This window comes from Flavobacterium ginsenosidimutans (assembly GCF_003254625.1).
Lineage (GTDB): Bacteria > Bacteroidota > Bacteroidia > Flavobacteriales > Flavobacteriaceae > Flavobacterium > Flavobacterium ginsenosidimutans.
In genome coordinates this window covers 1-49,461 of record NZ_QJRJ01000059.1, presented here as the reverse complement: position 1 = coordinate 49,461, position 49,461 = coordinate 1, and the positions used below count along the sequence as shown (strand labels likewise).

Sequence of the window (49,461 nt, the reverse complement as noted above, 5' to 3'; positions counted from 1 at the left end):
TCTACATTTTAAAATTATATACAATCACTGCTAATTGAAATAAGCTTTCGATTATCTCATTCCCCTCCGATTCTGAAATTTCTTCAAAACCTCTGCATCTTCTTAATTCTTCAACTGTTAATTTCCCTTCATTTGTTTTAGTTTTTTCTTCTGCATCACAAATACCTCTTTCACCTTCACAGAATCTAACCCCTTGTTTTTCAGCTTGTAAATTTACAAAAGTTTTCCCTCGGGTGATTCTTCTTCTCTCATCCGTTGCTCTGTTTTTCATTATAAAATTCCTCTTCATTAAAAAAGACCGAGAATCGGTCTTTTTTATTCCACAATCATTATCCGCTATAAAGTTAAAACACTTTTTTCATTTTACCCTGATCAAAATTTGGTGGGGATAACTACAAATATAAAACTTAATTCACTGAGGTTCATAAGTAAAATTTACCTATCATTATTGAATTCGTCTTTCTTAGCCAACAAAGATAAATAGCTTTTTCATCAATCTCATGGACATAATATGTACATTAAAATATTATTTATTTTTTGGAATCTGTATGGTTTCTTCTTTCAAATCTTTATATAAATAGCTGATTTCATTTACAAACTCAAATTCATCTATTGGAAACGGCTGAAGAACTATTCCAAGTATCATCCCAACATCTTTCAATCATAGGTGAAACTTCTTCGCTGTCTGATCTAAAGCTTTTAATAAAAGATATATTAATCGGCACAAAAAGAGACTTTAGAGTCTCTTTCTTGTTTTATATGCTACTATTAAATCTTGCGTTGCTTTATTTGATTCTTTCTGCGATAAATTCTTCTGCAATTATATATGGCTGTCTGAGATTAAAATCATTGGGGCTAACATCTTCATTCCCAAAAATTAGAATTTTAGAATTTGGTTTATCTAAATACCCTTTCTTTTTACCAACAAGTTCATTTTTTATCTGAAAGCCCATTTCATGTTTTTCACAAACTCGCAGTATGGAATTCCCAAGAGACTTTGGTATCATGATTGTTCTCTTCGAATATTTTTGGTAGAATTCCTCGTTATTCAAAAAGTATTCATTTACAGTAATCCAATTTCCAGTTTCTTTCTCCAGAGCATTACTGACATCTCCAATAAACTCATTGACATTCGGTGGTCTGCCTGTGATTTCACATTCAATTTCGTTTTCATGAAAGATTAACAATAGAGGATGATGCTGCAAAATTTTCATTTTAACATAGGGCAAAGTTAAGCTCCAAAAAAAACCGTCGAATTTTTCAGTATTTCTACATGATAATTTCCATTCTTCATATTCAATAGGTATATCATAACTGTTCTGATTAATTGAAAGTATCATTTCTAAAGAACTATCTGAAGTTTCAAATCGATAAGATTCAAGTTTCAAATCGCAATCATTATAAAACTTTTTGTCGTTAGTTCTATTTAGAAGTTGTTCTATCATAGCATATTTTTTTAATGATTATCCGTTTCATTTACGCATCAAATTCTGCATAATAAATAATTCTTTCTACCTTTTTTGTGTCTGATTTGAATTCCTCAAGTTTTAATAAATCTTCGTAAAAATCTTTTAAAACAAACATTTCTAAAAAATAGTCGAATCCTGGACATTTTTCTTCCGCCACTTCAATTGATTTCATTTCCATTTCTTCAACTGTCAATTTTAAAACTAAAGCTTCTGAATCTGGATGGAATTTTCCATCTATTCTTTTAGCATAAATTGAATAAATAGATTCCTCAGTATCCATATAATCCATACAGTTTATAATCGCTTGGCTTAATGTCATATCTCACATTTTTTTGTTTATTTCATTCCGATAAATATTGGCTATTTTTTTAATTAAAGAACCTCCACAATTTAGGATATGTTGTCGGCAGATCTTCCTCTTTCCAATCCGCGCCTTTCGTTGGCGGTGCCCCAAAATCATAGTCTAAACCTTTTAGATATGCTACATCTCTTGGAAAGGTTGCATCTTCTTTAATCTTACCTGTTTTAATTTTATATGCTTCTGTTGAAACATATAGTAATCCTTCAAAATTAAACTCATCATCCGGGCTAATGCTTTCTGATAGAAAATCAGGATTTTTAATGGTTCCATTATAAATTTTCTCACCTTTTCCAATTAACCAACAGCGAAAATATAAATAACTGTCATCTGAAACATAACCTTCAATAATTTTTTGAGCTGCCATTATTTTAAAATCATCTGCTTGAATAATTAGCTGTCTAAGAATTATTTCAAATTCAATAATATGCTCAGGACTGTAAGCTGATAATTTTTCAACAATTCTTTTTTCCTGTTCTAAATTATCATTCTTGGAATTTGCAATTGAATAATCAATTATTTTCCAGAATTCGGTTTCATCCATTTTATTTCCTTTTATAAATTCACTAACTATCTTTTTACTTTTTTCTTCTGATTCATTTTTGTTTTTTAACTGACATGAAATTATCGTCAACACTAAAAATAATATGAATTTAAACTTTTTCATTTTCTACTATTAACTACTGTTTTTTTTTAACTTCTGGTTTACTCAGCTACATTTCTCCAAAGCTAATTTCAATACTTCTCCAATTGATTGGAAATCTTCACTATCTTCAATAACGATTTTTTCTTCGTCTAAGAAATGATATCCTTTTCGCTGACCAGAAGTTCCTCCATTAATTGTCGGGTAGAACGTAATCTGATTATTTTGGCGGCTAACGGATACATAAACTGAATCTTTCATCTGAGCTTTTATAGATTTTAATCCCGTAATTTTTTTGTAAGCTTCATAATTTTCAATTCTTTCCTTATTAGTAAATTTGTTTATTGTTCTCGATAAATCGAGATGCCGAAGAATTGTTTTACCTATTTCAAAATCTGACATATTGATTTCTGAGATTGTAATTTCCTTCGATCTTGTAGAATATGAGTTGACTATTTTATCATAAGTTTCAAAGAAAATTCTATCAGGATACTTTATTACACTAATACTTTGTACGACTGGCTTTTTATTGCCAAAAATAGTTTTAAGAAAATTCATTTCTTTTTTCCTTTACAGTAATCATCAATTTTATCTTTAGCATAATCTGCACCAAGTTCCAATGCTCTATTCCAATTTTCACAAGCTGCTCTTTTATCCTTTAAATTAAATTTTGTGTTTCCAAGATTAAAGTATGCCTGCTGTTTATTTTCAAGTGATGAATCATCAAACTGCAGTACTTTTTCATAATCTGCAATCGCACCTTGATAGTCTCCATTTTCATCTTTTAATCCGCCTCTATTAATTAAAGCGCTTCCAAATTTTGGAGCAATCTCTATAGCTTTGTCATAATCTTTTAGAGCAGATTTCCAAGTGTAAAGCTCATTCTTTACGATTGCTCTTGAATAATAAGCATTTGGATCTTTCGAATCAATTGCAATTGCCAATGACCAATTAAATATTGAGCCGCTTAAATCTCCATTGTTATAACAGTCAATACCTTTATCAAAATAGTACTCCGCTTTCGAATTAGCCAAGTCTGGAAAATTTGGGCTTCGCGGATCAAATAATCCTCCATAAGCATCAAGAGTTGAATCAAATTCATATCCTCTCTTGTACATATCCAAACTCCAATACATTAAATTGTCTGCAGTCATTGGTATTTCATTTGTTTCTCCGTTTAATTCCCAAAGAGATCCGTATTTTTTAACTTCATGCAATACATATGGATAATGGGAACTTAAGAATTCAGATAATCGGATTAGATTTTCCTTATCGTCAGAAATAAAAGTAAAATCCATTTTAGTTAGACAATTGTCTTTCAATCCACTGTCAGACATATTTTTAAATACGTCTTCAGCGGAAACCATCTCTTTACCAAATCCTTTTACAAAATCATCCCAAGTGATAAATTTATTTTCCATTTTACTTTGCCCTTGGGCTGCTAACGTTTTTAAAAATATTAATAAAATCAGAATTTGATTTTTCATTTTAGGCATTTGTTTCTTTAATTTTGAAATAGCACTTTTCACAAACAATTTTAAATTTGCCTTCTTCCCAGCATTTTTCTGACAAACCACCTTCTTTGATTCTCAATTTCTCACATTCGTTACACCAAGCCACAAAATCATCATCTTCATATTCGAATTCCATATCTTCAAATGTTTCAAATGATTCTTCGAATCCGTTTTTGCTTCCTTCTTTTAAATGCTGGCAGATAAATGCCCTTCTTCTTCTCTCATGATTTTCGCAATCAACATATTTGGTCTTTTCTCTTTCTGCTAAATCATTATCAATCAGTTCAGTTAATACAATGTGAATTTTTAAGTGATCAACAACAGGCCTATACACGCCAATACCGCCAATTAAATTACAGCAGATAGAAGATAATTCCCATCCTATCTCATCATAAGATGGAAATTCCCCATTAATTAGATTTTCATAGTTATTTGCAATTCCAAAACCTTTAATTTTTTCAATATCAACGACTACGTTTTTAGATGTATTTTCATTGTCCCACGACCATTTCCAAGTTTTAGATGCTGTGGAATAAGTGCCAACTTGATAATATCTGAAATTAATAGTTTTATCAGGCTTAGATAGTGTTATAATACCACTCGGCTGGTCATAGTTCCAACTTGTAAAAGAATTAATATCATACGCTTTATTTAAATCATCTTGCATTTTTTGTAATTCGCCAAAACAATCTGTTAAGAAATCTTCATATGCCATATCTAATGTTTTTATAGTAATCCTAGCTGTAAAATATCTACAAATCACAAACTCTGATTAAAATGCTAAGTGTTATTTTTGTACGAATATAAAAACATTTTCTTCTCTTTGAAGTGAAAAAATCAAATAAAAAAAGCAACGCAAGGTATTGGACACAGCCAGAGAAGTGCGCATAACATTTTTCTTCGTTCCTCAAAAAATGCCCTTCGGGACTTATAGCACTTCACCTGTCTGCTTGTCCAATTAAAGACTGCTTTCTTTTTTCCCTTTTTCTTTTTTTAAATGTTTATCTATTGTCACATCCTACAGCCATCATGCACATATTTTGCCCATGATACATTCAAATATTTTCTCTAAATTAGAAGCCTGCTTTTAAAAAATCTCCAAAGATGTCCACGTTCCTGACATCAGCAAGATGAACGGTTGTTTAACAACCGCCTATCTTGCCACCCATTGCCTCGGAACTCGGCGGTGGGGAAACTTAAAAGAAAAGAGTTTGATAACAATGAAAATGAAAGATGATGAAAAGAGAAAATTCAAACAGAACGCGAATCGTGGGACTGCGATTCACTCCATTGGAGTATGCCGAACTGGAAAAAAGATTCAGAGCAAGCACCTGCCGAAAATTAAGCGACCACATCAGAAGCCACTTATTCAACAAACCCATTGTCTCCACCTACAGAAACCAGTCTTTAGACGAACTGATGGAAGAGATAGCAGTACTTACTTCCGAATTAAAGGCAATCGGCAATAATATCAATCAGATAGCCAGAAAGATAAACACGCTCAACACGGTTCCCGATTTCACAGGGCATCTTTGTCTGTTCGAGATCCAGAGAAAAAGACTTTTTGATAAAATGGAAGAGGTCTCAGGCCACACCCAGAAAATAGCAGAAAAATGGTTGCAGTGATAAAAACAAGCTCGTCCATAAGAGGAATTCTGAATTACAACGAAAATAAAGTTGAGATTGGAAAAGCGGAATGTATCAGTGCTGTGAATTATCCGCTGGAACTGGAAAAACTGAGTTTCACTTTAAAATTAAACCGCTTTCTAAAACTGGCAGAACTCAATACCAATGCGAAGCGGAATACAGTGCATATCTCGCTAAACTTTGATCCTTCGGAGAATCATTCGAAAGAAAAACTGGCTGAAATTGCGGATGTCTACATGGAAAAACTTGGATTCGGCAGACAGCCTTATCTGGTATACCAGCATCACGATGCAGGTCATCCCCATTGCCATATCGTGACAAACAACATTCAGAGAGACGGGAAAAGAATCGATCTGCATTTACTGGGAATCAGAAAATCAGAACCTGCCCGAAAAGAAATTGAGGAAATGTTCGGACTTGTAAAAGCCGAAGGAAGAAAACAGAAAGAACAATTTTCATTGAATCCGATAGATGTCGGCAGAGTCGAATACGGAAAAGCAGAGTCCAAAAAGGCTATCAATTCAGTTTTAAAAAGGGTGTTGTTTGATTACAAATATTCAAGCCTGCCTGAACTCAATGCAGTTTTAAACCTCTATAACGTCCATGCTGACAGAGGAAGCGAGGAATCAAGAGTCTTTAAAAACAATGGACTTCTTTACAAAATACTTGACCAGAATTCAAAACCGATAGGCGTGCCGATAAAAGCCAGCGAATTCCACAGCAGGCCTACCTTAAAATTTCTGGAGGAAAAATTCAGGATAAATGAAACAGAGAAGCAATACTGCAAAAGCCGTGTCAGAAATGCTTTGAAACAGACTTTATATGATGAAAGAATGACTTCTCTAGAGAGATTATCCGAAAAGCTCAAAGGTGAAGCGATTCATACTGTTTTAAGACAAAGCAGTGGGGGAAAGCTTTATGGAATTACTTTTGTCGACTTTAAAACACATTCGGTTGTCAATGGAAGCAGTCTGGGAAAAGAATTCAGTGCAAAAGGAATTCAGGAAAGCTTTGCAATGAACATTCTTGCACTTGAAAGGAAATACAATAAGTCTAATTCAGCAACTTCAGAAAAGTTTCAAAATCTCGAATCGCAAGAGTATGTAAAAGAAAATCTGGCAGATATACTGCTCCGTGGGGAAAAGATAAATGACTATGTTTCGAAACAATTTAAACAGAAGAAGAAAAGGAGGCTTTATAAAGGAATATAACAAAGTTAAGGGTGCAAAAATGCACCCTTAACTTTGTCTCCACTTTCTGTTAGCACATCCACACTCATGCACACACAATCAATTGTACTTTTTATCTACCTTAATGTGATTAATTAATTTATTATCAAAAAATTGACTCAAAAAATAAAAAGAATCTTCACCTATTTTAATCACAAAACAAGACTGAATTAAAAGATAATCTTTGTCTTTTAAAGGATATATATGTGTTCTAAGAATTACCTCTGATAATTTTACCTTTTCCATTTTCTGTCTTAAAGTCCAATATTTAAGAACTCTAAATGGAAGGGTTTTGATTATTAAATTTTCATCTTCAATTGTGATGGTATTAATTGTTTTGTTTAATATTTTTCCTTTTTGAAAAAGTCTCAAAAAAGTAATCAAATTTATAATAATCAATCCAATTTCATACTTCCAAAACAAATTCAAAGTGATACTACCATCAATAAAAAACACATAAATAGAAGGAAAAATAATAAAGATAAAAGTAGATAAACCATTACCAACAATTAATTTTTCAACTTTTTTCACAAATGCCGAAAGTTTATAACTAGCTGTATAGTTCATTTAATTATTTGTTTTTAAAAACAAATCCGATATTAATGAATCGCCAAATTCTTTATAGATTAAGTAATATTCAACTTCCTTTATTACTAAAATGTAACATTCTATTGTGGCATTTTTACTAGTTTGTTTCAGTGGAAATTCATTAAGAAAAAACTTCAATTCCTTGTAATCATATTTTATATATTTTCCAAGTATGGCAAATATTCCAAAGATTTTAAATTTATATGTTGTTATAACTAAGCCAAATTCATTTATTTCAATTTCCTTAATAGTTCTATTAAATATGGATCCTGCTCGAAAATAAGCGAAAAAGAAAAACAACAATATTACAATTACCCCTGCTATACCAAATTTCGCGTCACTATACGAGTTACTATTTGAACCTAAAAATATAGCGTAAGCGGTAAAAATGGCTATTGGAACAGAGCAAATAGTTCTTATAAAAAAGTATAATTGTGTTTTTTCGATCCATTTATCAAAATTATTATTAATTCTATATACCATATTTTTTTATTTTTTATTTTTTTGTTCTACTAAATTTTTATAATCATAAATAGTATAAGTATTAACAAACAACCCGAAAGCTCTAATACTCGTTGGATTTGTAAAAATATCATTAAGGGCCCCTCCATTTCCTCCTGTAAGCGCAAATGTTGTTAAATCATTTGCAAACCCCATACCTATCTGCCAGTTCCCTACTTCTGTAAATTTTCCGCCATTCATTCCGTCAATAAATTTCCCAGCATAAGCTCCAATATTGCTAGGAACAACATCCCCAACCAATTTTTCATTACTCAAATACATTCCCAATCTAACACTATTTGCACCTATTCGATACCAACCATCCACAATTAATGCAGTACTAAATCCTGCTGTAAAGCCTTCTCCTGCAACACCAGTAGCAACTTCTATCACACCACCCAAAATTCCCATACCTGCATTTGTTGCTCCATACCAATCTACAGAAGATCTCCAATTATTAAACGATGAAAAATAATCATTTTTCTCATCAGAACTAAAACCTAAATAGGATTTTCCCCCTCCGTTAACAACAGATCCAGTTTGAATAACACCAGGAATATGATTTTTCGAATCATCATAACCAAAATCAGTATTTACCGTTACACTAAAACTGATCCCAGCATTATTTGAAGCAGCATTCCAATCTCCTGTTTTAGTATACTCGGCATATGTAGCACCAAAATGTGCGACTCCAGCTGCAACTAATGGAACCCCAATAGTCGCACCTCCTGGTACAAAAGATAAAATAGTTCCAGCTACGACTGCAACTCCCGCAATTATGTCATTCAAATTAATTTTAAATTCCCCACTAGGATCTGTATATTTTAGAGGATTATTTAAAACATAGCCATACCTATTATAGTTTTGGGTATTACTAGGATCTTGCACATAATTGTCCGGTTGCAAGAAGCGGTGTAGTTTAGGGTCATACAGACGCCCGTTCATGTGAATCAGACCTACGCTCTGCAGATGCTCGTGCCCTGTATATCCCCTGTCAAGAATGGTAAGACCGTTTAATGCATTGCCTGCGCCATCCTGCACCTTTACAATAGCCCCCCAAGCGTCAAACTGCCTTTTCTCCAATACGGCTCCCGTCTCATTAGTTATTGCCAAGATGCTTCCCTGATAATCTCTATGCAAATATAGAGTTTGTTCCTGTACAGCTCCTGCACTGCTGAATGTTTTTTTATAAACAACGAGAGCCGAGTATCCGTCACCATCCGCATAAGTTACGAACTCAATTTCTCCTGTCTGCGAATTTTCTTTAATCTCCATCGCGCCATCAGCACTATAATGCTTTCGGTAGGTTCGGGTTTCTTTGAGCCCCAAGCCTCCATAAAACATTACGCTGCGGCTATCGTCTGCATTATACACAAAGCTTATTTTATCTCTGCCATCTTCCGCTATTTCAACCGGACTCTTAAAAGTGTTATAGCTGACTGTCTGCAAGGGCCTGTTCTGATAATCGGTTGAGGCCTGAGCAGTCAGTGTTATAGAGGTATTCTGGTGCTTTTTATCTGAGCTGCCATAATTATAAGTTCCCAATCCGTTTGACTTAATCCGTCCATCGTCTTCATAGGCCTGATCTTCCTGCACACCCTGCGCATTAGGATACTGTATTAGGCGGTCTTGGCTGTCATATCCGAAATTTTCAGTAACATTTCCGAAAAGGCTGTTTTTACGCCATTTGAGATTCCCGCGCTGAGTGTCAAAACTGGTTCCTAATTCCATTATAAGAGACGTGCCTAAGGTATGCTTTGCATTGGTGATATAGCCGTAGCTGTCAAAATCCATGCTAATGGCAATTCCATTGCCCAGCAATGCCTTGGTGGCCTGCCCTTGAGCATTTACCTCGGTTGCTTCCCAAAGAGTTTTCGTTTTTTGTCCGCCCTTTAGCTCGTATACTTTATATGCAAAACCATTTTTGTATTCATTTTGCGTGCTATATGAACTTGTTTTTCCGTTTAAAGAAGCCGTTTTGGTTTCTTTTTCAATCCTGCCCCAAGCATCATATTCAATCTTCTTTGTAAAAACAGCGCCATAGCCTGTGGTTTCGGTAACAGTTTCCAATCTTTTTTTGGAATCGTAAGTGTAATCGGTAATAATTGCTTTTCCTGCATCTCCTCCATCAGTATAAACCGTCTTTGAAAGCAGCCTGCTGTCTGAAGCATAAGTGTACTGGGTGGTGCTGCTACTGTTAATGCCCGCTATGGTTTTTGTTTCAAGTTTGCCCCAGTCATTCAGCTTATAGGTCTTTGTGCCATTTGGAGTGGTTTCTTTTGTGCTTTCGCCAAGTTCATTATAAGCATATGTGTAGGTTCCGGCAGACGGATCGCTCATGCTGATCTTGCGCCCCCAGCCATCTTGACCTATCGTTATTTTGCTGCCATTGCAATTGGTTTCCTTTAGATTTCCGTTGGCAAAATAGCTGTAATTTATGGTGCCCCCTATTGGGCTCTCAACCATGGAAGCCAAATTGCCCATAGCATTTTTAGTCCCTGTTTTAGTTTGACCGGTAGCGCCATCCGTTACTGTAGTGGTTCGCTTATCGTATTTCACAGTTGAGATTTTGCCTCTGTAATCTGTAATAGTTTCAGGACGTCCATAAACGTCATATAAAGTAGTATTCCATAATGGAGACCCCGTATTAGGTTCGCTGACACTATAGTTACGGTCATAAATATCGTATTTGAAATCTACATAAGACATAATGCCATGCACGCCTTTTATGCCAGTGCGTATTTTTCTTCCCAATTCGTCAAACAGCTCTTCGCTATAAGTATCGTCAGTGTTTCCGGTCAGCGTAATTTTGGCTCTCTCATTTTCTCGTATGTATGCATAGGTGTGGGTTTTGCCCAAATAATCGGTAACCACAGTTTTTCTGAACCATGGATCATATTCATACCCCGTCAGCAGGGCATTGTTCCAAACGCCTAGCTCGGTCTGCCTGTTTTCCGATTTAAGGGTTCCGTTAGGATAATACTCAAATGCTGTTTTGAATCCCTCAATTCCAGTGCTTTCCTTTAACAGAATGCCTGTAGGATCATATGCGAAACTCGTTTGCCTATCTGCGAGGCCAGATGCCGATATCTTTTTTAATGTCACGTTTCCGAAAGCGTCATACACATTGGATTCTGTTATAGCATTTGTATTGTTGCCCCATTTTTGGATTATCTTCAACAGATTGCTTTCAGATCCCGAACCGTATTGATAGGTCTCCTTAGAATTCATGCTATCGCCAGAAGCAGCCACATTTTGGGTCTTGCTTTTTGGTCTGCCCACCATGTAAGGGGCATTTATCAGCGGGTCATAAGCAATTGTAGTAGTAGTGACTTGCTGGTTGACTCCTCCAGATCTGATTTTAGTTATAGACTCTGTAGGATTATTAAAGTCATCATACACAGTATTGGTTTCGTCACTGCTGTCATTTAGAATATCATAATTGTTGGATCTTACATTTTGCAGCTTGAATACTTTTGAAGCAGACAGGCTGGATTCATAAAATAAAAGAGATTTGCTTATCAGCCCATAAGGCGGAATGGCATTTGTTTCCGTATAGCCATTCGCATCATAATCGGAAGTGATTTTAGCCGTAAAAGCATTGCCTGCTCCAGGTTTGATGACTGCACCTGGGCTAAACGTAATACTGTTTGTCGCCAAAATGGTCTCGGTTGCCGTTCTGGTATTGTCTACCGTAATTTGGCTTGCTCTAGGAATGTTTGGAGCGGCACTGTTCAATGCTATTGAAGGGCCAACGACACCCAGATAGGTATAATCCTCAACTATAGCGCCACGCAGGCTTGGATCAAACTTAGACACAGAACTAATCGCCTGATTATCCTCTTCGAACCAATTTGTTCGCATTGATGCGCGATATCCCATAAAGCCCAACCCTTCTAAATTGGATACTGCTCCAGCATAAGCGAACAGCTGTTTTTTGTACACCGAGGCGCTTAACCTCTCTAATTTAGAAACTACTTGAACAGCCAGCGCAAATTCCACATCTGTGTTAGGATAACTCTCCGTATATCCGCTCGAATATACTGGCATACGTCCCTCATTCACTGAAGCTGCAGACAGTGGCTGGTAGGTAATCAGCTCTCTTACTCCATTTCCTGTTGTTATGCTCCGAAGCAATTGGTCCTGGTTGCTGTCTTTATTGGAATTAAAATAAAATATCTTGTTATTGCTCAAAAATGCAATTTCCAAAGTTGGATTATATGGCTTGCCATCGCTTGGTATTCCTCTTCCTGTGGTTAAGTAAATGGGCAGTGCGCCCAAATTAATATCAGGACTGCTTATGCTCGAAGATGAAGCCGAATTAGGATAAGAAAAAATGCCTCCTTTATTGCCAAAACATTCGATATCTATTCGCCCCGACGATGAATTGGCGAGTTTAGAGCTATCAGCTCTAATTAAATCAGATTTTCCATCCTTATTATAATCGGTAGCAATATAATTGTGGGTGGAATCGCTTTCATTAGGATAATACCAAACACCATAAAAAGGCATCTTCACAAGAGTGGTGCCCGTTGATGTATAAGTAATCCATGACATGGTTCTATTGCTTCCATCAGCAGGAATCATAAAATCTGTTTTCCCATCTCCATTATAATCTCCGAGAAGAGGGAAATTCGAATTTGAAAAAATTTGAGAATCAGCATACTCAAATAATAGTACAAGCTGATTGCTGTCATTGAGGGCATAGGCACTTGCTTTTCCTTTTTCAAAAATTATAAAATCAGATTTCCCGTCACCATTCACATCCGCCACTTCCACCTTAGAGACGGAAGTGACAACTGATGCCAATTCTCCCGAATAGATTAAGAAATTAGATGTGTTATCTCTTTTTAAATCGACAAAATAGACCTTTTTTGAATCTATCAATTCATAAGTTATATAATCGCAATCAGAACCTCGATAGAAGGATTCTGTCATCTGCAGATCAATCGCAATTGCATCAGTGAGTCCATCACCGTTGAAATCTCCAGAAAGTATCTTTTTTGGAAAAATTTTTTCAACCTGATACTCTGAGCATTCTCTTGCTTCACTCACTGATATAGTGGGGAAGCTAACCGTCTTTTCGTACTGAAAATAGACAGGAGTGACTGTTCCGGCAGAAAAAACAGTAAAAGTATAATTCAAATCCGTTTTTTTTACTACTGCCCATCCCTGTTTTGACCATAATTTATTGTTCCAAGTCAGCCAGCTGACAGGAAAGATAGTTTCAAAAGCCCCTACTTTATGCTCAAAGCCTATATTATTTCCACCGGAATTTATATCCGAGTACAGCCAATACTTTGATTTTGCATCCGGCTCTATTGTAGGATAGATTAAAAAATCCATTTTTTCATCCCCTCCAAAATCTCCGGAAACAGTGGCTACATTTTGAGAAGATACATTTCCTAGGCTTACCTTTGTAGTAATATCTGCATATGATATAGACTCGCTGGTATTTTCATAGGTGAATACTGTTGGATTATAGCTTTTCGTTCCATCTCCGCTTAATTCAAATACTTTCTCCAGGCGCTGGTATCCTATAGTGCTGGAAATATATTTTAAATCGTAATTCCTAAAACCCAGTCCATTGCCTTTAACTTCAATTCTTTCTAAAATTTTGTCATCCAGAATGCTTTCGCCCCCTATATAAGACTGTTCTGGACGTGAGCGTGTCCCGTAAAGAAATTTAATTTCGTTAATGGGAGTTCCTGTTCCCAGCGCTCCATATTTAATGCTTGTCACTATGATATTGTTCTGCGATTTAGCATAATTATACGAAATTCTTACCCCTTGCGGGTTCTGCCAATAATTAATGACCCAAGCTTTAATTGACTGCGAGTCTAAAGAAGAGCCATACTCCGCAATCGAGCCATCAGGGTATTCCACTAAGAAAGACGCCGGACCATAATTAGCCCCAAGCGGAGATACTCCAACAGCTTTAATCTTCACATTGGAGAAGTTCTCTGTTTCATAAGTCGTATTTGCCGAACCGTAAAGCGCACCTGTTTTTAAAATTAATCGCTGTCCATCTAGGGCAAAACGATCCTTAGCGTCAAGATTTACTCCTCCTACGCTTCCATCATGAAATTTTGTTCTGGGAATTCTGGTTATGGCTGAAACGCCTGAAATGCTCCAGCCGTAGCCTGCGATTCCATTTCCTGACTGGCTATTATAAACTAGATTCACTCGCGGCACTACGCCATTAATTCCCGCAGGCACCGCAATGGGAATGGAGTAGTTGGCTGCACCACTAAGCGAAACTGACAATTGTCCTTCCGTAACGCCCACTTCAGCCGAAGTTCCCGTCGGTCCAGGTATTGCGCTTATGGCTGCCAAATTGGAAATTTCACTATTATTTTCAATGTTGCCAACTGCAGTTTCTGCTTCTTCATTGGCTCTCTGTATAAGAGTCACCCCCTCAACTGGCGTTCCCCCTGAGTCCTGGGCTGAAGCATAAAAAGATAAACCGGTAAATAGGAATGTTAGGTAGAAATGCTTCATATATTACTGCTTGATGATTTTAATTGTCTTCTGCTCCCCATTTCCATAATTGAGAGCCACCAGATAGACCCCTCTTGGATATTCCCCAAAGGAAATAGTCTGATTATCCGTATTTTCTGTTCTCGAAAAAGTCTGCAGAACCTGTCCCGATATTTCATAAACGGTGATGGAAGACACCTTGCTGCTGTTGATCAGCTCCCATTTTATGTAGAGCAGCTCTTTCACTGGATTAGGGTAGTAGGAGATGACATCCTCCTCTGAAAATTTAAGCAGATCATCCTCTACCAGCGCTTCAATTTCTTTGGTTTCCTCTACTGTTTTGGCCGTACCCCCACAGTTGCTTAAGCACAAATTGCGGCTTATCTGATTTCCTGCACTGTCATATCCGAATGTTATTTTCTGCTGGGCATTTGTTAAAGAGCAAATTCCAAAAAGCAGAAGAGTAATTATTCTTTTCATTAATTTTTTGATTTAATATCCTTCACTTCCTTTTTTAATTCCTCAATAGCCTTATTCTGCTCTATCACATACAAAGTAAGCTCTTCAATTTTCTGCAGCAGTTTGGAATTCATTTCCCCAAGGCTGATTCCGTTTTTCAGAACCTCCTCCTCACTCGGAATATTCTCCAAATGGCCTTTTTCGGCAATATGCTTTTCAACTTCAGCAAGTGTTGGCAATTCATAGCCATTCTTAAATACAAAATCAGACCAGCCTGTCATGTCCACTTTTACCTCTTTTGAATGGATTGTGCCATTGACATCAAGCTTATTTGTTCCAATTGTCGTTCCTATGCCCACATTTCCTGAAGTGCTGATGTATATATCAGGAGTGGTTCCTGATGTCTGTGCACTGAACAACAATGGTTTTGCAACAGTCGGAGCAATATTTGTCGATTTAAACCTGTTATAGGCCGTATTCGATCCATCAAAGAAAACTCCTCCATTTGTATCAACAATATGAAATTTCGCTACTGGCGATGCAGTTCCGATTCCGACGTTTCCATTTCTTGATATGTCAACTAGTGCGGATCCATATCTTGTGAATCTAAAAGCAGATGTTGTCAGTGTAGAAAAATCAGCATTAGTGTTCATCCTAACATCGAAAGACATATCAGGATTGCCATTTGTGTCAGGAGTAGCCCCCATTAGTCGCAAACCAGATATGGCATCATTTGTTTTTCCTGTGATTGTTGGAAATGCTAATGTTGCGCTAGAATTGTTTACCGATATGCTGCCATTCTGCTGGTTTGCCAGATCAAGCGTATTGCCTGTCAAACCTGTAAAAATATTAAGCCTACCAACTGGCGCCGTTGTGCCAATGCCAACATTACCATTTCTTAGAATATCAAACAGCGATAAATTATATCTTGAAAATCTAAATGCGCTTGATGTTAGTGTGGTGAAATCGGTTCCGTCTTCCTTCATTACTACAAATCTCATATCCGGACTGGCATTTACATTATTTGTACCCGTAAAAATTGAAAAACCTGCCGAATTGCTGCTTTTACTGAAAAGGGTCGGTATTGCTAAAGATGCATTATTATTTGCAAATGCAATTGAGCCTGAAGATAATGCCCCTATTGAGGTCGGCACGCCTGAAGTTCCTGTAACTATCTCTAGCTTCCCGGCTGGTGCTATTGTTCCGATACCGGCATTTCCCGTGGTTGGAAATGTATTTTGAGCCGCCAGATGCTTGCAATTCAAAATAATTATTATAATTAAGAGCTTAGATAATCTGTTCATTTTTTTCCTTTTTATGTTAATCTTTATTGTTGTTCATTACTCATTTATTTCAGAAAAAGGCTGATCTAATTCATAAATAGTGCCCCTAGCATTGATAGCATTAAGAAAACCTTTATTTTCATGACTGGATTAGGCTACCGAAATCTTTAAATCATCTGATTCTCGGGATCATTCAATCCCAGTCCAAAGCTATAAACAATTGTTAATGCTTCGTTAATTTTTTTTGCGCGCAAATAAACAAAAGCATTCCCTATTTTCTTTACGGGATTCCTCATTTTGACATTTTTTTTGATGATTTTAAAGATTGGAAAAAATAGGAAAGACAGGATTAACAGCTAACTCCAAAAAACTTCTAATGGATTACAGTTCTATATTGGAAACAGTCTTATAAGTTGAAATTAAACTCCGCAAAATGCAGACTAAGTAATTTAACTTTTCAGCAAAGTCTCCCTACTTGATTTTTAAACAATCCGTTTGTCGATAGATAAATATAGACGGGCAGTTAAAACTCAAGCTGATAAGCTTCTGATCAAGCATCCAAAATATCCCCTCTCCTTAAATGTAAATCTCTAGAAGCTTATTTCAAAGCGTTTGTTCATAAATTGCCAGCAGGAAGGCTACTAGCTTCCTTTGCAGTGACAATAAATTAGCCCGTTATTCAATCACCACTTTCAAACAATAAGCAGGACCACTGCAAACAGGTCAAGAAACTAATCTTAACACCTCATTAAAATCATCAAAAAAGCGGTTAGATAATTGAATGCTTCCCGCTACTAAAACAAAAAGCTTCAGAGAAATCTGGAGCTTTTTTGGTTTTCTGAGCTTTCACTAAGCCTTTATAATCTTTTAGATTTCCTTTACAAACCAATTCATAATCAATACAAAAATCATTTATGATGTGGTTTTACGTATTATTTTACCTGTTTTTTACTCTATATTTGATTAGTAATTTATTCGATTTCTTTTTAAAACATTAAAAGTATCAATATGACTCTAAAATACTTTTCCTTTCTACTGTCTGTTTTTCTATTACTTTCGTGCTCTCAAAAAAAACAAGAATCAGGTATTATTAAAGCTGATATTAGCAAGCTCACTACAGATTTTGACAAAGTAGTTATTAATATGTGGGGAGAAGAAGCTCTTGGAGATTCGATAAAAACATTTGATACCATACCAGCAAAAGAAGGTAAATTTGAGTATCATTTTAAAGTTAGAGAGCCTAAACATGCCTACATTTATTTTCTCAAAAACAATAAGAAAGTTGCAACTTTAGGTTTTAGGGACAAATCTTCTAAAAAGCAAAGTTTTTGGGGTGATATTCTTTTAGGGAATGAAAATATTGAATTCAACACAGATAGCGTGTATGAAATTATAGAATTTAAAGGTTTAAAAAACTATCGCGTAAATTTTGAAGGGTCTCCAGAAGCTGAAATGTTTATGAAAGGCTGGAAAGAGCCAATTATTTCGAATAAAAATATCAAACAAAACGCATCAAATTTCGCGCTATTGTATAAATTATTTTGGAGTAAGGAGCAGTATTCTGTCAATCAATTAAGAGAATACAGTTCTTTGTTTTCTGACGAAATAAAAAAATCTGTTCCATTTAATATGCTTACGGATTATATCAATAATAAAGAAAAAATAGAAAAATTTGGATTTAGAGAAAATTTTAATTGGGTTGACATTGATAACAAAAATTACACTTTTGATCAAGTAAGCAATGGCAAGCCGGTACTTTTAGTATTTTGGGCAAGTTGGTGTGGTCCTTGCAGAAAAGAAATTCCAGAGCTTAAAAAATTTCATAATGATTATAAAGATAAAATAAACATTGTAAGTCTAAGTATAGATGATAAATACGATAATTGGAAAACGGCAGTAGAAAAAGAAAATATGCCTTGGCTTAATCTTTCTGGATTGCCAAAAAGAAATAATGCGATAAAAAAAGAATACAATATTTTTGCTGTGCCAAATTTAATCTTACTTAATAAGGACGGAAAAGTATTGCTTAATGCTGCAAATGATATTTCGAAGATCATTAATACAATAGATAAAACAACAACAATCTAGTTCCCTTTCTGTAAATTATTTAAGAAGACTCAATTAAAAAACAATGAAATCATTATCTAGAATATTTTTCTTAATCTGCACGTTTATAGTAATAGTAGCTTTTATTAAAAAAGAAGAAAAATTTACTATTTATGGTCAAGTAACTGGATTTCAAAATGGAACCAAATTCTATTTAAAAAACCTCGCAACAGATGCTATTATAGATAGCACAACAGTAGAAAATAATAAATTTAGGTTTGAAGGAAAATTAGCTAGTCCGCCAGAGCAAATTTGGCTTTACGCTATTGTGAATGAAAAATTTATATATACTAATTTACTTATTGGCAACGATAATATCAGAATCAAAGGAGACATTAAAGATTTTCCTCGAAATGTAGAAATCAAAGGCTCAAAAAGTCAGGAAGATTTTAATTATTCTCAAAGTTTCACAAAAGAATATTTTGCGAAAAGAGAAACTCTTGTAAATTCATTTTTGCAGTTGCCAAAAGATAAGCAACAAGAAGCTGGCGCAAAAATATGGGACGAAATTAAAGGCATTGACAGCATTACACAAGAACTGCGCATTAAATATGTAAAATCACATCCAGACAGCTACGCAAGTATAATAGAGCTTGGTTATCTAAAGAATCAATTGCCAAAAGACACAATTCAAAAAATATACGATAAATATACTCCCAAAATAAAAGAAAGTAAATATGCTAAAGTTGTTGAAGTCTTTTTGAAAGAAAACATTTCGAAAGTTGGAGATAAATATCACGATTTTGAAGGCTGGAATCAAAAAGGCGAAAAAGTTAAGTTTTCAGACATTAGAGGTTCTTTTACTTTAATTGAGTTTACTTCTGCATTTTGCGGACCTTGTATTCAAGCAGCAGAGGAACTGGCTGAAATTAATGAAACCTATTCGGGTTCTTTAACTTTAGTAAGTTTTTCTTGTGATCCAAAAAAAGAAGACTGGCTAAAATCTGTAGACAGAGACAAAGTTATCTGGAATAGTGTATGGGACAGCAAAGGCCGATTTAGCGAAACTGCTATTAAATATGGCATTCAAGGCATTCCAACTTTTATTCTAATTAATCCTGAAGGAACAATCATAGACAAATGGTCTGGTTACGGCAAAGGTAGCCTGATTAATAAACTGGAAAAGAAAATATTAAAAAAATAATAACGCAACCTTTTTCATAATTCGGCATCTATTTATTGTAATCATAAACCTAATAAATATGAAAAAGAATATTATATTTTTAATGCTAATAGGTCTTTTTTTTTCTTGCAGTAGTGATGACCAAGAAAAAATAGAATCGCCAGTAGTAGGAAGTTGGAAACTAATTGAAGTTTTGGCTGATCCAGGTGACGGAAGCGGAACTTTTAGAGCTGTTGAAAGCAATAAAACCATTGAGTTTAAAAGCAACGGAACTATAGCAACCAACACTTCTTTATGCGATCCGTACTCAGATGAAATAAAAAGTTCTGGAAGTTATAGCGTAACTACCAATAAAATAACAACAAATTGCCAAAACCCAAATATTGCTACAATATCATTTGAATTGAAAGACAATTATCTGATTTTGCATTTTATTTCTAATGAAGGATATTCTCAAAAATTTCAAAGAATCAATTAAAAAATGCATAGTTAATCTTCATCAAGTCCCCATATCAAAACAAAAGCTTCAAATTTCTTTGAAGCTTTTGTTTTTTATAGAAGTTTCAAGACTTATAAAATAAAAATTGTAAAGAATTTACCGACTCAAAAACCATAAGATTTTTCCTTTAAATCGAAATAAATCTAAACTTTTTTAAATTTTATTCTTTCGTCAAAAAACTCTCATTACCTTTATTTAAACACAAAACAACCAATTATTAATCAAATAAATACAAATCACTTAACTCAATTTATTTTTGAATGAATCTTGTAAAATGTGATGTTTTGCAAAATAATCGAAAGAAAAAGTTTTTATTTTATTTGGTATTATGGAAATAATTGCCTTGTTTTGCACCCGCAATAAGAAAGCAGGTCCGTTCGTCTATCGGTTAGGACGCCAGGTTTTCATCCTGGTAAGGGGGGTTCGATTCCCCCACGGACTACTTACAAACACAAAGCTTCAGAGAAATCTGGAGCTTTTTTTATTTGCTAAAAACCTCACCCACAGCGTCTCTATAATTAAATAATATTTTCTTAATAGCTTACTTTTCATTTAGCAGATGTTTTTCATAAATTTGCCGCTTTAAAAAAGTAGTTGTCATTACTTTGCTATTCCAGAACAAATAGTTATCGTACAGTCTAATTTACAATTATATAATAACCGCAATTCAATACAATGCTTACAAAAAACAAACCCCAAATTTTAATTATTACCCTTTTAACTTTATTTTTTTCCGTTAATTCATTCTCTCAAAAAAGTATCTACGCCGGAATCGAAATTGGACGTAGAGCTATAAAAGTTTCTGTTATCGATGTGAGCAACATCAAAAAAGCAGATTATAAAATTATTTCTTTCTGGACTGAAAGAATTCCTTTTGCTGACCATATTGCTGCTAATGGCGAACTTACTGCAGAAGACATTACTAAAACTAGCGTTATTGTTACCAACCAATTGCAAAAGATAAAAGCAGAAAATAAATTGCTTGATGAAAACATCTTTATCGTTGCTGCTCCTGTTTTTGAATCTGCACGTAATCTTGATGTTTTAAGAAACAAAATTATGCTTCTAGCAAACAAAGAACTTGAAGTATTAAACGCAAACGAAGAACCAAAAACATTGGTTAAAGGCGCAATTCCGCCAGTTGATTTTTCTAACGCTTTCTTGCTTGATATTGGTGCGCAAACGACTAAAGGAGGTTACATTGACGAGCTTGAGGGCGGTAAATTAGAGTTTATTCCGCTTGAACTTGATTTTGGCACAATGACTCTTACTGATGCTGTAAAGAAAACGGTTTACAATCAGAGTCAGGCAAACGATATGTCTACTTACCAAGAAAAATCTTTTGACTTTGTTCCTGTTCTTCGCAAAAAAATTAAAGACTTGTTTGATGCAAATCCGCCTTTAGAGAAAAAAGAAAAATTATATTTATCAGGTGGTGCAGTTTGGGCTTTTTCGACACTATATTATAACGAAGATGTTAAAGAACACTATATTGCTTTAACTCTAGAAGATGTTGTAAATTACGATGCAATTCTTAAAAACAATTTCGGAAAGTATACCAGCCTTGCTAAAACCAATAAAGAAGCTGCGAGAGTTTTAAGTACTTACGACCAGCAAAATCTTATCTCGGCTAATAATATCTTAGTTAGCTGTCTGGAAAATATTCCAAACTTGGCAACAAAGAAAATACTTTTTGTAAAAGAAGGGCAAGTAACTTGGTTAATCTCATACATTGCAGATCGTTCTAAAAAAGTAAATACTAATTTCTAAGATTTTACTTTTCCAATCTTATAAAGCTTCAGAGAAATCTGGAGCTTTTTTTATGGCTTTAAGCTAATTATAAAAACAAAAAAATGGTTTCAAGTTATAATTTGAAACCATCTTTCGATTGAAAAAAAACCGAAATACTTTCATAAAATCTAATTTTAGAAGACCTAATTAAGAAATAGACTCTTTGTTAAATCTTACTGTTTTGAATTATGAAAAATCTAGTCTTACTATTAACAATTGTACTTTTAAGCACAACAGCCTGCAAGAAAGATCATTCCGCAGATAAACAAGAAACTACAACTGCTGAATCCATCGATTCAATAACTGCTATTGCAAAAGAGGCCTGGATATACGGCTATCCAATATTTTATAATTACAAAGCTATTTACTCCAGTGCAATCAACAAAGAAGCTAAAGAATATTCAGGATTTAACAAATTCAAAAGCGTAGCTGCAAGCGCAACTCCCGCGGATACTTTAATCATAACCATAAATAACGATACTCCGTACTCAATGGCACCAATTAATGTTTCAGACGAACCTGTTATTCTTGAAGTGCCAAAAATAGAAAACGATCGATACTATGTAATGCAGTTTGTAGATCTCTACACCTTCAATTTTGAATATGTGGGATCGCGAGCAACTGGCAATAATACAGGTAAATATCTCATTGCAGGACCAGATTGGAAAGGAGAAACTCCTAAAGGCATTGATAAGGTTTTACATTCTGAAACCAATTTAATATACCTCGTAGGCCGTACTCAGTTACATGATCCAACCGACGTTTCAAATCTTAAAAAAATACAGGCGCAGTACAAATTAATTCCATTGCATGAGTATACAAAACAGCCTGCCCCACCTGTAAAAAAATACAATCTACCTTTGCCAGTCTGGAAAGAAAGCGATTATGCTTCCCTTCAATTTATTAGTGCACTAAATTCTTTATTGCAATATACAAACGAAGACAGCAGCGAAAAAGAACTTAGAAAACGTTTTGCCAAAATTGGAATTGTGCCTGGAGAATCTTTTGACAGTTCAAAATATCCACCCGAAACCATTAAAGCAATTGAAAAAGGAATTGCCGAAGCCAAACAAGAACTGGAGTCTAAAATAGATAATGTAAAAGATGCAGGAAGTCTTTTTGGCACACGCGCAGAACTTAAAAACAACTTTCTCAACCGTGCAATTGCCGCGGCTGCCGGAATTTACGGAAATACTAAGGAGGAAGCTGTTTATACCGGAAGTAACGTCGATAAAAATAATGAACCGCTTTCAGGAAATAACAATTATGTTTTGAAATTCACAAAAGATCAATTGCCTGAAGCAAAATACTTTTGGAGCATTACAATGTATAATCTTCCTAAACGTTTTCTGGTTCCAAATCCAATTAACAGATATTCTATTGGCAATAAAACAAAAGGATTAAAATATGAGTCTAATGGAGATTTGATCTTTTATTTACAAAAAGACTCTCCTGGAAAAGACAAAGAAAGCAATTGGCTTCCGACTCCTAAAGATGAAAAATTCATGTTTGTGATGAGAATTTATGGTCCGCAGCCAGACGTTATAAATAACATTTGGAAAATGCCTCTTCCAGAAATTGTAAAATGATAATCATAATTTCAGAAATAAAATCATAACCATTTTTCTAATTTTAATTTCAAATAATATGAAAAGTTACAAATTACTATCAGGAATATTATTAGTTACTTTATTATTTACTTCTGCGTGTAAGAATAATAACGAGAAATCAGAAACCGATTCTGAAACCTTGAAACAAGACTCCGTTACTACAAATACTGATTCATTGGCGCAAAAGAATAGTACTCCTGTAACTGCAGCAAATTTTAATCGTGCAGAAACAGATCTTTATTTTACAACTTCTGTTAAAGATGCTGGCGGTATTGGCAACATACATCATTATAAAACTTTAATGCCAATTGACAAACAAACTGTCATTCGCGCTAACCGCGATGTATTGTATTCTTCAGGAGTTTATGATCTCGATGCTGGACCAGTAACTGTAACGTTACCAAATTCTGGCAAACGTTTTATGTCTATGCAGATTATTAACGAAGATCACTATTCCGAAACCTATTATGCACCCGGAACCTTTACTTTTAATAAAGAAAAAATCGGAACGCGATATCTTATGTTAGGAATCAGAACTTTTATTGATCCTAATGATCCTAATGATTCGCCAAAAGTTATAGCATTACAAGACGCAATTAAAATTAGCCAAAAAGACAAAGGAACTTTTACGGTTCCAAATTGGGATCTAGTGAGTCAAAAGAAAGTTAGAGATTCTTTAATTGAAGTTTCTAAAAAATTATCTGACACAAGAGGAATGTTTGGTTTAAAAGGTAAAGTTGATGAAACACGTCATTTATTAGGAACCGCGACAGGATGGGGTGGAAATCCAGAAAAAGACGCACTTTATCTTTCTGTTTATCCTAAAAAAAATGACGAAAAAACAGTCTATAAACTTAAAGTTAAAAATGTTCCTGTTGATGGATTTTGGTCTGTAAGTGTATATAATAAAGAAGGTTATTTTGAAAAAAATGATCTAAATATGTACACATTAAACAACATCACGGCAAAAAAAGATGCCGATGGATCGATCACAATACAATTTGGCGGATGTGACGGAAAAACTCCAAACTGTATTCCAGTTGCTGCTGGATGGAATTATTGGGTTCGACTTTATCGTCCGCATAAAGAAATACTTAATGGTTCATGGAAATTTCCTGAAGCGGTTGAAGTTAAATAAATATCTAGTATCAATAAAATTAAGGCTTCAGAGAAATCTGGAGCTTTTTATTTTAAATTAATCTATGAAAAGTTTCATCATCTAAAAACTATATCGTAATATTGCAATATTAATATTATTGTTATGGGAGCAACTAAAACAGAACATTTTACAGACGCACAAAATCAGATAGCGATTATTGCTAAAGCTTTGGGGCATCCCGCAAGAATTGCTATAATCGAATATTTATTAAAAGTTAATGAATGTATTTGCGGAGATATTGTCAATGAACTTCCTCTTGCCCAGCCCACAGTTTCGCAACATTTAAAAGAACTTAAAAATGCAGGCATCATTAAAGGAAATATTTCTGGAAATGCGATTTGTTATTGCATTGACGAAAAAACAATCGAAATTTTAAACTCTTATTTTTTAAAAATCACACAAACTATTTCAAAATCAAAATGTTGTTAAGACATTTTTTTTGATAAAGTTTATCGCAATATTGCATTTAAACAATAAACAAAAGATCATGAAATTATCAGAAGTAAAACAAATTTTACCAACATTAGATAATGTTGAGTTTCAATTGGAAAATGGGGCTTTTGTACCAGAACATTTTCATGTTACAGAAGTTGGAATAATCACCAAACATTTTATCGATTGTGGCGGAGTAATTAGAGATGAGAAAGTTGTAAACTTTCAGCTTTGGAATGCCAACGATTTTGAACATCGTTTAAAACCTTCTAAACTATTACATATCATTCAATTATCTGAAGACAAGTTAAGCATTGAAGACTTAGAAATTGAAGTAGAATATCAAAACGAAACGATCGGGAAATATGATTTAGGATTTAATGGAAAAACATTTATTCTGAAAAATAAAACAACTGCCTGCTTGGCTCAAGATTCTTGCGGAATTCCTACTGAAAAGCAAAAGATAAATTTAATTCAATTGAATGATAGTGCCTCTTGCTGTACGCCAAACTCAGGATGCTGCTAAAATGAAAGCGAAAATTATTAAATACAAAAAACCTATTATCATAACTGCGTCAGTTATTTTACTACAGCTAATTTTTGGCTTTGAGCCAAAGTTCTGCATTATAAATATCATTTGGTTATTCGTTTAAATTATGAAAAAGAAAATATTAATCCTTTGCACGGGAAATAGTTGCAGAAGCCAAATTGCAGAAGGCTATATGAAACATTTTACAGGCAATAAAGCTGAGGTTTATAGTGCAGGAGTCGAAACTCATGGCGTTAATCCAAAAGCGATTGCAACAATGCTGGAAGATGGCATCGATATTTCAAATCACACATCAAATAATATTGATGAATATCGAAATATTGATTTTGACTACGTTATTACAGTTTGCGATAATGCTAAAGAGCGATGTCCATTTTTTCCAACAAAGGCTATTAAATTTCATTATAACTTTCCCGATCCAGCAAAAGCAACTGGAACGGATTCTGAAATTGCCAACGAGTTTAGAACTGTGCGCCAAATGATAAAGGATTATTGCGAAAACTTTGTCATAGAAAATTTTGCATAACAAAAAGCTTCAGAGAAATCTGGAGCTTTTTGTTATTTTAAAAGAGAGAGAGAATAAGAACAAAAAAAAGACTTTTAACTCTTATTATGTGCAAAAAATATAAAATAAACACAATACAACATGCTTATTTTTACTATTTTTGATTAAATAAGTTTTATTATGAAGATTTCAAGTATTATTCCAACAGAAAAAATTATTGAACGTTTGCATTATGAAAATCCATGGTGGGTTTCGAAGGCTGTACATTCAGCCTATCAAAAGATGCAAAAACGACTTTATTTTGATTTGTTTTTTCCATACGTTAAAGAGAAGGAAATTCGACGAGCAGTAGTACTTATGGGACCGCGTCGTGTTGGAAAAACTGTAATGATGTTTCATTCTATAGACCAATTGATTCAAGAAAAAATTAATCCGCAAAAAATCTTTTTTGTAGGTATCGACAATCCTCTATATTTGAATCTTAGCTTAGAAGACATATTACTTCTCTGTAAAAATGCCGTAAAATTAGAAAGTTTAGATGGCTGTTATGTTTTTTTCGACGAAGTACAATACTTAAAAGACTGGGAAAGACACTTAAAGGTTCTTGTTGATTCATATCCTGATACCAAATTTATTGTTTCAGGTTCGGCAGCAGCAGCTTTAAGATGGCATAGCACTGAAAGTGGAGCAGGAAGATTTACTGATTTTATGCTTCCTCCATTAACCTTTCAGGAGTATATTCACTTGAAAAACATGAACCATTTGACAAAAGATGGTGAAATTGATTATGGCAATCGCAAAATTTCTTATACTTTGACACATGACATTAAAGCTCTAAATAAAGAATTTATTAATTATTTAAATTTTGGCGGTTACCCTGAAGTTGTTTTGTCCGAAAAAATACAAAGTGATATGGGAAGATACGTAAAAAATGATATTGTAGACAAAGTTCTTTTGCGAGATTTACCAAGTCTCTATGGAATTAAAGATGTACAGGAATTAAATCGCTTTTTTACTTACATCGCATATAATACAGGTAATGAATTTTCATTTGAAACAATGTCTAAGGAAAGCGGTATAAATAAAGAAACCTTAAAGAATTATTTAAAATATTTAGAATCTGCATTTTTAATTAAAGTATTAAACAAAGTTGATATTAATGCTAAACGATTGAAAAGGATAACTAGTTTTAAAGTTTATCTAACTAATCCATCTTTAAGAACGGCATTATTTTCTCCTATATCTGAAACAGATAGTGAAATGGGAAATATGGTTGAAACAGCTATTTTGTCTCAATGGATGCACAGAGAAAATTTAGACCTAACTTATGCCAGATGGAAAGATAAAAAAGAAGGAGAAGTAGATTTAGTACTTTTAGATGATCGAAAATTTAAACCGCTTTGGGCACTTGAGATCAAATGGAGTAATCGTTATTTTGATAAACCACAAGAATTAAATAGTCTTATACAATTTTGTAAGGCTAATGATTTCAAAAGCGCATTAATTACCTCTCTTGATAAAGATGGGATAAAAGAAATTAGTGATTTGCGCTTTACTTTTGTGCCATCAGCTTTATATGCATTTAATATTGGCGAGAATACTTTGAAAATGAAAAATACATCATTTTAAACATAATAAGAAAAGCTCTAGATTTCTAAGGAGCTTTTTTCATTCTGCCTCATTCCTTAACCAGCACTTCATTAATAACATCCAAAAGTTCCATTTCATCAATAGGAAATAAATGAAGTGCTTGTTCTAAAACCAACCCAACATCTATTGAAGATTTATTATTTGTATCGTTTTCTAATGCCATAATACACAATTTTAGCATACTGGTAATGACACAACCCAATTCTGAATAATTTAAAACTTTGATTTCGGCATTGTAATTTTTATCTGCTGGTTTTAGAATATTTAAATATTGAGCTGATAGTCTTTTAATGTATTCTAGGTCTTTTAATTCTTTAATATCCATATTATTATTTGTTTCATTTTCAATAATTCAAATATCTTAATATGGCTTCATAAATCGGTTATCTTATATGATAACAATACTTAATATTCCGTTAGGAATATTTCGTCGGTAGAAAAAAATGATTATTTAGCGCTATGTCTTGTAGGGACATCTGATTTTAGGAAAATAAAAAAACGTTCAATTAATCAAACGTTCCTACGGAACGTATATCTATAATTCATATTTAATTCTACCGACGAAACATTCTTACGGAATGAATAGCTACAAAAATCTTGTGTATATTTTTAAACACAATCGCATCAGATATTAAAACCAAAAATGCGTAAGACCAAAGCTCTTACGCACTTTCTTGATGAAACATTATAAAAAACGCCGTTTATCAACCTAAGAATGAAACTCTAAAATTGAGTACAAAATAGGATGTTGGATAATATTTACCTCGGTTAAGACTGTTTTTAAAAACTATTTATCGTCTTCTTCCGCCGCCTCCACCACCGAAGCCTCCGCCGCCCATACCGCGAGAACCACCACCCATTTGTCCAGCACTTGCTCTTGACGAAGAACCTCCTCTATTAAAATTGGAGTTTGAAGAACTTCCTCTATTAAGATTTGAAGTACCTGCACTTGGTGATGAGCTCTGGCGCGTTCTTCCTGACGCATTGGTATTTCTAGCGCGATCGGATGTTCCTGCTGAAGGACGTGTACTTGCAGATGCTCCTCCTCGATTATTGTTGTATCTATTATTGGCCGTATTATTTCGTACGGTATTAGATCTCATTTTGTTATTGTTGTAATTATTAAAATTGTTTCTGTTATTAATATATACATTGTTTCCGCCGTGGTAATGCCCACCGTGATAACCATGATGATGGTAATAATGGTTATGACGATAAATACCTACTGCCATTACTGTAAAAGCAGCAAAGTACGGAGGGTAAAATCCGTAATAGTAAGGTGGATAATATGGCACATAAGCTGGTGAATATACATACTGTACGATTGGTACAGTTTCTACCACAACTGCTGTTACGGCTGGTGTTGTGGTAACAGGATCATTTCCTGTATAGGCAGGATTTGCTGTTTTTGCAGGTTCTGATTTTGATACGGGTTCAATAACATAATCTTTACCGTATAAGAGTTCATCACCCACAATCTGCATTTTTACTTTTCCGTTTTTGTCTTTATCGACTAAAATAACGGCAACGTCCTGATTCTCTGATTTGCTTACTGCAACTTGAAGAACAAAAGTAAACGAGTTGCCATTTTTCTTGGTATTTACTTTTATGAAGTCTACTTTTTTATCCAGATTCAAATCCAGATTATTGATTCCTGTTTTCTCCAGATTCAGGTTTTTCTCAAATTCCTCAATGGTTTTTGATTTCTGAAACAGCGTCATTACAGCATACAAATCCAAATTATCTCCAGGAAGTCCAAGTTCTTTAACATCATTTTCAGACTGGCAAAAAATCAGCTGGGTAAACAAGAGCATTGTTATGGTCAAATATTTTGTGAATTTCTTTATCATAGTAAGAGTATAAAATATTAATAAGATGAGTAGAAAAGCTTCTTTCTATACTTTCTACTCTTTACCCAGAAATTGTCTAATGTTTTTTGGCTTGATCCAATTCACCAATAAAAGGAATAGCGTTTTGAATTTCAGATCGAATAGTTACTTGCAAGTACAATTCTAACTGCACAAATTTGGCAGCGTTGATTCCGCCAATTGCTTTAGCCAATTTCGAATGTGTTTTGGCAAGTAATTTTTCAGAATCCTGATTGTATTTTAAATTTGCGTTTGTCAATTCTGTAGCCTTAGCATCGCTAAGAGTCGAATAATTCTGAGCATAATCTTCTAAAATCTTAATTTTCTGCTGACTTAAAGATTTGCGTTGTGATTCGTAACTGTCATAAATTGGCTGAAATGCTGCATATTGTGTCTCAGATAAACCCAAATATTCTTTAACAACATCTGATTTAGATTTTCCATAAAGGTCTTGGATCAATTTGATTTCATCTGTAGAACCCTGTGCTGAAGCATTCAACCCCAAAACCATCATAAGTATAAATAGTATATTTTTCATAATTTTTAATTTATTCGTTTTAATTATTTGCTAAAGTCATAGCTAAAAAGTATTGGATGTTATTTTATTCCGTCAATCCATCAGAAGCGCTCATATCTCTCAAGCACACATATTTACCATCTCTTTTTTCGAAAAGGCTCATATAATTTCCTGTATTGATTGGAGTGTTTGTTGAATCAGTTACTTTGTAATAACCAACTTCTACAACCATTTTTCCGTCATTAGAGACAAAAACTTCTTTGGTTTCAAATGAAATCACATTGGTATTATTTGCTAAATCTGATTTTAAAAACTCTGTTCTGGCTTCTTTACCAATAATTGGCGGTCTGTTTTGATAAAAAGTTATAGCATCTTCTGCGTAATACCCTATCTCTTTTAACTGACCTGCGTTATATGTTGCAGCATATTCGTTTTCTTTTTCCTGAATTTCTTTCTTGACCTGTTTCAAGTCAATCGCAACATTTTCATCCTTTTTTGTATTGCAGGAAACCATTAAAACACAGAATCCCGCGAGAATCACTCTTGTAACTATTTTATTTTTCATATATATTTAATTTTCAAGTTGATATAAGATTATTTAATTTTACAAACGGGTCCAAAAATAGGTTTGCAAATACAGGCATATTTTAGTTATTACTAATAATTCAATTCAACGTTGAGCATGCCAATTACTCCTTTTGATCCCACTTGTGTCGGATAACTTAAATATCCAACTGGCGCATGGCTTTCGTACATTACTTCTGGGTTTATGCGGAAAAATTTGGTTTTGAAAGGGAACCAATTAACTCCGCAGGTTACTTCCCACGGTTTTCCGTAATCTCCGTTTATATAAGAATAAGTACCGTATGCCTGCAGTTTTTTATCAATAAGCATCGCAGAACCTTGAAGCGTAAAACCTGAATCAAAAAGTTTGGTTACAGGAATAGGGCCTGTTGTTTCAAAATCTGACAACCAGCGCATAAATACTTCTGCATCGAAAGAATAACCATTATATTTTACGCCAGTATTTATCGCTGTCATTTGATATTTGGCATTGATTACCTGAGTATTTGGCGCAAAAGCATTTAAAGAAAAAATACCAGTACCATCAGATAATCTAATTTGAGAGTTTTCTGGTGCATCTGTGTCAGGTTGAGACTGGCGGTTCTCAGTGCTTCGTGTATAAGCTCCTCCTAAAATTGTAGCTGGTTTAGCATGTTTTTCGTAATCGCCATAAGTTGGTATTCTTCCAAAATTATTGGTTGTCCACCAAATTGCGCCACTCCAAGTATCCATTTTATTATCTAGCTGTCCAGCATCTACACCTAACTGGCTAAGGTTGTTACCTAGCATAGCTTTGTAAAAGACATTATCTGTAATTTGTCCTTGTGCGTAAATACCTGTTGTAAAAGAACCTCTGAAGTATTCGTCGGCAATTGGTCTGGCATCTGATCTGAGCCACTCGGGCCATTGACCCAAAATAGAACGAACAGATGGCAAACCATTTATACCAATTCCTAACTCAAAATATTTATTAAACTTATATTGTAAATTCCCCGCTACTACAATTTGTGCACCTTGTCCTAAAGTTGCATTTGAAGTCCAGACGAAAACAGTATATCTTATTTTTGGGTCGGCAACCCAGCCTCTAAAATAAAGGTTCGATTTTTGAAACTGAAGATCTTGCCTTCTATCAATAGAAATAACATCTCCGTTATGATTGGTATAGCTGTCATCTATACCCATTTGATTTAAATATCGAACTAAAACATAAAAAGAAAGAGTCATTGAACCATATTTACCATCTGCCAGCTTAAAGCCACTTCCTCCGCGATGTCCTTCGTCAGATTCTTTAACAGTGATACTGTCGGGCATTGTGGTATTCATAATTTGACCCCATGAAAATTGGCTTATTAATAGCAAAAGAAGATATCTTAATTTCATAAAAATGGCTTTATTAATTTAAATACTGCCTTAACAAATAAAAATTACTGTTTAACATTGGCTGTCTCCCAGGCACGTACTTTTTGGCGTGCATTATCAAAAAGCTTGATGTAATTCTGCTTTCTTATTTTTTCACTTGTTTCAGGTTTAAGAGCTTTCCAAAGCGGCTGATATTTTTCGTAAACAGCCAAATAAAATTTTTGATCTGGTGGCGCAACTACATCTGTCCCGAATAAAAATCTGTCGGGATATTTATCCATTAATTCCGCACATTTCTTAATAATTTCTGGCGATGAAACGATGTATTTTGCAACCTCATCCCATGAAATATCAAAATAGACATTGGAATAAGCAGGATCATCCAATATGCTTGTTACAATATCGATATGATTTGGCGGTCTGTCTGTTGTAGAATCGTTTCCGTAACCTGCTGGATACACAATTCTTCCAAGTCCGATATGCGCCCAGATTATAGTTGTTTTTGAATGACGTTTGAGCAGATCCCGCATATCATTTAGATAAACGGGTTCTGTTTTTTGCTTTGCCATTGGCATATCCATATCATTATGAAGAATAACCACTAAACCCACTTTTCCTGCAAAATCCAAAATACTGTCTAAAGCCGGATTGGTTAAACTGGCTACTTCTCCAGCAACTTTTGCAGACACAAATTCTTTATGTATCGAAAATTCTCCAATTCCTGTAAAAACCCCTGGAAAGGTTCGCAGTACGCGTTCAATATGTTTGTAAGCATACATATCTGACGGATTAAATCCTGTAATCATAGGATCTAATCTTGCCTGCTTCTCTTTACTAAGCGATTTATACTGCATGGCAATAAAGGCATCGGTAAAAGAATAGTAATACAAAGGTGCATCTGTCTGTAAATAATATGTCGGACTGTAATTACCCGAATTTTGATACGACCATTGCTGCTGCAACGGAATTCCAAATAAAGTAGACCGCCCAGCTTTATTTCCCATTATTTCTAAGAACCTATCAGCAGATATTCCTTCTTGAATGTAATTGGTTAGATGAAAATGGCTGTCATTAAATAAATACTCCTCTTTTTGTGCTTTTTTTTGTCCAAATAAAACAACAGACTGTATGCATAAAAGAAACAGTATTGACTTCAGTTTTATTTTTTTCTGCATACTTTCTAGAGCTTATGTTCAACTTAATTTATCACTTTTAAAATCTTAAAAAGTTTACTTTTTAGGTGTAACAATAAAAGGGTTTACACCAAGCTCTTTTGCTATATCAAAAATAGCTTTTTGGGCTTTTACGCTATTTCCTGCCGCATTAAGCGGAGGCGAAATAACCGCAATTCCGAATTTGCCAGGACAAACCGCAATAAGACCTCCTCCTACGCCGCTTTTTGCTGGCAAGCCAACTGCATATAGCCATTGGCCAGAATCGTCATAAAGTCCTGCTGTAGACATAATTCCCATAGTAAAAGCACAAGTTTCTGGCGAAACCACTTTTTCTTTTGTAACTGGATTTACACCTCCGTTTGCCAAAGTCGATGCCATAACTGCAAGCTCTTTTGCATTAACATTTATAGCGCATTGTTTTGTATAAATATCTGTAGATTGAACGGGATCAAAATACATACGTCCGTATGCTAACAATAAATGTGCAATTGCCTGATTTCGCAAATTATCTCCAGCTTCGCTTATGTAAACTGGCTTATTTAATAGCAGTTTAGTTCCAGCAAAAGCATTATGCGTATCTAGAATATTTTTCCATTTGGCAACAGAATCATTTCCTTTTACCAAACTCACTGCGGCAATTGCTCCTGGATTTACCAAAGGATTGATTTCTTTTCCTTTTTGGAGTTCAACTGCAACGATAGAATTGAAACGAAGACCCGTTGCATCAACTCCAATTTTTTCTGCTACAGCTCTTGGACCTTGTTCTTCGATAAGTCGTGCCAGTGTAAAAACTTTCGATATAGATTGGATTGATACACGCTGGCCTAAATCTCCTTTACTGTACACTTTACCATCGGTAGTTACAATGGCAATTCCAAAAATATTCGGATCAACATTGGCTAATTCCTTTATGTAATCTGCATTTTTACCTTCTTGCAGATTTTTGTATTTGTCGTATGCATGATCGATCGCAGCTTGATAAGATAATTCTTTTTGAGCAATTGCTTTAAACAATGGATTAACCAGCATCAATATTATCAGAATTATAAATCTAAGATTTGTTTTCATTTTGCCTTGTTTAAATTGGTTTATGGTTTACTTTCAATTGAGAATAACTTAATCGGAAATAGATTTTTAAAATATTTAGTATTCTTCAAATATTTTTTGAAGTTCAGCTAGACTTCTCTGTTTAAGTAATGCAACAGACAATAGAATTCTAGATTTCTGCGGATTTAGCCCGTATGAAGCAATAAGTCCAAGTTCATCATCATTACATTCCACATTACGTCCTACAATTCCTGTAGCAACACGTGTGCTTCTTACCACGATAATTCCTTTTTTACTGGCTTTCGCACAAGCGTCAAGAGAAGCTTTGTTCATGTTTCCGTTCCCAACTCCAGCAATTACGATTCCTTTTGCTCCACGTTCTATAGAAGCATCGATTAGATCCGGTTTCATATCTGCATCAGCATAAATGATATCTACACGAGGAAAAGAGCTTACACCTTTAACATCAAATTCTGAGGTTTTTCCAAATTTTTGATCAGGATAATGGAAGAAATCATTTACTCCGTAAGAAGTAGTTCCGATAAGTCCGCGAATTGGAGACATAAAAGTCTGTACGGCTGTTGTACTTACTTTTGTTAAAGATTGTGCCGAATGAATCCAGTCATTCATCACCAAAAGCACTCCGTGTCCTTTTGCTTTAGGATCTGCAGCAACCGCAATTGCATTGTAAAGATTTAAAGGTCCGTCTGCGCTAATAGCCGTTGAAGGGCGCATAGAACCAACCAAAACAACTGGCTTGTCTGTTTTTGCAACAAGATTTAAAAAATAAGCGGTTTCTTCCATTGTATCCGTTCCGTGTGTGATTACGAAACCATCTACATCTTTGCTAGAAGCTAATTCGTTAATTCTATTTGCAACTTTAAGCATGATTTCAAATGACATATCCTGAGAACCTACATTCGAAATTTGTTCTCCTTTAATATCTGCAAGTTTCATAGCATCTGGAACTGCATTTACCATTGCATCGATAGTTACTTGTCCAGAAGTATATCCAGATTGAACACCAGTTTTTGCTGATCCAGCAATAGTTCCGCCAGTTGCCAAAATAAGAACTTTAGGTTTTGCCTGTCCAAACATGCCGATGCTTAGTGAAAGCATTGCTATTAAAAATATTTTGCTGCAAAAATTTATATTTAATTTCATGATTATTTTGTTTTAAGATGATGATTATTTTTGCCCTGTTAAGCTTACTGGATCAAGAAGTTTTTTAATCTGATCTTCTGTCAACAGTTTCTTTTCACGAATAAGCTCCAAGATTCCTTTATTAGTCGAAAGTGCTTCTTTAGCTAATTCGGTAGTTTTTTCGTAACCCAGAATAGGATTAAGAGCCGTTACAATACCAACACTTCTGTCCATGTAATGCGCTAAAATGTCTTTATTAACCGTGATACCATCAATACAATTTTTTCTAAACAATGGCATTGCTTTAAAAAACAATCCCTGTGATTCCATCATGGCAATAGCTTCAACAGGTTCAAAAGCATTTAATTGCAATAAACCAGAATGTGCCGCAAGAGTTACCGTAAGATCGTTACCCATTACTTTAAAACATAACTGATTCATAAGTTCTGGCATTACTGGATTTACTTTCCCTGGCATAATAGAAGATCCCGGCTGAAGTGCAGGAAGATTAATTTCGAAAAGGCCAGTACGAGGACCTGAAGCTAAGATTATCAAATCACTGCTTATTTTTGATAATGCAACTGCCATACTTTTAAGTGTAGATGAATACATAACAAATCCTTGCTGACTCGTAGTTGCGGCAATAAGATCTTTACTCATTACAATTGGTTTTCCAGTAATTTTTGCAAGATGTGTCGCTACTTTTTCAGCATATCCTGGAGAAGCAGTAATTCCCGTTCCAATAGCTGTAGCTCCCATATTTTGTTCGCATAAAAAAACTTCCGATTTTTTTAAAGCATCAATCTCAGCATCAAGCTGATTACCAAAGGCATGAAACTCTTGTCCAACTGTCATTGGAACAGCATCCTGCCCTTCGGTTCTTCCCATTTTTATGATGTCTTTAAATTCATCTCCTTTTTTGTGGAATGCTTTCGCAAGAAGATCAGCTTCTTTGACCAATTTATCATTATGAAGCAATAATGCCACTTTTATAGCTGTTGGGTACACATCATTTGTAGATTGTCCCATATTTAAATCATCATGAGGCTCAATGTATTGATACTCTCCTTTTTTATGTCCACTAAGTTCCAATGCTATATTCGCTAGCACTTCATTGACATTCATATTAGCAGAAGTACCAGCTCCTCCTTGATACAAATCAACCAGAAACTGATCGTGATATTTTCCGTCAATTACTGCTTGACACGCTTTTTCTATAGCAGCAAGTCTGTCTTTTTTAAGTCGGCCAACATCTGCATTGGCACGCGCTGCGGCCAATTTAACCATTGCAAAAGCTCTTACATAGTCAGGATAGAATTGAGTTGTCATTCCGCTAATTTGGAAATTCTCTAATGCCCGAGCTGTTTGCACTCCATAATACGCATTTGCTGGAATCTGTTTTTCTCCTAAAAGATCTTTTTCAGTTCGGGTCTGAGCGTTTAGAGCACTTATAGACAATCCGAACAATACTAGATATTGTATAGTTTTATACATGTTTTCTTTTTTTTATGATTAAATAGCAGAAACTACTTTATTGATTTTTTCTATAGAATAACTCTGAGAAGTTGTATTTAAAAGAAAACTGTAGTTTACTAATGGAAGTATTCCATCCGTCGTTGAAATTTTCGCGGTCACCCCACTGAAATTCAACTCCTACCATACAATTTTTCACAGGAGTATATAAAAGATTTACCAGAGCATATTGTCCCTTTTTAAAAGCGTCGTCTTCTTGTCCGTCTGTGTTATCGATATCAATCATCGAATATCCTAGCGAAGTACTAAACTTATCACTCCAAGTGTGATCTAAAAAGGCTACAACCCCAATTAAAGGAAGCGCAACACCTTTTACGGGAGTTACAGGATTATTAGGATTGGTTTCAATAGCGACATCTACTGGCGCATCATTCATGTAGTTTTGTATTCCTTCACCGTACACAACTTGTCCTCTAAAAACATCACTTTTTCCAAAATTGATATTGGTACTTAAATTAAGTCCCCATCCTACTGCATCTCCAGACAAATCAAATTGGTCATTATTTTGATCTTTCCATTCAATTTTTCTTACTATACCAGCCAACTCAATATAGCCCCACTTTGTTCCTAGATGATATTCTGCTGAAAGGTCTGGCAACGGAAATCTTGCTTTTACTCCTTGCAATTCCACACGATTTGCATAATCTCCTTGATCGGCACTTGCTCCAGGTCTTTCTAATGCAATTGTTAAACGGGTATCTCCTTGGATAGGCATATACCGTATTTGAATATTACGGAAAAACACCATTCCAGTTGGCCCCCAATACTCTAATGAATTTGGAAATACTCCAATATCCATAAAGGGGCTCCAAGTCTGTCCTGCCCCAAATTTTCCTAATTCAGCATAGGCATGACGCAAACGAAAAGTAGTCTGACCAGCATCTACTCCTGTTCCGAACAACTCAAATTCGAATTGTGTTTTTAATTCTCCAAGTCCTGTATCAAAATAATTTTTAAAACCTAATCTAGTCTGACGTACAGAAGCGTAGTAATTACCATCTGGTCCGTACTCATTTTCAAAAGAAGGCAGTTTAGTCGGCCTTACCACATCATACCAATCTGATTGAATTTGATTAAAATTATAACCAATATCAGTCATAATAAATCCATAGATTTCCATACTTTTTTTAGCGCTATCATCTTGAGCTTGCACAAGATTTGCTATAAGAAAACAAATTATAATGGCACGATACCTGATCTTTACCATTAATAAAAATTTTTTTTTCATAATGATTATAGTTTGTTTGTTGTGGGTTTACTATTCATTCCGTTTTTTACAATATGGGTTTAAAATAAAAGACACTTTATTTTTAAAAAAATCTGTATTCTCAATTATTGGTTTTTAATGCCGAAAAGTCTTCTTCATTTTTGTGAAAATTTCTTGTATAGAGACAAAAAATTCCATCAGGTTTCACATTGGGTAATCATTTTTCATCAAAAAAGACAAAAAAATAAACGCTTTTCACTGATAATCAAACAAATATAATCAATGCCTGCCGACGATTAGAGTTAATAACCGTTACATTTAACCGTTAAAATATCAGATTAATAATACTAACATGTTAAAAATTTTCATAAATTTATAACGCCATAAGCATTTGGTCTTTAACATTTTATACGCCGCAGTGAGTTTTTTTTGACATTAATAATTTTCTAATAATTTATTATGGAGTCTATAAAAAAAATCCCCCCGGATAAAATTTATAATGAGCTGGAAAATGTTTTAAAGTTTTATTCTTTTAAGAACTCAACTCTTTTAAGTAATTTTCTGCGCTATATTGTCACAGAGACTATCGATGAAAGACAGCAGTTTATTAAAGAATACTCTATAGCTGTAAATGCTTTAAGCAGACCTTCCCATTTTAATCCGCATGATGACGCCATGGTTCGCATTCATGCAGGACGATTAAGAAAATTACTTTCGGAATATTATTCTTCTGACGGAAAAGACAATTCGGTTATCATTAATGTGCCAAAAGGCGGTTATGTTCCAGAGTTTATTCATAATAATAAAATGAGACATACTGATCTCCCTGTCAGTACTAGTAAAACCAGTCCTTTGATTACCGTTTTTCCTTTTAAAACAATGGCCCACCGACCAGATTTAGAAGCCTTTTCGCAGATTCTTTCCGAAGAAATCAGTGCAGAACTTTCCCGTTTTCAGGATATATCTGTTATTGGACATTTTTCTCCTGGGGCTATTTCAAAAATTAATGAAAACATTTTAGAAGCGGCCAATCTGATTGGAGCAGATTTTATTATTACAGGGCATATTCAAATTGTCGATAACAAACTTCACATAAGGATCAGTCTTATAAGCTCATCTTCAGGAAAATTCATTTCGACAAAAGTATTTACTCCCACTACTATTGATGATGGGATTAGAATTCAAAATGAAATTGTAAAAGACATTGTTTCTACCATGGGCGGTTACTATGGTACTATTTTTAAAGAAATGGTAAAGACTTCTCCATCTAAAATATCAAACAACTCTAGCATTTTAAAAGCAATATGCAGCTATCATGAATACCAATGTTCCTATTCTATAGAAAATTATGCTACTGCTCTTTCTAATTTAACTGAAGCCGTAGAATTAGACCCAAACCATTCAATAGCCTGGGCAATGCTAGGCGAAATGCATTTAGCTTCTATTGCACTAGGATTAGACAATTGCAAAAAAACAATCGAGAAAAGCAGTCATTGTATCACAAAAGCCTTAAATATTGATCCTAATTGCCAGCAAGCTTGGTATGCACAAGCTCTCTTGCATTGTTTTAGAAAAGATCAAGACAACTGTCTTTATGCCGCAGAGCAATGCATAAAAATGAATTCTAATTCTTCTGGTATTGCTTCAGGAATAGGCTGTATACTGATTTTTGCAGGTTATTTTGAAAAAGGCTTTAATTTATTAGAAAATGCCACCCACATGAATCCTGCACATCCATGGTGGATTAGCGTTGGATATTGTTACTATTACATTCACAAAAAAGAGTATCAAAAGTCTTTATACTGGGCAGAAAAAATGGATTTTGACGAGACCATTTGGGATCCTTTGCTCAAAGCCGTTTCTCTGTCTCTGCTGAGTGAAGAAACTGCTGCGAAAGTACATTTAAACAACCTTATAAAACTACAGCCTTTAATTGCAACCGAAATAAAAGAAATACTATCTAGTTTTATGTTTTCTGAAGAAATTGTTTTTAGAATCATAAACAGCTTAAAAAGAATCGGATTAAAAGATGACTTTTGATTCTTATATAAATTGAGTTCAAAAAAAAAATACGCAAAGCGAAATAATAAAGCTTTGCGTATATTTATTTATAAGTTTAGTGAATTGTTTAATATAACTCATCACAAAAAGAACTCTGAATTTTACTAACATTCAAAAAATCAGAAAAATATATTGTACAAAATGTTTGGCATACTCACAAAGAAATGCCAGAAACTATAATAGAAAAGATTACAGCGTTTATTACCTGTTGTAATTAAGCCATTTTCTTTGCTAATCGTTTTTTCTTTTCCAATAATCTAAGATGATTTTCGGCACATAGAATTTTCTCTGTTGTACCATTTTTTTGAATTTCAATCAGATAATGAAAATCTCTTTCTTTTGAAGTAGATTTTATGATCAGCCCCTTTTTAAAATCCATTTTTCTTTCGATAACGGTCGCTTCATAAGATCTCCCACTCAATGCAGTGTAGGATACATCTTGTCCTTTTACAAATTTCATCGTTTTAGCCGTTTGTTCTTAATATTTGCTAACACTATAAAGTCAAAAAACTAATCTTAAGGGGATTGATTCGTTTTTTTCCTTCTTCGGCGAATGTATAAATATCCAACAATTTACACCCCCGTATTTATACCTGTTTTCACATTAAGGTTTCGTTAAATTTTTAATGCAAAAAATAGACTTTAACCCATTCAATAAGTAAAATCAGACAAAACTAATTTCATTCAGATCATTGTTATTTGCTTTTCTTAAGCGCATCCAGCAATTCAATCATATCAATCACTGCATAAGTTGAACAATAATCGGATACGGCATAAGGAAGAATCAAACTATTGTTATGAATAATTGCTCCGCAAGAATACACCACATTTGGCACATAACCTTCACGCTCGTCTTCCATTGGCGAAAGCAATGGCTCTGTAAGCCTTCCAATTTCTTTTGACGGATCATCAAGATCAAACAATGACGCACCAATACAATAACGTCTCATTGTTCCTACTCCATGTGTAATTACAAGCCATCCTTCTTCGGTCCAAAGTGGAGAACCGCAATTTCCTATTTGGGTTAATTCCCAAGTAAATTTTGGTTCTTGCAACAAAATAGGCGTGTTCCATTGCGTCACTCGATCTGAGTACATAATATAATTATTAACGCCATCAATTCGCGCAAGCATGGCATATTTTCCTTTTACTTTCCTAGGAAATAATGCCAGATTTTTATTCTGTGCACCTTCGCCATGAAGCGGCATTACTCTAAAACTATAAAAATCTTCGGTTGAGATTAATTTAGGCAGAATTGTATGTCCGTTATAAGCCGTATAAGTTGCCATAACACGACTCGAACCGTTATCATCTGTAAAACGTACAAAACGAGCATCTTCTATTCCGCGACTTTCAGAATCAGAAATCGGGAATATGACGCGTTCTGTTATATCTGAATCATGTTTAAATTGTAGATCGTAAAAAGAATTCGCAAGCCATAAAATCTCTTCCAGCGCTACCTTTCTTTCTTCTCGAATTAAAGGATCGCTTAAAGCCTCAACCAGCATGTTTTTTAGAATGGCAAATTCAAACTCTTCAGGTAGATCCTGCATAATCTGGACAATATATTTATCCGCCGTATGCATTTCGTACAATTTCGTTAAAAATCGTTCTTTATTAAATAAGGTTTTATGTTCAATTTCTGCTTTATCAATATGATTTCCAATCTTCATTATATGCAGATTATTTTCACGGTCTAAAATTGCTCTTCTAAAAACAATTGACGAAATATGACCTTCACCTGTAGCACGAAAAGAAATAATAACACGTTTTTCTCCTGCTTCGAGTCCTGTCTGATCAAAATCTTCTACTATTGAAGGATTAAAAATCGCCGCAGATTCAATCGCATATTCCATTGTACAATAAGACCCAATCAGCATTTTGCGGTCGAGAGACAACGTTTCATAATTGATTTTCATTTCTTCAATTATAGGCCTTATTCTTTCGCAGTGTCTAAAGAAAACTGTCGAAATATTACGGTGTCTTCGAGCAAATTCACGAAGTGTCTGCTCTAAAGTTTGCAAGACTTGCTTTTCGTCCAACAACATTATACGAAGTACCATTTGCTGGGTTCTTTCTTGCCCATTCATAAAATATCGGGCAACAACTCTTCTTGAATCTGGTAAAAGTTTTATATTTTTTCGAACAACGGATACTCGCATAACTGGAAATTTTGTGACTACAACATTTAGGAATCTTTTATTACACAACAAGTTAGTGAATTTTGTTAAAGAAAAAAACTTAATTTTTATTAAAACTTAAAATTTACGTTTAATTACACCTCTTTTATTGGGGTAATTTCATCAAAAGTTTTTTCATAATTTCGTCTTGTACACTAACCAAAAGCAATGAAGAATAATGTTAAATTTTTGAGGGAAGAAAAAAACCTGACTCAAAATGAGCTTGCCGAAAAATCTGGTCTTTCATTACGAACGATTCAGAGAATTGAGGCTGGAAATATTCTTAAAGGTTTTACTTTAAAAACAATTGCCGAAGCTCTAGAAACTGATTCCGAAAATCTGATTATCAAAAAGGAAAATATCGAAATCGAAAGGGCTAAAATCATTAATCTTTCTGTTTTGTCAGGATTGATCATTCCGTTTGGAAGCATCATTTTTCCTTTAATTTTAACTTATAAAACCAAAGATTCAATAAACAAAGAATTAGGAAAACAAATCGTAAGTGTTCAAATTGTTTTGAGTCTTGTTCTTTCTATTTTGATGATTGCTAGTCCGTTTCTTCAGAATGCAATTACATTAAAATTTCCGCTTTTTATCGTTCCTTTAATTGCATTTCTTTGCTTAAAACTCTTGATAGTAATCTTAAACGGAATCAGTTTAAACCAAAAACAAGAATTAGTTATAAAACTGAAAAACAACTTCTTATAATTCAATTCATAAAATTGACGTAAAACTGTCGTATTGTTTTTGCACGAAAATCGGAAACGAAATCGGAATCTTGCAGAAAAAATAAACCATGAAATTATTTAAGAAAATTGCAGTCGGGTTTTTAGCCTTTATCGTTTTATTCTTGTTGGGAGGATATTTTTATTTTCAGAAGAAATTCACTCCGTCAGAAAACTATTTGAAAGTTTCTGGGATTGCAGAAAATATTCCAATTAAATGGATTTCAAGTATTGAAAATGCTCATTCTGCGTTGCTTTTGCCCATAAAAATTGACGGAATAAATAAAACCTTTTACATGCAATTTGATTCAGGTTCGCCAACTACTGTTTTCTATAAAAAATCATTAGAATCAATTGCCGAACAATTTAAAAATCAAATTAAAATCGATCTTGAAAACAATCAGACTTCGACCAATTTTACAATGGGAAAAATGAATGTTTCTTCGAATATTTTTGAAGTTTTGAATTATGGCGAAAAAGTCAGTTTTGAGGATTCAAAAGCTGAAAATATCATTGGAACAGTCGGAACAGATTTATTAGAAAAACGAATTACTGTTTTAGATTTCAAAAACAATCAATGTTCTTTTACTGAAAAAATTAAAGAAGATGATTTTACTGATTTTGAATTCAAAAAAAGAAAAATTCTTATTCCTTCAATCATCGAAAATAAAAAACTAAAACTCCTATATGATTCTGGAACCAGTGGTTATGAATTAATTACAACGAAAGAAATCTGGCAAAAATACCGAATCCAGAATAGCGTTATAAAAACCGAAAAAGGAAATTCGTGGGGAAATACGCTGAGTGTTTATTCCGCTTCCGCGAAAAAGAAAATACAATTTCAAAAAGTACTATTAAACCTTTCTGAAGTTACTTACATTGAAGGCACATCGGATCTTCAAAAATTTTTAATGAAACGTTCTGGAATGCAAGGAATGATTGGCAACAAACTATTCCTGAACCACAAACTGATTCTGGATTGCAAAAACGAAAAATTTAAATTGGAATAAAAGTAAAATTCAGCAATAAAAAACGGTTTTTAAGAATTGATTTTAATGATGTTTTTAACGTTTTCAATGAAACTTTCCGTGTCTTTGATTTCTTTTTTTATCAATTGATGATGATCGGCCAAATCGTGCTGTTCCATCATATCTTTTTTTAAATATTTAATCATCGATTCCAGGCTTCGCGTATCATTTTGATTTTGTTTTTTTAATTCACGCTGTTTGCTTTCTAAGTATTTTAAAGTCTCTTTTAACTTTTGAACGTCTAATTTCCCCAAACTTTTATTCTTTAAAATTTAATAAAAAAAACAATGGCTAAAAATGCAGTAAGATTCAATATGCTCCAAAAACCAATACCATTTGAATTTACCTCATTCCCTGCCATTGTTATTTCTACATACGTTCAAATTGACCATTTGGATTTAAGAAAATTCATATTTTTTAAACAACTTTCAAAAAATGAAATCAAATAATTGAAATACAATTACTTACAATCAAAAACAACTCCAAAATATTTTCAAGTTTTTCTAAAACAGAAAAGAATGAATGCGATTACAAAGCATCTTGACTATTAAAAACACAACTTTCAGAACATCAAAACATTACCAACAAGGATCTAAAATTGTGAATATCTATTTGAAGATTTAACTATTTATTTTCCAGTAAAATTTATCTTTGGCATCCTTAAAATTTAAAAAGAGATGAGCGCAACTTGGTACGAATGCAAAGTAAAATATAGAAAAACAGATGAAACTGGAGGACAAAAAGTTTTAACCGAACCTTATTTGGTTGACGCTTTGTCTTATACAGAAGCAGAAAAAAGAATGACCGAAGAAATGGCCGCTTATACCAGTGAAGAATTTAAAATCACAGCTATAAAAGTGGCAAATTATGCTGAAATTCATCCTTTTGAAAATGCGGACAGATGGTTTAAATCTAAAATCACCTTAATTGCTTATGATGAAGAAAGTGGGAAAGAAAGAAAAACAAGCATGTATATGCTAGTTCAGGCAAATGATGTTCGCGAAGCTTTTGACAACACTCTTCACGTAATGAAAAATACAATGGGAGAATATTCTATTCCAGCGATTTCAGAAACAGCAATTATGGATGTTTTTCCTTATTTCAGCGGTGAAGAAGGCGAAACAGAAATGCTGGAAAGATTCAATACTTTGAAAGCTTCTAAACCAGAAAAACCTGAGGCAGAAATTATCGATCACATGGAATTTGAAACTGCGGAAGAATAATATTCAACAATTTATAATATTTGAAAAGCTCTAGAATCGTTCTAGGGCTTTTTTTATGGACTAAAATTTTACGAATTGATTTCTATAAATATTTTCGTGGCAATGAAACTGCTTTTACTTTCCTAAAATTCATCTTTTTAACTTTAATTCAAAATAAATAATATATTAGCTATAGATTACAACCTTAACCCAAAAGCAAAACCCAATGAACAAAAAGAACCTGATTTTATTCGGATTTATAATTCTAAAATTCATTCTGCAATATGTTTTAATTAGCCCAGAATACGATTTACAGCGAGACGAATATCTGCATCTGGATCAAGGAAAGCATTTGGCTTGGGGATATTTATCGGTTCCGCCCGTTACTTCTTGGTTCTCACATTTAATTCTCTTTCTCGGAAATTCGGTGTTTTGGGTTAAATTCTTCCCTGCTCTATTTGGCGCTTTGACACTTTTGTTTGTCTGGAAAACAATCGAACTTTTAAAAGGAAATCTTTACGCTTTAATTCTTGGTTCATTATGCGTTTTATTTTCGTGTTTATTGCGCATTAATATGCTTTATCAGCCTAACTCCTTTGACCTTTTATGCTGGACTATTCTTTATTACCTTTTAATACAATATCTGAAATCTGAAGACACAAAATGGCTTTATTTTGGAGCCGTTATTTTCGCTTATGGCTTCTTGAACAAATACAATATCTTGTTTTTATTACTCGGATTAGTTCCTGCTATTTTGCTTTCTAAACAAAGAAAAATGTTCGCGCAGAAACAGTTTTATTTTGCTTTAATTCTAGGTTTAATTTTAATTTTTCCGAATCTTTTCTGGCAGTATCAAAACCATTTTCCAATTGTGCATCACATGAAAGAATTGGCAGAAACACAATTGGTTAATGTAGATCGAATTGGTTTTTTGAAAGAACAGATTCTCTTTTTCATCGGCGGATTATTAGTGATTTTCGCCGGACTTTATGCTGTTTTATTTTATAAACCTTTCAAAAACTACCAGCTCTTTTTTGCTTCTTTCTTTTTTACACTTTTAATTTTTATTTATTTCAAAGCAAAAGCTTATTATGCAATTGGTTTGTATCCAATTTACATTGCTTTTGGAGCGGTTTTTATTTCAGAAATTTTAAATGAAGGATGGAAACGTTTTCTAAAACCCGTTTTTATTTTAATTCCATTGCTGCTTTTCATTCCAATTTACAATATTGCTTTTCCAAACAAAAGCCCAGAATATATGGTTGCACATCCTGAGAAATACAAAAAACTAGGAATGCTGCGTTGGGAAGATGGAAAAGACCACCATCTGCCTCAAGATTTTGCCGATATGTTAGGTTGGAAAGAATTGGCTAGCAAAACTGATTCGCTTTATACTTTACTTCCAAATCAAAAAGAAACTATTGTCCTTTGTGATAATTATGGACAAGCTGGAGCAATTAATTATTATTCTAAAAAAGGAATAAAAGCGGTTTCTTTCAACGCCGATTATGTGAATTGGTTTGATTTGAATATTCAATATAAAAACCTAATTCGCGTAAAAGAATTTGACGAAAACAACGAAGAGCTTAAAGAAACTAGTCCGTATTTTGAATCAGCGGCTATTGGCGGTCGAATTGATAATCAATTTGCGAGAGAATACGGAACTACAATTTTTGTTTTTACAAATGCTAAAATCAATATCAACAAGCGATTAGAGCAGGAAATCAACGAAGAAAAAAACTACATCATAAATGACTGATTTCAAAAACATATCTTATTTAAAAACAGGAAATCAAAAACAAAAATCTGCATTTGAGCTTTTAACGAAAAATAAAATTTTAGAAAATCTCACTGATTTTGATCCAATTTTAGTTGGCACGATTCCAATAAATATTGATATTGAAAACAGCGATTTGGATATTATCTGTTGTTTCGAAAACAAACTTGATTTTATTGAAAGAATTAAACAATTGTTCGAAAAAGAAAGTCATTTTGTTATTCGAGAAATCGTAATTAACAATCAAGAATCAATCGTGGCAAACTTCATTATTGAGGGTTTTGAAGTAGAAATCTTTGGACAAAATATACCAACGAAACTTCAAAATAGTTACAAACACATGATTATTGAAGACAAAATTCTTCATTCTCGAGATGAAAACTTCAGATTAGAGGTCATTAAATTGAAAAAAAGCGGCATAAAAACCGAACCGGCATTTGGCTTGCTATTAGGCTTAAAAGGAAATGTTTACGAAGAATTACTAGCTTACAAAATCTGAAAAAAGGGATCGTTTTTTTAAATTATAAAAAATAAAGTACTAAAATTATTTGCATAACCGTATTTAGTATGTATCTTTGCACCCGAAACATCGCGGGATAGAGCAGTAGGCAGCTCGTCGGGCTCATAACCCGAAGGTCACAGGTTCGAGTCCTGTTCCCGCTACAGAGAATGACCCATCAAATTTTTGGTGGGTTTTTTGTTTTTTATTGCCTCTGTCAATGCCTGCAAACGTTTGGACTAATCCAAAAATCGAGTTTACTCTTCCAGTTAGATATTCCCTGTTTTCAGACCTAATTGACAATCCCTCAGGAAATACCAGATTCTGGATTCTTATCTTGCTGTCAATATCGCCTTCTTTCCAGTATTTATTGATGTTTGTAACTTTTTCTATTACTTTATCGATATGTCTGCCGTGGTTAGATATTTTTTTGCTGTTTGCCATAATCTGAAGTTCAATTTCTTTTAATTCCATATCAAATTGAAGCGAGTATCTATTGTATTTTTCATCTCCGAAATTCGGATTGTCAAAATAGCGTTTATCCAGATTTTCAATTTTGGTCTCCAAATCTTTTTTCTTCAAAAGCAGACCTTTCATTTCCTCCCTGCCTTCATTTTCCATGATATCAAAAAGCTTGTTCAGCTGAAGTTTGAAAGGCTCTACAAATTGAGAACTTAGCGTATATCTTGATAATAGCTTTTCAAAAGAATCATTCAATCCTTCCGCTTTTGAATATGGTGTTGTCAACGCGTTGAAACTTGCATTTCTGCATTTCTGGCACTTGTAGTAATGCGCATTCTTTTTTCTTACCACATAGCTTGTCAGAAGGCTACCGCATTCGCATCTTAAAAATCCTGTCAATGGTCTGAACTCATTGATCTTGCTTTTAGAATATTCTTTAACTGGAACTTTGCTTTCAGAAAGCATTCTGTCAACCTTTAGAAAATCTTCCTCGCTGACCAAACCTGTCCAGTTTCCTTTCACTGGCTCTTCAAGCAGTGCATTCACCGATATTCCGCAGTAAAAAGGATTGCGCCACATAGCACCGAGTGATTGTTTTGTAATATTTAAATTGAGCTTTGCGAGTTTCTCCCTGATTACATAATCCCTTTCTCCCGCAAGCTTCCATTTCCAAGCTTTCTTTAAAATTTCTCCCTCTAAATTGATAGTAATAGACTGCTTCTCCTGCATTAGAGCATAATCCCCAACCTTCTTCCCTCTCATTGTATAGCCTCTGGGTGCTTTGCCTAGCCAGTTTCCTGCTCTGAGCAGTGCTTTCATACCAGGAATTGTTTTTTCAAGCCTGTCCATGTTTTCCCTTCTGGCGTCTAAAAGCTTGCTGTAAATATCAAGTTTACTGTACTCGTCATTCGTGCAGAGACCCGAAGAAGTTTCAATTAAATGCACTCCGAGCTTATCCACAAGTTCATGAACAATGCTTATGGCGTTGCCTCCTGTTCTGGAAAACCTGCTGATAAATTTTATGGCGATTGCAAAAGGTTTCTGTTTTGCGCTTTTAACCTCTTCCAATAATCTTGTAAACTCTTTTCTGGTAAAATCGCCCGAAGCACTTTCATAAGTGCCTCCAAGCATATTTTTGAGCGTATAGCCGTTTTTGGAAGCAAACTGTATTATTTCTATGCGCTGTTCTTCAAGGCTGTTGTTTACTAACTGTAGTTTTGAGCTTACCCTTGTGTATCCCCAGATTTCTTTTACCTCAGCCCTTTGGGCTAATTTCTCTTTCTGAAATTTCTTAAAACTTTCAATCCCCATAATCTACATTTTAAAATTATATACAATCACTGCTAATTGAAATAAGCTTTCGATTATCTCATTCCCCTCCAATTCTGAAATTTCTTCAAAACCTCTGCACTTTCTTAATTCTTCAACTGTTAATTTTCCTTCATTTGTTTTAGTTTTTTCTTCTGCATCACAAATACCACTTTCTCCTTCACAGAATCTAACCCCTTGTTTTTCAAT

The 49,461-nt window shown here is 34.1% G+C and carries 45 protein-coding genes and 2 tRNA genes; 20 read left to right on the top strand and 27 right to left on the bottom strand.

The window, feature by feature from the left end; all coding sequences use genetic code 11:
• Position 1 precedes the first annotated feature (1 nt).
• The 7 genes from DM444_RS00955 to DM444_RS00925 form a co-directional block, all read right to left on the bottom strand.
• On the bottom strand, positions 2–271 hold the full coding sequence (locus DM444_RS00955) for a hypothetical protein (protein WP_111283132.1): 270 nt from the start codon (positions 269–271) through the stop codon (positions 2–4).
• A gap of 514 nt (positions 272–785) precedes the next feature.
• A complete protein-coding gene (locus DM444_RS00950; RefSeq protein ID WP_111283130.1) occupies positions 786–1,445 on the bottom strand; it encodes a hypothetical protein in 660 nt (219 codons plus the stop codon).
• A 31-nt stretch (positions 1,446–1,476) separates the two neighbouring features.
• Positions 1,477–1,788, bottom strand: coding sequence for a hypothetical protein (locus DM444_RS00945; protein ID WP_111283128.1), 312 nt, complete (start codon positions 1,786–1,788; stop codon positions 1,477–1,479).
• A 49-nt stretch (positions 1,789–1,837) separates the two neighbouring features.
• Complete coding sequence (locus tag DM444_RS00940; protein ID WP_111283126.1) at positions 1,838–2,494, bottom strand: DUF4240 domain-containing protein; 657 nt, start codon at positions 2,492–2,494, stop codon at positions 1,838–1,840.
• A 42-nt stretch (positions 2,495–2,536) separates the two neighbouring features.
• Positions 2,537–3,028 carry a contact-dependent growth inhibition system immunity protein gene (locus tag DM444_RS00935; protein WP_111283124.1) on the bottom strand — a complete coding sequence of 164 codons (492 nt, stop codon included), beginning with the start codon at positions 3,026–3,028 and terminating at the stop codon, positions 2,537–2,539.
• Positions 3,025–3,957, bottom strand: a complete 933-nt coding sequence (locus DM444_RS00930; RefSeq protein ID WP_239455553.1) for a tetratricopeptide repeat protein — start codon at positions 3,955–3,957, stop codon at positions 3,025–3,027. The genes DM444_RS00935 and DM444_RS00930 overlap by 4 nt, the downstream gene beginning before the upstream one ends.
• Before the next feature lies 1 nt (position 3,958).
• Entirely contained in the window at positions 3,959–4,699 is a 741-nt protein-coding gene (locus tag DM444_RS00925; RefSeq protein WP_111283122.1) for a DUF6882 domain-containing protein, read from the bottom strand.
• A 518-nt stretch (positions 4,700–5,217) separates the two neighbouring features.
• On the opposite strand from DM444_RS00925, the gene DM444_RS00920 reads away from it, so the two are divergent.
• A complete protein-coding gene (locus DM444_RS00920; RefSeq protein ID WP_111283120.1) occupies positions 5,218–5,610 on the top strand; it encodes a plasmid mobilization protein in 393 nt (130 codons plus the stop codon).
• Positions 5,598–6,842 carry a relaxase/mobilization nuclease domain-containing protein gene (locus tag DM444_RS00915; RefSeq protein WP_111283118.1) on the top strand — a complete coding sequence of 415 codons (1,245 nt, stop codon included), beginning with the start codon at positions 5,598–5,600 and terminating at the stop codon, positions 6,840–6,842. The genes DM444_RS00920 and DM444_RS00915 overlap by 13 nt, the downstream gene beginning before the upstream one ends.
• A gap of 78 nt (positions 6,843–6,920) precedes the next feature.
• On the opposite strand, the gene DM444_RS00910 is transcribed toward DM444_RS00915, so the two are convergent.
• The 5 genes from DM444_RS00910 to DM444_RS23835 are packed head-to-tail and all read right to left on the bottom strand — an operon-like array spanning position 6,921 to position 16,042.
• The gene (locus DM444_RS00910; protein ID WP_162614892.1) at positions 6,921–7,391 is read right to left on the bottom strand and encodes a hypothetical protein; all 471 of its coding nucleotides are present in this window, start codon (positions 7,389–7,391) and stop codon (positions 6,921–6,923) included.
• A 36-nt stretch (positions 7,392–7,427) separates the two neighbouring features.
• Positions 7,428–7,931, bottom strand: coding sequence for a hypothetical protein (locus tag DM444_RS00905; protein WP_111283114.1), 504 nt, complete (start codon positions 7,929–7,931; stop codon positions 7,428–7,430).
• A 6-nt stretch (positions 7,932–7,937) separates the two neighbouring features.
• The gene (locus DM444_RS00900; protein ID WP_111283112.1) at positions 7,938–14,450 is read right to left on the bottom strand and encodes an RHS repeat-associated core domain-containing protein; all 6,513 of its coding nucleotides are present in this window, start codon (positions 14,448–14,450) and stop codon (positions 7,938–7,940) included.
• Positions 14,451–14,453: 3 nt separating this feature from the next.
• Entirely contained in the window at positions 14,454–14,909 is a 456-nt protein-coding gene (locus tag DM444_RS00895; RefSeq protein WP_111283110.1) for a T9SS type A sorting domain-containing protein, read from the bottom strand.
• The gene (locus tag DM444_RS23835) at positions 14,909–16,042 is read right to left on the bottom strand and encodes a hypothetical protein (RefSeq protein ID WP_239455552.1); all 1,134 of its coding nucleotides are present in this window, start codon (positions 16,040–16,042) and stop codon (positions 14,909–14,911) included. The genes DM444_RS00895 and DM444_RS23835 overlap by 1 nt, the downstream gene beginning before the upstream one ends.
• A gap of 1,137 nt (positions 16,043–17,179) precedes the next feature.
• Here DM444_RS23835 and DM444_RS00885 point away from each other — a divergent pair.
• The 11 genes from DM444_RS00885 to DM444_RS00835 all read left to right on the top strand — a co-directional run bounded on the left by DM444_RS00885 (position 17,180) and on the right by DM444_RS00835 (position 27,575).
• Positions 17,180–18,259: a TlpA disulfide reductase family protein gene (locus tag DM444_RS00885; RefSeq protein WP_111283108.1), complete on the top strand. Its 1,080-nt coding sequence runs from the start codon at positions 17,180–17,182 to the stop codon at positions 18,257–18,259.
• 43 nt (positions 18,260–18,302) lie between these two features.
• Positions 18,303–19,421, top strand: coding sequence for a TlpA disulfide reductase family protein (locus DM444_RS00880; RefSeq protein ID WP_111283106.1), 1,119 nt, complete (start codon positions 18,303–18,305; stop codon positions 19,419–19,421).
• Positions 19,422–19,479: 58 nt separating this feature from the next.
• Positions 19,480–19,878 (top strand): lipocalin-like domain-containing protein, encoded by a 399-nt coding sequence (locus tag DM444_RS00875; protein ID WP_111283104.1) that lies wholly within the window; start codon positions 19,480–19,482, stop codon positions 19,876–19,878.
• A 391-nt stretch (positions 19,879–20,269) separates the two neighbouring features.
• Positions 20,270–20,341: transfer RNA gene (locus DM444_RS00870), tRNA-Glu, on the top strand.
• Between the two features lie 233 nt (positions 20,342–20,574).
• Entirely contained in the window at positions 20,575–21,669 is a 1,095-nt protein-coding gene (locus tag DM444_RS00865) for an exopolyphosphatase (protein ID WP_111283102.1), read from the top strand.
• A gap of 209 nt (positions 21,670–21,878) precedes the next feature.
• On the top strand, positions 21,879–23,279 hold the full coding sequence (locus tag DM444_RS00860; RefSeq protein ID WP_111283100.1) for a DUF1254 domain-containing protein: 1,401 nt from the start codon (positions 21,879–21,881) through the stop codon (positions 23,277–23,279).
• Between the two features lie 58 nt (positions 23,280–23,337).
• Positions 23,338–24,438: a DUF1214 domain-containing protein gene (locus tag DM444_RS00855; RefSeq protein ID WP_111283098.1), complete on the top strand. Its 1,101-nt coding sequence runs from the start codon at positions 23,338–23,340 to the stop codon at positions 24,436–24,438.
• A gap of 123 nt (positions 24,439–24,561) precedes the next feature.
• A complete protein-coding gene (locus DM444_RS00850; RefSeq protein ID WP_111283096.1) occupies positions 24,562–24,888 on the top strand; it encodes an ArsR/SmtB family transcription factor in 327 nt (108 codons plus the stop codon).
• Between the two features lie 58 nt (positions 24,889–24,946).
• Positions 24,947–25,417, top strand: coding sequence for a DUF6428 family protein (locus DM444_RS00845; protein ID WP_111283094.1), 471 nt, complete (start codon positions 24,947–24,949; stop codon positions 25,415–25,417).
• 130 nt (positions 25,418–25,547) lie between these two features.
• Entirely contained in the window at positions 25,548–25,967 is a 420-nt protein-coding gene (locus tag DM444_RS00840; RefSeq protein WP_111283092.1) for an arsenate reductase ArsC, read from the top strand.
• 159 nt (positions 25,968–26,126) lie between these two features.
• Complete coding sequence (locus DM444_RS00835) at positions 26,127–27,575, top strand: ATP-binding protein (protein ID WP_111283090.1); 1,449 nt, start codon at positions 26,127–26,129, stop codon at positions 27,573–27,575.
• A 49-nt stretch (positions 27,576–27,624) separates the two neighbouring features.
• Here the strand turns inward: DM444_RS00835 and DM444_RS00830 are convergent, their stop codons facing one another.
• From DM444_RS00830 to DM444_RS00785, 10 genes are all read right to left on the bottom strand, one after another.
• Positions 27,625–27,921, bottom strand: coding sequence for a hypothetical protein (locus DM444_RS00830; RefSeq protein ID WP_111283088.1), 297 nt, complete (start codon positions 27,919–27,921; stop codon positions 27,625–27,627).
• 466 nt (positions 27,922–28,387) lie between these two features.
• Complete coding sequence (locus DM444_RS00825; protein ID WP_239455550.1) at positions 28,388–29,446, bottom strand: hypothetical protein; 1,059 nt, start codon at positions 29,444–29,446, stop codon at positions 28,388–28,390.
• A gap of 76 nt (positions 29,447–29,522) precedes the next feature.
• Positions 29,523–30,002: a hypothetical protein gene (locus tag DM444_RS00820; protein ID WP_111283086.1), complete on the bottom strand. Its 480-nt coding sequence runs from the start codon at positions 30,000–30,002 to the stop codon at positions 29,523–29,525.
• Positions 30,003–30,066: 64 nt separating this feature from the next.
• A complete protein-coding gene (locus tag DM444_RS00815; RefSeq protein ID WP_111283084.1) occupies positions 30,067–30,546 on the bottom strand; it encodes a YybH family protein in 480 nt (159 codons plus the stop codon).
• 92 nt (positions 30,547–30,638) lie between these two features.
• Complete coding sequence (locus tag DM444_RS00810; protein ID WP_111283082.1) at positions 30,639–31,868, bottom strand: hypothetical protein; 1,230 nt, start codon at positions 31,866–31,868, stop codon at positions 30,639–30,641.
• Between the two features lie 101 nt (positions 31,869–31,969).
• Positions 31,970–33,079 (bottom strand): amidohydrolase family protein, encoded by a 1,110-nt coding sequence (locus DM444_RS00805; RefSeq protein WP_111283080.1) that lies wholly within the window; start codon positions 33,077–33,079, stop codon positions 31,970–31,972.
• Between the two features lie 54 nt (positions 33,080–33,133).
• On the bottom strand, positions 33,134–34,147 hold the full coding sequence (glsA, locus tag DM444_RS00800; RefSeq protein ID WP_111283078.1) for a glutaminase A: 1,014 nt from the start codon (positions 34,145–34,147) through the stop codon (positions 33,134–33,136).
• 75 nt (positions 34,148–34,222) lie between these two features.
• Complete coding sequence (locus DM444_RS00795) at positions 34,223–35,290, bottom strand: type II asparaginase (protein WP_111283076.1); 1,068 nt, start codon at positions 35,288–35,290, stop codon at positions 34,223–34,225.
• Positions 35,291–35,314: 24 nt separating this feature from the next.
• Complete coding sequence (locus DM444_RS00790; RefSeq protein WP_111283074.1) at positions 35,315–36,763, bottom strand: aspartate ammonia-lyase; 1,449 nt, start codon at positions 36,761–36,763, stop codon at positions 35,315–35,317.
• Positions 36,764–36,800: 37 nt separating this feature from the next.
• On the bottom strand, positions 36,801–38,030 hold the full coding sequence (locus tag DM444_RS00785) for a DcaP family trimeric outer membrane transporter (RefSeq protein ID WP_239455548.1): 1,230 nt from the start codon (positions 38,028–38,030) through the stop codon (positions 36,801–36,803).
• A gap of 438 nt (positions 38,031–38,468) precedes the next feature.
• On the opposite strand from DM444_RS00785, the gene DM444_RS00780 reads away from it, so the two are divergent.
• Complete coding sequence (locus DM444_RS00780) at positions 38,469–40,049, top strand: tetratricopeptide repeat protein (RefSeq protein WP_111283072.1); 1,581 nt, start codon at positions 38,469–38,471, stop codon at positions 40,047–40,049.
• Positions 40,050–40,284: 235 nt separating this feature from the next.
• On the opposite strand, the gene DM444_RS00775 is transcribed toward DM444_RS00780, so the two are convergent.
• Together DM444_RS00775 and DM444_RS00770 are read right to left on the bottom strand one after the other, a co-directional pair.
• Entirely contained in the window at positions 40,285–40,530 is a 246-nt protein-coding gene (locus tag DM444_RS00775) for a hypothetical protein (protein WP_111283070.1), read from the bottom strand.
• 235 nt (positions 40,531–40,765) lie between these two features.
• On the bottom strand, positions 40,766–42,232 hold the full coding sequence (locus DM444_RS00770) for a glycoside hydrolase family 130 protein (RefSeq protein ID WP_111283068.1): 1,467 nt from the start codon (positions 42,230–42,232) through the stop codon (positions 40,766–40,768).
• A 186-nt stretch (positions 42,233–42,418) separates the two neighbouring features.
• On the opposite strand from DM444_RS00770, the gene DM444_RS00765 reads away from it, so the two are divergent.
• Both DM444_RS00765 and DM444_RS00760 read left to right on the top strand, forming a co-directional pair.
• Positions 42,419–42,958, top strand: coding sequence for a helix-turn-helix domain-containing protein (locus tag DM444_RS00765; RefSeq protein WP_111283066.1), 540 nt, complete (start codon positions 42,419–42,421; stop codon positions 42,956–42,958).
• A gap of 88 nt (positions 42,959–43,046) precedes the next feature.
• Positions 43,047–43,985 (top strand): hypothetical protein, encoded by a 939-nt coding sequence (locus DM444_RS00760; RefSeq protein WP_111283064.1) that lies wholly within the window; start codon positions 43,047–43,049, stop codon positions 43,983–43,985.
• Positions 43,986–44,014: 29 nt separating this feature from the next.
• Here DM444_RS00760 and DM444_RS00755 read toward each other — a convergent pair whose 3' ends face one another.
• The gene (locus DM444_RS00755) at positions 44,015–44,257 is read right to left on the bottom strand and encodes a hypothetical protein (protein WP_111283062.1); all 243 of its coding nucleotides are present in this window, start codon (positions 44,255–44,257) and stop codon (positions 44,015–44,017) included.
• A gap of 423 nt (positions 44,258–44,680) precedes the next feature.
• Between DM444_RS00755 and DM444_RS00750 the strand changes: the two genes are divergently transcribed.
• The 4 genes from DM444_RS00750 (at position 44,681) to DM444_RS00735 (ending at position 47,645) form a co-directional block, all read left to right on the top strand.
• Positions 44,681–45,226, top strand: a complete 546-nt coding sequence (locus DM444_RS00750; protein ID WP_111283060.1) for a DUF4494 domain-containing protein — start codon at positions 44,681–44,683, stop codon at positions 45,224–45,226.
• A 205-nt stretch (positions 45,227–45,431) separates the two neighbouring features.
• Positions 45,432–46,964, top strand: coding sequence for a glycosyltransferase family 39 protein (locus tag DM444_RS00745; protein ID WP_111283058.1), 1,533 nt, complete (start codon positions 45,432–45,434; stop codon positions 46,962–46,964).
• Positions 46,957–47,481 carry a DUF4269 domain-containing protein gene (locus tag DM444_RS00740; protein WP_111283056.1) on the top strand — a complete coding sequence of 175 codons (525 nt, stop codon included), beginning with the start codon at positions 46,957–46,959 and terminating at the stop codon, positions 47,479–47,481. Before DM444_RS00745 ends, DM444_RS00740 begins: the two co-directional genes overlap by 8 nt.
• Before the next feature lie 91 nt (positions 47,482–47,572).
• Positions 47,573–47,645: transfer RNA gene (locus DM444_RS00735), tRNA-Met, on the top strand.
• On the opposite strand, the gene DM444_RS24075 is transcribed toward DM444_RS00735, so the two are convergent.
• Together DM444_RS24075 and DM444_RS00725 are read right to left on the bottom strand one after the other, a co-directional pair.
• A complete protein-coding gene (locus tag DM444_RS24075; protein WP_111283134.1) occupies positions 47,605–49,254 on the bottom strand; it encodes a recombinase family protein in 1,650 nt (549 codons plus the stop codon). The two genes, DM444_RS00735 and DM444_RS24075, sit on opposite strands and share 41 nt — an antisense overlap.
• Before the next feature lie 3 nt (positions 49,255–49,257).
• Positions 49,258–49,461: hypothetical protein (locus tag DM444_RS00725; protein WP_162614891.1), on the bottom strand; the 204-nt coding region annotated here is incomplete at its 5' end.

Excerpts from the sequence above, each read along its gene's own strand:
- DM444_RS00955 (WP_111283132.1), bottom strand. The coding sequence starts at position 271 with ATGAAAAACAGAGCAACGGATGAGAGAAGAAGAATCACCCGAGGGAAA.
- DM444_RS00950 (WP_111283130.1), bottom strand. The coding sequence starts at position 1,445 with ATGATAGAACAACTTCTAAATAGAACTAACGACAAAAAGTTTTATAAT.
- DM444_RS00945 (WP_111283128.1), bottom strand. The coding sequence starts at position 1,788 with ATGACATTAAGCCAAGCGATTATAAACTGTATGGATTATATGGATACT.
- DM444_RS00940 (WP_111283126.1), bottom strand. The coding sequence starts at position 2,494 with ATGAAAAAGTTTAAATTCATATTATTTTTAGTGTTGACGATAATTTCA.
- DM444_RS00935 (WP_111283124.1), bottom strand. The coding sequence starts at position 3,028 with ATGAATTTTCTTAAAACTATTTTTGGCAATAAAAAGCCAGTCGTACAA.
- DM444_RS00930 (WP_239455553.1), bottom strand. The coding sequence starts at position 3,957 with ATGAAAAATCAAATTCTGATTTTATTAATATTTTTAAAAACGTTAGCA.
- DM444_RS00925 (WP_111283122.1), bottom strand. The coding sequence starts at position 4,699 with ATGGCATATGAAGATTTCTTAACAGATTGTTTTGGCGAATTACAAAAA.
- DM444_RS00920 (WP_111283120.1), top strand. The coding sequence starts at position 5,218 with ATGATGAAAAGAGAAAATTCAAACAGAACGCGAATCGTGGGACTGCGA.
- DM444_RS00915 (WP_111283118.1), top strand. The coding sequence starts at position 5,598 with ATGGTTGCAGTGATAAAAACAAGCTCGTCCATAAGAGGAATTCTGAAT.
- DM444_RS00905 (WP_111283114.1), bottom strand. The coding sequence starts at position 7,931 with ATGGTATATAGAATTAATAATAATTTTGATAAATGGATCGAAAAAACA.
- DM444_RS00900 (WP_111283112.1), bottom strand. The coding sequence starts at position 14,450 with ATGAAGCATTTCTACCTAACATTCCTATTTACCGGTTTATCTTTTTAT.
- DM444_RS00895 (WP_111283110.1), bottom strand. The coding sequence starts at position 14,909 with ATGAAAAGAATAATTACTCTTCTGCTTTTTGGAATTTGCTCTTTAACA.
- DM444_RS00885 (WP_111283108.1), top strand. The coding sequence starts at position 17,180 with ATGACTCTAAAATACTTTTCCTTTCTACTGTCTGTTTTTCTATTACTT.
- DM444_RS00880 (WP_111283106.1), top strand. The coding sequence starts at position 18,303 with ATGAAATCATTATCTAGAATATTTTTCTTAATCTGCACGTTTATAGTA.
- DM444_RS00875 (WP_111283104.1), top strand. The coding sequence starts at position 19,480 with ATGAAAAAGAATATTATATTTTTAATGCTAATAGGTCTTTTTTTTTCT.
- DM444_RS00865 (WP_111283102.1), top strand. The coding sequence starts at position 20,575 with ATGCTTACAAAAAACAAACCCCAAATTTTAATTATTACCCTTTTAACT.
- DM444_RS00860 (WP_111283100.1), top strand. The coding sequence starts at position 21,879 with ATGAAAAATCTAGTCTTACTATTAACAATTGTACTTTTAAGCACAACA.
- DM444_RS00855 (WP_111283098.1), top strand. The coding sequence starts at position 23,338 with ATGAAAAGTTACAAATTACTATCAGGAATATTATTAGTTACTTTATTA.
- DM444_RS00850 (WP_111283096.1), top strand. The coding sequence starts at position 24,562 with ATGGGAGCAACTAAAACAGAACATTTTACAGACGCACAAAATCAGATA.
- DM444_RS00845 (WP_111283094.1), top strand. The coding sequence starts at position 24,947 with ATGAAATTATCAGAAGTAAAACAAATTTTACCAACATTAGATAATGTT.
- DM444_RS00840 (WP_111283092.1), top strand. The coding sequence starts at position 25,548 with ATGAAAAAGAAAATATTAATCCTTTGCACGGGAAATAGTTGCAGAAGC.
- DM444_RS00835 (WP_111283090.1), top strand. The coding sequence starts at position 26,127 with ATGAAGATTTCAAGTATTATTCCAACAGAAAAAATTATTGAACGTTTG.
- DM444_RS00830 (WP_111283088.1), bottom strand. The coding sequence starts at position 27,921 with ATGGATATTAAAGAATTAAAAGACCTAGAATACATTAAAAGACTATCA.
- DM444_RS00825 (WP_239455550.1), bottom strand. The coding sequence starts at position 29,446 with ATGATAAAGAAATTCACAAAATATTTGACCATAACAATGCTCTTGTTT.
- DM444_RS00820 (WP_111283086.1), bottom strand. The coding sequence starts at position 30,002 with ATGAAAAATATACTATTTATACTTATGATGGTTTTGGGGTTGAATGCT.
- DM444_RS00815 (WP_111283084.1), bottom strand. The coding sequence starts at position 30,546 with ATGAAAAATAAAATAGTTACAAGAGTGATTCTCGCGGGATTCTGTGTT.
- DM444_RS00810 (WP_111283082.1), bottom strand. The coding sequence starts at position 31,868 with ATGAATACCACAATGCCCGACAGTATCACTGTTAAAGAATCTGACGAA.
- DM444_RS00805 (WP_111283080.1), bottom strand. The coding sequence starts at position 33,079 with ATGCAGAAAAAAATAAAACTGAAGTCAATACTGTTTCTTTTATGCATA.
- glsA (WP_111283078.1), bottom strand. The coding sequence starts at position 34,147 with ATGAAAACAAATCTTAGATTTATAATTCTGATAATATTGATGCTGGTT.
- DM444_RS00795 (WP_111283076.1), bottom strand. The coding sequence starts at position 35,290 with ATGAAATTAAATATAAATTTTTGCAGCAAAATATTTTTAATAGCAATG.
- DM444_RS00790 (WP_111283074.1), bottom strand. The coding sequence starts at position 36,763 with ATGTATAAAACTATACAATATCTAGTATTGTTCGGATTGTCTATAAGT.
- DM444_RS00785 (WP_239455548.1), bottom strand. The coding sequence starts at position 38,030 with ATGAAAAAAAAATTTTTATTAATGGTAAAGATCAGGTATCGTGCCATT.
- DM444_RS00780 (WP_111283072.1), top strand. The coding sequence starts at position 38,469 with ATGGAGTCTATAAAAAAAATCCCCCCGGATAAAATTTATAATGAGCTG.
- DM444_RS00775 (WP_111283070.1), bottom strand. The coding sequence starts at position 40,530 with ATGAAATTTGTAAAAGGACAAGATGTATCCTACACTGCATTGAGTGGG.
- DM444_RS00770 (WP_111283068.1), bottom strand. The coding sequence starts at position 42,232 with ATGCGAGTATCCGTTGTTCGAAAAAATATAAAACTTTTACCAGATTCA.
- DM444_RS00765 (WP_111283066.1), top strand. The coding sequence starts at position 42,419 with ATGAAGAATAATGTTAAATTTTTGAGGGAAGAAAAAAACCTGACTCAA.
- DM444_RS00760 (WP_111283064.1), top strand. The coding sequence starts at position 43,047 with ATGAAATTATTTAAGAAAATTGCAGTCGGGTTTTTAGCCTTTATCGTT.
- DM444_RS00750 (WP_111283060.1), top strand. The coding sequence starts at position 44,681 with ATGAGCGCAACTTGGTACGAATGCAAAGTAAAATATAGAAAAACAGAT.
- DM444_RS00745 (WP_111283058.1), top strand. The coding sequence starts at position 45,432 with ATGAACAAAAAGAACCTGATTTTATTCGGATTTATAATTCTAAAATTC.
- DM444_RS00740 (WP_111283056.1), top strand. The coding sequence starts at position 46,957 with ATGACTGATTTCAAAAACATATCTTATTTAAAAACAGGAAATCAAAAA.
- DM444_RS24075 (WP_111283134.1), bottom strand. The coding sequence starts at position 49,254 with ATGGGGATTGAAAGTTTTAAGAAATTTCAGAAAGAGAAATTAGCCCAA.